The organism is Microcoleus sp. bin38.metabat.b11b12b14.051 (assembly GCF_013299165.1).
Lineage (GTDB): Bacteria > Cyanobacteriota > Cyanobacteriia > Cyanobacteriales > Microcoleaceae > Microcoleus.
Genome location: NZ_JAAFKD010000008.1, coordinates 1 through 57,671 on the forward strand (window position 1 = coordinate 1; position 57,671 = coordinate 57,671).

Here is a 57,671-nt window from a genome sequence, read left to right on the forward strand (position 1 = left end):
GCTGCACTTGCGGACTGGGACTTGGGACGACCCGCACCCAGATATGTATTTAGTTGTTATGGCAAAAAAGAGCCATACTAGCCATCCTTGAATATTGCTACTCATTTCGACTAAACGAATCGCACTGAGCCATCTTTAATATAACTTTTAATTGACTGTCAGCCATGATTTATTCTCCCTCCAACAATGATTAAAGTGTCTGGCAAATTAAATTCGTGTTTGTCAAGTTCATTTTTGCCCTGAATCAATACGACTTTTTTTACGGACTCAGCTCAGAAATCGTACTTTCTATAACAGCAATTAACTTTCAGGAGCTTTTACATTTCTTTACAAACAGCCCCAGAGGTGAAATTTGTCAGTTGTAAAAATCTGGCTAGTGTTAGTTACCGCAACTTGACCCACCGGGAAATACCCGTAAAATCCACAGTATTTAGCGGTGATTTGAACTCCCTTACTTACGTATATAAATCTATTCTGTCGCTAAATATTTGCACCTGCAATGAGTCAGAAGCTGAAGCGTGCAAACCAAGTGATGCGAGTGCTACCAAGTGAATAGAGTTGAAGAAACCTGAAGTAGGGTGAAGTTTTGCAGAGTTGATGCCCGTAACGCCTGCGGGATTACCAGTGTGCTGTCGCTCAAATGAGTGTCACTTGCTAAAGCGACTGGTGAAATATTTGGCTGCTAGCTATAAATAAAACATGACTTACACAGAGCTAGTAGCTTGGTTGTTTAACTAAAATACATCGGCTTTAAACTGCCAATAAGATTTTCAAAACCCCGGTTAATTTGTGGGCAACGTGTAAGTCTTATCAAGTATAAATTTATAATAAGTATTCCCATGAAACGAGTTAATCTTTGGTTTTCTGCCGGAGTTTTGTCATTAATTTGATGCAGTGCTGCTAGCGCTACTACTTATCTTAATCCCACCGGAAAAACTACTTTAAACCTGTCTGAAAAAGCGAACAGTCCCAGGGGATTTTATTTTACTCAAGTAGGCAATCTAGAATTTTTTGGCGCTATTCAAAACGCCAGCGGCAACTATACTTCTAGCAATACTAATACTTGGTTGAGCGAAACTGCTGGTTATGTAACTTGGCCTGCTTGGCGAGTCACGTCGCGGGATGGAAAACTTAACTGTCGCCAAACGCCAAACGGAGCAATTCAACAAGTTTACCGGGCGAATTAAGATCCAATTGCTGCTGAAACTAGGGGGGGAAATGCGATTTTGGTGGCAAACGGTAAACCCTGGTTACTGACAAGACAAGGCTGTTATGTGCGCGCTAATTCTCAATACGTACAGCCTGTTTCTTTGCCTGAGTAAGGGTTAGTGGGCGATATCGTTTCCGGGAAATTACCCGTAATCAAAACTGTTTGTAGTTAGGAATTTAGTCATCAGACTATATCAGGACTAAAGTCCGAACGATCAAACCAAAGGCAAAGGTTTAAATATTACGGGGCAAGGTTAGCCGCTTTCGGGCCCGACGGCGCTACATGGCACGGGTTTTAATGTTAATTTGACAATAAATTTATTGGCTGGCTTATAGTTTATAGCAGTCTATTAGCATAGCTGTTGCTGCTAACTTTTTGCTTTGAGTAAGCTTCGGCTCGTCGAAAGATAAAAGCACACAGGCAGCAGACCATCACAACAGCAATAATACAATAGTAGGTTGAGTTGATCTACATAAACCCAACCTACTATTGCAAATGACTAACGATCGATCGCTAATGACTAATCGCTACAAAATTTAGATTTCTTCCATATCTCCTACATCTTGAGCGTCATCATCAACATCATCAACATCATCATCATCAACATCATCATCAACATCAACATCAACAGGAGCGACAGAATTAGCAGAAACCACAGCACCAGTCTCAAGTTTCTTTTTAACTAGCTCCTCAATTTCATTTTTGAAATCGATATTTTTCTCCATGTGTTGAATCACTTTGTCTCGTCCTTGAGCGATGTTATCGCCGTTGTAGCTATACCAAGAACCTTTTTTCAGAATTACTCCCATCTCGTCGGCCAAGTCAGTCAGACAGCCTAAGGTAGAAATGCCTTTGCCAAATACAATGTCAAATTCGGCAATGCGGAAAGGCGGAGCAACTTTGTTTTTAGCAACTTTAACTTTCGTGCGGTTGCCGTATTCTTCTGTACCTTTTTTCAAGCTTTGAATGCGGCGAATGTCGAGCCGCACGCTGGCGTAGAATTTGAGTGCGTTACCGCCGGTTGTTGTTTCTGGGTTGCCGTAAGTGATACCGATTTTTTGCCGCAATTGGTTGAGGAAAATGACCGTACAGCCCGATTTGCCGATGTTGCCGGTGATTTTCCGCAGGGCTTGACTCATCAAGCGGGCTTGCAAACCCATGTGGGAGTCGCCCATGTCGCCTTCGATTTCGGCGCGGGGGACGAGGGCGGCTACGGAGTCAATGACTACGATATCGACGGCGACGGATCGCACGAGTTGATCGACAATTTCTAGGGCCATTTCGCCGGTATCCGGCTGGGAAACTAAGAGATTTTCAATATCGACGCCTAATGCTGAGGCGTAGGTGGGATCGAGGGCGTGCTCGGCATCTACGAAGGCTGCGATTCCGCCGGTTTTTTGGACTTCGGCGATCGCGTGGAGCGCTAGAGTAGTTTTACCGGAACTTTCGGGGCCGTAAATTTCAATTACTCGGCCTTTTGGCAAACCGCCGCCCAAAGCAATGTCCAGTGTCAGAGCTCCGGTGGGGATGGTTTCTACCCTCATGCGTGTGGAGTCTCCCAATCGGACGATCGCTCCTTTGCCAAAGCTGCGCTCGATTTGGGACAGTACGGAAGTTAGGGCTTTTTGCTTTTCTGTGTTTTCAGTAGTTTTTGTAGAAGCTTCTTTTTTTGCCATTTTCGGTACGCGGGTAGACCCCTTGCGGAGCTTGTTGATTAACTGTACAACACGTATGTTAGCAGTTATTTTTGGGGTCTGGAGGTTCTGGGACGATTTGGTTTAGAATTCTTGATTTTGGGTTGGTTGAGCCCGATCGCGCTCTGAGGAGGCTGCTGTTTGGAAGGTAGAAGGCGATCGACAGACGGTAGAATGATGGTCGGTTGGGTTAGCAGAAAGAATTGGTTGAAAGCATCTCCCTTGTAGAGACGAATTAAAAAAAGACTATTCATTACTCCCAGGAGCGGTAGCTGAAGCGGGCTGGCTCTTCTGTCAACTGTCAACCCCTCGACTCCGCTCGGGGCAAGCTGTCAACTGTCAACTGTCAACTGTCAACCCCTCGACTCCGCTCGGGGCAAGCTGTCAACTGTCAACTGAATCGGGTACGCCTCTGGGACGATCGCCACAATTAGGATAAGCATGGCATCTACAACAAATCAAGACACATCTGTTAATCCCAAAATTCCCCAAAATTTCCGGTTGCTGATCGGCTTATTGGCGATCGGCATTTTGCTAGGTATCGGATTTCGCTGCTTCGAGATCGATCGCAAACTCTACTGGCATGACGAAGTATACACATCAATCCGCGCCGCTGGTTTTACCAGGCAAGAAATCGACGACGAACTATTTCAAAACCGGATTGTTCCTGCACCAGAATTGCAGAAATATCAACGAATTAAACCGGGAAGTACAGCAGCAGATACAATTCGTTCCTTAGCATTAGAAGACCCGCAGCATCCGCCTTTGTACTTTTTGATGGCTCGTTTGTGGATGGAGCAATTTGGTAGTTCTATGGCAGCATCCCGCAGTTTGCCCGCAATATTGAGTTTGTTGTCGCTACCTTTGATGTATGCTTTAGCTCAGGAACTTTTATCCTCAAATTTGGCAGCCTTAGTTGCAACAACGCTGCTGGCTTTATCTCCCTTTGACATCTTGTTTGCTCAGACAGCAAGGCAGTACAGTTTGCTGACAGTGGCAGTTATTGGCAGCAGTTGGCTGCTGCTGAGAGCATTGCGGTTGCGGGGCTGGCAAAATTGGGCGTATTACTCGCTGGCGATCGCGAGCGGTTTTTACACTCACCCTTTCTTCAGTTTAACACTCGTCGGACACGGAGTTTTTATAATTGCTTGCTGGCTGTTTGTCAAGCAAAAAAAACTGCGCGGTCACTTAACTAATTCGCAATTTTTCTTAGCAGTAACAGCCGCTTTAATCTTGTATTTGCCGTGGATTTACGTGCTGGCGACCAACCTGGAACGAGCCTCAGCCACGACAGACTGGACGCGAATATCTCCTGGTTGGCTGTATCTGGCAAAATTGTGGATGCTCAGCTTTACAGCCTTATTTTTTGACTTCGACTTCGGCTTTGACAATATCTGGACTTATCTGCTGAGATTGCCATTTTTGCTGTTAATTGTGGCAGCACTTTACCAGATCTGCCGCCGCACAAATATTTCAACTTTGCTGTTTATTGTAACATCAATTTTTGTGCCGTTTTTGATGCTGGCTTTACCGGATCTAATCCTAGGCGGCAAACGTTCCGCCGTCAGCCGCTATCTGATTTCGTGCTTTCCGGGAGTGCAGCTAGCAGTTGCTTGCTTGCTGGCGAGTAAGGTGAAAACTCAGCAGCGGTTTTGGCAAGTCGTTTTAGCGGGGGTATTTACAGCAAGCGTAGCATCTTGTACCCTCAGCGCTGTTTCTGATACTTGGTGGAGCAAAGACTTGAGCTATTTTAATGCTGAAGTTGCGAGAAATATTAACAAAGAGGCGATCGCTAATCGATCGATTAAAGATACAATAGTAATTAGCGATCGCGGCAACGACTTTACTAACATGGGAGATTTGCTCTCCCTGAGTTATTTGCTCGACAAAGATGTGCGGCTGATGCTGCTGAGTCAGTCGCCGGATATGGAGATACTGACCAAATATTCGGCTCCGCTGGTGTTCCGCCCTTCGGAAAAATTGCGATCGGCACTCAAGCAAAATCAGCGGCGCCTAGAGCCTATATTGGAATATGCCAGACTTTTTCGAGTGCGGCGAACTTCTTAGTTGCGGGTAGGGTGCGGAGTGAAACAAACTGTTTGATGGGCTTCAAATATCTGAACTAACCCACCTTAATATCATCTCAGCTCGAAGGACACAATCAAATTGGTTCGTAGTGAGGACTTTAGTCCACATTCATGACGATTGACTCGCATTCCGAACGATCGAACCGTTAGAGATTGCTGGTAAGGTTCGTAGTGAGGACTTTAGTCCGCATTCGTCAGAAGACTGGTATTCCGAAAGCTCGAACCGTTAGAGATTGCTGGTAAAGTTCGATCGTTCGGAATGCGAGTCCGCATTCGTCAGAAGACTGGTATTCCGAAAGCTCGAACCGTTAGAGATTGCTGGTAAAGTTCGATCGTTCGGAATGCGAGTCCGCATTCGTCTAAGGACTAAAGTCCTCACTACAAACACTTTTGATTGCTGGTAATTGATCTGACATAATAGAATTCGCTATTCGTTTATTTTGGTCAGCAATATTGTTGGTAAGGTGCGTCAGAACAAAAACTGTTTGATTTGTCTCAGGTATCTGGGCTGACGCACCCTACATCTATTCCACCACAAGGTGCGGAGCGAAAAAAACTGTTTGAGTTAACTAAAATATTTAGGATGACGCACCCTACACCACCAGCAACGATTATTTGAATAATTAGGATTAAACGCAATGCAAGAGTTAAATAATTCAGCTTCAGAAACCGCACAGCAATTTCGCAACCTTCAGACAGAATTACGCGAACGTTGGCGAGCAATCGAAGAATTTGACAGGGGAGATTGTGATATTATCGTCATTCCTTCTGTCAGCTTAGATCAGCAAGAAATGCAGAAGGTTGAGGGTGCTTATCACTACGAAGAGCGTCATTTATTTTCGTTAATTCGGCTGCGAAATCCCCGCACGCGCTTAATTTACATTACCTCCGAGCCGCTGCACCCGATGATTATAGATTATTACCTGCAATTGCTCCCAGGTATTCCATTTTCTCACGCGCGCGATCGCCTTTTGCTGTTTTCCACTTACGATGCTTCTTCTAAATCTCTCACTCAGAAAATTTTAGAACGTCCCCGCTTAATGGAGCGGATTCGTCAAGCAGCGCGGCCGACAAAATCCTATATGGTTTGTTACAACTCGACGCCCTTAGAGCGCGAGTTATCTGTTAAATTGGGAATTCCTTTGTGGGCGAGCGATCCGGATTTGCTTTACTGGGGCACAAAAAGCGGCAGCAGGCAAATTTTCCAAGAAGCTGGCGTACCTTATCCTGACGGTTCCGAGTTGGTTTGGAATGCCGAAGATTTAGCAGTAGCGGCGGCCGAATTGTGGGAAAGACAGCCGGATTTGCAGCGGATAGTAATTAAGTTAAACGAAGGTTTTTCGGGGGAAGGAAACGCAATTTTAGATTTGAAGCCGATCGCAAATAAAGCACCTCAAGACAGACTTAAAGCAATTGGCGATAGCTTCCACAATTTGCGGTTTCAAGCAACAGCCGAAACCTGGGAAAATTTCAGCAGTCGCATTCCCGAATTAGGAGCAATTGCGGAAGCGTTTATCGAAGGCTCGGAAAAGCGATCGCCCAGCGTTCAAGGTCGAATTGTCCCCAGTGGCGAAGTAGAAATTCTCTCAACCCACGACCAGATTTTAGGAGGCCCAGACGGTCAAATTTTCTTGGGTTGCCGATTTCCGGCGGATGAATCCTATCGGCTGGCGCTGCAAGAGTTGGGATGGAAAGTGGGGAAAAACTTAGCTGCAAAAGGTGCTTTAGAGCGATTTGGAGTGGATTATGTTGCTGTCAAGCAATCGGATGGGAAATGGGATATTCAAGCAATAGAAATTAACTTGCGAAAAGGAGGTACAACTCATCCATTTATGGCTTTGAAGCTGTTGACAAACGGTCGCTACGAACGAACTACGGGCTTGTTTTACAGCCAGCAGGGCCGTCCGAAATATTATGTAGCTTCGGATAATTTAAAAAAGGAGCGCTATCGAGGATTATTACCGAATGATTTGATGGATATTATTGCTGACAATCAACTGCACTTTGACACGGGTACTGAGACGGGAAGCGTGTTTCATTTAATGGGTTGTTTGTCGGAGTTTGGCAAATTAGGCTTGACGAGTATCGGCAATTCGCCGCAAGAAGCAGAGGATATGTATAACAAGGTGGTGAAAGTGCTCGATCGCGAAACTTCATTCAGTTGACAGTTGACAGTTGTCAGTTTTCAGTTTTCATTGGTCAATTAAGCTGACAACCGCAGGTTTTACAGAAGTATACGGTAAGCGTAAAGCTCAGTGGCTTTAGCCCGCTCGATATAAGCGACACGGGCGGTTTTAACCGCCTTCAATCTTGTACTGCTAAATATCTTGACAATCTTACGCCACAAATAGTAGTATAAGATTGGAGGTAGGAACAATGCTAATTTTTGAGTTTAAAGTTTACGGAAAATCAGTTCAGTTAACAGCAATAGATGATGCAATTCGGACTGCCCAATTCGTTCGTAATAGCTGTATTAGGCTATGGATGGATGTTAAAGATACAGGCAAAAATGACTTGCAGAAATATTGTGCTGTACTAGCGGCTAATTTCCCGTTTGCTAATGAACTCAACTCAATGGCGCGACAAGCTAGTGCTGAACGAGCATGGTCTTCTATCTCTCGGTTTTATGATAACTGCAAGAAGAATATTCCTGGTTTAAAGGGATATCCTCAATTTCAAAAAGATTGTCGTTCTGTTGAATATAAAACGTCAGGATGGCGACTTGCAGATAACCGTAAATCCATCACGTTTACAGATAAAAAAGGTATTGGCAGATTAAAAATTAAAGGAACTCGTGATCTGCATTTCTACCAAATCAACCAAATAAAACGGGTAAGATTGGTAAAACGGGCTGATGGTTATTATTGTCAGTTTTGCATTGATGTTAACCGTCAGGAAAATATAAAACCATCAGGAAATACGATTGGATTAGATGTAGGTTTAAAAGAATACTACACAGATTCCAATGGCGTAATGGTTGAGAATCCTAAGTTTCTTCGTGAAGCAGAAAAGGTTCTTAAGCGTTCACAACGCCGTGTTTCTAGCAAAGTCAAAGGGTCAAAAAATAGAGGCAAAGCTAGGCAGATTTTAGGGAAACGCCACCTCAAAATAAGTAGGAAACGTAAAGACCATGCTGTGAAATTGGCACGGTGCGTAGTTCAGTCCAACGACTTGATATCCTATGAAGATTTGAGAATTAAAAATATGGCGAAAAATCATTGTCTAGCTAAGTCAATAAATGACGCATCCTGGTATCAGTTCCGTGTTTGGCTTGAATATTTTGGAAAAGTATTCAAGAGGGTCACGGTAGCTGTTAATCCACAATATACCAGCCAGGAATGCTCTAGTTGCGGTGAAATTGTCAAAAAAACGCTATCCACTAGAACCCACGTTTGTAAATGTGGTTGTGTAATGGATAGAGATGAAAACGCAGCTAGAAATATCCTTAGTCGAGGATTGAGTACGGTAGGACATACCGGAACTTTTGCGCTAGACGCAAGTAACGCTTTAGGAGATAAGACCTCTATTCAGACTGGAGAAATCCTGCCTGAGCAAGTCATATCGTTGATTAAAGAATCGAGCGTGTCTTTAGACCTGAGAGTGTCAAGCTGCGGAATTCTAGGTGGTGGCTACTTTTTAGCCGGATAAAGCGGTGTGGGGTCGATCGACCCTGTGCGGTTGAGAGGCCAAAAACGGACGATCGCCCTACCGATGATATTTTGTTTGGGTACAAAGCCCCAATAATGGCTGTCACAGCTTGCATTGCGGTTATCGCCGAGTACCAAGTAAGAATTTTGAGATACAACTACAGGCCCGTAGGGATACTGCGGAATTTCTTCAATATATTTTTCCTGTAGCGGCTGCTTATTGATATAAACTTTTCCCTCTTTGACTTCCACTGTGTCCCCCGGAAGTCCAATCACTCGCTTGATATAGGCATCTTTAATCGGTGGTGGCTGGCCCGTGCACAAACTAGCCGGATCCGGCGGCATAAACACGATAATATCTCCTCGCTGCGGGTCTTTGAGTCGATAGCTCACCTTATCTATAATTAATCGATCGTTAATTTGTAGGGTTGGGAGCATCGAGCCTGTCGGAATATAGCGAGCTTCCGCAACCAGGGTGCGGATACCAAAGGCTAAGAATGCTGCTAAGCCGATCGTCTTAATTGCTTCTATCCAAGGATTTTCGGTATCTTGCGGGGGTTTTTGGTCGGCTGACTTGTCTAGACGAGTCATAAGTATTAAGTGACTGGGCTGGATACAAATTATAGACTTAATTGGGATTTTTTTGAGGAAATCTGCAAAATCTGCGCGGGTGCGGTGAGTTTTTTGTAATATCTGGTAGAGTCAAGTGTGTCGAGGTTCATCATAAAAATTACAATTTTTCCACAAGCTAGTTATATTTATTAGTATTTTTCAAACTCTTTTGAGGATAAAATTGGTCTGGGCTTCTACGTACATTACTTACTTAATTATAGCTTATGCCGACTACATCAAGTTTGTTAATCCGCCGCGCTCGCATTCTGTTACCCGACGGTGAGTTTTTGGTAGGGGACGTGTTAATTAGCGATCGCAAAATTGTTCGGGTTGCTCCTGAAATTGCCGAATCTGCCGATCGCGAAATAGATGCGATCGGCTTAACTCTGTTACCCGGAGTAATTGACCCGCAGGTACACTTCCGCGAACCGGGTTTGGAACACAAGGAAGACTTGTTTACCGCTAGCTGTGCCTGCGCTAAGGGCGGCGTGACATCGTTTTTGGAAATGCCCAATACCCGCCCCCTAACCACAACCCAAGCCGCCTTAGATGATAAGTTAAGCCGCGCTGCTGAGAAGTGTTTGGTCAATTACGGCTTTTTTATTGGGGCGACGCCGGAGAATTTGCCGGATTTGTTGGAGGCGAACCCGACTCCGGGGATTAAGGTGTTTATGGGTTCGATGCACGGACAGCTTTTGATGGATGGAGAGGAAAATTTAGAGCGAGTGTTCTCTAAGGGCGATCGACTAATTGCAGTACACGCCGAAGATCAAACTAGAATTAATCAGCGCCGTCAGGAATTTGCAGGTAGTACCGACTTAGCTGTGCACTCCCAAATTCAAGACAATCAAGCAGCTTTGTTAGCAACTCAGCTAGCCTTAAAACTTTCCAAAAAATATCAACGCCGCTTGCACATCCTGCATCTTTCAACTGGCGACGAAGCCGAGTTTTTGCGACAAGAAAAACCGAGTTGGGTAACAGCGGAAGTAACGCCGCAGCATTTACTGTTAAATACCAGCGCCTATGAGAAGATTGGCAGTTTAGCTCAGATGAATCCGCCCTTGCGCGAAAAGAGCGATAACGAAATACTTTGGCAAGCTTTACTCGACGGCGTAATTGATTTTATCGCCACCGATCACGCGCCGCATACATTAGCAGAAAAAGCTCAAGAGTATCCAAATAGTCCATCAGGAATGCCCGGAGTTGAAACTTCTTTACCTTTAATGCTGACGCAAGCAGTCGAGGGAAGATGTACAGTAGCACAAGTTGCTAATTGGATGTCAGCGGCAGTTGCTAAAGCTTATAAAATTCCGAAAAAAGGGGCGATTTCTCCGGGTTTTGACGCTGATTTAGTATTGGTCGATTTGGATAAATACCGCCCGGTTGTCGGAGCAGAAATGGCGAGTAAGTGCGGCTGGAGTTCGTTTGAAGGTTGGAATTTGACTGGATGGCCAGTAATAACAGTTGTGGGAGGAAAAGTTGTTTTTGAGAATGGTAAATTAGATACAAATGTCAGGGGTGAAGCCTTGAGATTTGACGCAGATATGTAGGGGCGAAGCATTCGGGCGACAATTCATGAAATAAGCGCCAAAGATAAGGCCCGAAAGCTTCGCCCAATCCCAAGGGGAAATCCCCAAGCACAAATTCCCCAGCCATAAATCAATTACCCAAAATTCGGTTAATGTGGCTGACTCGTGGGGCTGGGCGAAGCATTTTGGCAATTATTCACTCGCACAATTTATGATTTTTTGCCCAAATGCTTCGCCCCTACAATTCTGATAAAAGGGGAAATCCCCAAGCACAAATTCCCCAGCCATAAATCAATTACCCAAAATTCCGTTAATGTGGCTGACTCGTGGGGCTTGCCGAAGCATTTTGGCAATTATTCACGCGCACGAATTATGATTTTTTGCCCAAATCCTTCGCCCCTACAATTCTGATCAAAGGGGAAATCTCCAAGCACAAATTCCCCAGCCATAAATCAATTACCCAAAATTCCGTTAATGTGGCTGACTCGTGGGGCTGGGCGAAGCATTTGGGCAATTATTCACCCGCACAATTTATGATTTTTCGCCCAAATGCTTCGCCACAAATTCCCCAGCCATAAATCAATTACCCAAAATTCCGTTAATGTGGCTGACTCGTGGGGCTGGGCGAAGCATTTGGGCAATTATTCACCCGCACAATTTATGATTTTTCGCCCAAATGCTTCGCCCCTACAATTCTGATAAAAGGGGAATTGATAATTGGCAATTGACATTATCCAAACTATTTTGATAAAATCGGATTACCCGTAGGGCTGATGAAATAAAATTGTTAAAAATGACAAAATTAAGAAAACCATGAAATACAACCCCGACATCCATCATCGGAAAACAATTCGACTAAAAGGTTATGATTATTCACAGCCAGGAGCTTACTATATCACCATTTGCACTTACGAAAGAGAATGTTTGTTTGGTGAAATTGTAGCAGGAGTAATGCACCTTAATTTGATTGGTGAAACTGTTCAATATGGTTGGCATCGCTTGTCACAGTATTTTAATTTTATAGAATTAGATGCTTTTGTGATTATGCCAAACCATCTACACGGAATTATTTTGATTGCTGACGACAATACTACTAACAAAAATCAATTATTCAAACAGCCGATAATCCAACCTGTATCCTCCGATCAGATATCTACATTGCCCAAAGGAACAGAATCAGGTTCACTAGGGGCATTAGTACAAAACTTTAAATCAATAGTAACCCGTAGGGTCAATCGCCTAACTAGGAATTCTGGTACAATATGGCAACAGGGTTATTATGAAGAAATTATTCGCGATGAACGAGCTTATGACAATATCAGAAAATATATAGTGGAAAATCCGTTAAAATGGCACGATGACGAAAATTATTCTACCCAAAAGTGCGATCGCAATACCAACTCCCATAAAAAACCTCAGAAATAAATCAATTACCCAAAATTCGGTTAATCCCGTAGGGGCGAAGCATTCGGGCGACAATTCATGAAATAAGCGCCAAATATAAGGCCCGAATGCTTCGCCCAATCCCAACGGGAAATCCCCAATCACAAATTCCCCAGCCATAAATCAATTACCCAAAATTCCGTTAATGTGGCTGACTCGTGGGGCTGGGCGAAGCATTTGGGCAATTATTCACCCGCACAATTTATGATTTTTCGCCCAAATGCTTCGCCCCTACGAGGTTGATAAAATTGGAATTTCGCATTTGGGCAATTATTCACCCGCACCAATTATGATTTTTAGCCCAAATGCTTCGCCCCTACGAGGTTGATAAAATTGGAATTTCGCATTTGGGCAATTATTCACCCGCACCAATTATGATTTTCAGCCCAAATGCTTCGGCCTACGGTTATGATGAAAATTATGCTAAAATTATCAAAGTATATTCCCTTACCATAGAGGCGATATTACCTATGCTCCAAGAATTAGAAACACAACTTCTTGCATTAACTCCGAGCGAGAAATCTGAAGCAATACGTCTGTTAACCCAAAGTTTAAGCAATAGCTGGCCGGCAATTACCAAGACTCCGGGAGTGTGTGGTGGTGATGCTTGTATTGCCAAAACTCGGATTCCAGTGTGGCTGCTTGTTGGTTTTCGCAACGAAGGTTCAAGCGATTCCGAACTTCTACAATTTTATCCCCATTTAAGTGCTGCTGATTTGGTCAATGTTTGGACTTATGCTGATTCACATATAGAGGAAATTGAAGAAGCAATCAGCAAAAATGAGGAAGCATAACTGATGGCACTATTATATGCAGATGAACAATTTCCTTTGCCAGTTGTGGAATTGCTGCGGGCTTTTGGTCACAATGTGCTGACTGTTCAGGAAGCAGGAAAAGCAAATCTGGGCATTCCAGATCCGGAAGTGCTAGAATTTGCTGTGAGTAGCGATCGCGCTGTTTTGACATTAAATCGGTTTGATTTTATCGGACTGCACAACCGAAAGCCAGACCATGCAGGTATTATTGTCTGCACTAAAAATCGCAATGTAGAAATTTTAGCAGCACGTATTAATGATGCTATTGTTGGTGAGGAAACTTTGAAGGGCAAATTGATTCGAGTCAACCGCCCGCCGCAGTAAGTGCGATCGCACATTCTCAATTTTCCCATTCCCAATCTGATAAATCGCCAGTCCCCATCACTTCAATTTGCCGCCCGCTATCGAGATAACTCAAAGAAATCTGCAAATAATTCTCAGGTTTGTACAGCAATCTTTCCGGCCATTCGATCGCCACAATCCCCAAATCCCTTTCTAATCCGTCCCAATAACTCTCTAAGTGCAAGGCTTCGGCTTCTTCAGGTTCCAGTCGATACAAGTCTAGATGGTACAACGGAATCCGCCCTGCAAAATACTCGTTAATCAGGGTGAAAGTAGGACTTTCCACAGATTCGGAGATTCCCAAACCTGCGGCGATACCTTGCACTAAGGTAGTTTTGCCCGCGCCTAAGTCTCCTTGTAGTAAGATGACAGTGCCTGGTGGGAGCGATCGACCTAACGCAATACCAAACTGGCGCGTAGCCTCAAAATCTGGCAATAAAGTTTTCATTTTAGTCAGTTGACACTTGACAGTTGACAGTTGACAGTTGACAGTTGACAGTTGGAGTGTGTGTCCGTTTTGCTTTAAGAGTGCTGTCCCCGCTTGCGTGTACTTGCGAAGCTTGCGAAGCACGCGGGGACACTCCTACTGTAAAAAAAGGCTTTTTGCAAAAATGAGATGCTCCCCATCTCCCCATCTCCCCATCTTCCCATCTCCCCATTCCCCCCCTTAAAGCAGATTAAATATTCTGGGCGCGCCCGTACCAACGCAGCAACATCCCCGCCAACCTTTGGGAATTATGGCGAATTAAACCCGTATTCTTATCTTCATCCATCACGTTCGCGATGACAATTCGCCGCCCCAATTGCGTGATGGCTTCGCGATCGAGTACAACCGGATAGGAATTCTCCTGAGAATAGCGGATTAAAGATTTTGCAGATGGGACTTTTCCTTGAACTACTACAGCATCGAACAGGGGGCGGCCGCAAGCCCGATCGATCGCCCGAATGTGATCTGCAACGCTGTATCCGTCAGTTTCCCCCGGCTGAGTCATAATATTGCAGACATAAATGCGCGGAACTTCACTGTGGGCGATCGCATCAGCAATTTCCTTTACCAACAAATTCGGAATCACGCTCGTATAAAGACTCCCCGGCCCAATAATAATAAAATCCGCTTCCCGCAGCGCTTCTACCGCCCTGGGTAAAGCCGGAGGATTAGCAGGAGTGCAGCCAATTTTGACGATTTGCCCGTTAGCTTCGGTAATACTGGACTCCCCCTCAATTCTTCGACCGTCAGCCAGTTCTGCCCACAAAGAAACGTCGCTCAGAGTAGCCGGCAGCACTTCTCCCCTCACTGCTAAAACTTTAGAACTGGCGGCGATCGCCTGTTCCAAATCTCCAGCAATATCACTCATCGCCGTCAAAAACAAATTCCCAAAACTGTGGCCAACCAAACCGTCACCAGCCTGAAAGCGATATTGAAATAACTCAGTTAATAACTTTTCCTCATCGGCCAAAGCAGCTAAACAATTCCGAATATCTCCCGGCGGCAATACCCCAATTTCCCGCCGCAGTCGCCCGGAAGACCCGCCATCATCGGCTACAGTGACGATCGCCGTAATTTTGGCACTATAATCCTTCAATCCCCTCAGCAAATGAGAAAGGCCCGTACCTCCTCCAATTGCCACGATTTTTGGGCCCCGGTGCAAGCGGCGGTGGTTGAGGAGTCGATCGACCAATTCCTCATTGCCTTCGGGCATTAGAACTTGAGTAATCGAGTTCAAACTGCGAGTTTGACCCCACAGAATTAACAAAATTCCGCCAGCAATCACGATCGGCCCCGACACGTAATTGGGAATAACTTCCGCAATCCAGGTCAAAAAATTTCTCAACAATTGCAACAGGAAAAAAATCGGAGTCATCCCAGTCCAAATCGCTAAACCCAAAGTAGCAAGTACCACACCGCCAGCACTGATCAGCAGCCACCGTTTCACCAACAGTCCGGGGGCCAACCACTTAAACCACTGGTGAACTCGCCCGTTCCGCAAAGAGGGAGGGTAAGGATTTCTGGATTGGACAAAAACCTGCTTAGCTTTGGAAAAGACTCGCAGGGCTTTAGGAAATGAACTAATTGACATGGTTAATTAGTCTTAAGGGTATTGGAATAGCTCACGCTGACAAATTTACAATACAAGAGAGTTTTGATTCTGGCAGTCAATTTAAGTGATTAGTCATTAATCATGAGTCATTAGTCATTAGCTAGACTGATGACTGATGACTGACAACATAATAATCGATCGCATCTTATGGCTGAGCCGCTAATCGAACTCAAGGGGGTAAGTAAGTCCTTCGGGGATAGCCCGATCCTCGATCGAGTGGATCTGAGGATATATCGGGGAGAGGCCCTGGCAATTATTGGCCCTTCCGGGACAGGGAAATCTACGATTTTGCGTATAATTGCGGGCTTGTTGGCCCCGGATGCGGGGGAGGTTTTCGTTCAGGGACAACGGCGGATGGGATGGGTGGACGATGTGGCAGATCCGATCGGGATTGGGATGGTGTTTCAGCAAGCTGCTTTATTTGATTCGCTTACGGTAGAGGAGAATGTCGGTTTTTTACTGTACCAGCATTCTAAGCTGCCGCGCCGCCGCATTCGGGAATTGGTAGAGGAAAAGTTAGAGATGGTGGGTTTACCCGGAATTGGGGAACGCTATCCGGCGCAGTTGTCTGGGGGAATGCGGAAGCGAGTAAGTTTTGCCCGCGCCATCATGGCAAATCCCGATAATGCCAGGGACAATCCAGAAGTTTTGTTGTACGACGAACCGACGGCGGGCTTAGATCCCATCGCTTCGACGGTTATTGAAGATTTAATCCGCGACTTGCAGGCCGCCCAAGGGGTTTGCAGCACTTATGCGATCGTCACTCACCAAGACAGTACCATCCGCCGTACTGCCGATCGCATCGTATTTCTCTACCGAGGCAAAGTGCAGTGGGAGGGAACTGTCAGCGATATTGCATCAACAGATAATTTATTAATTAAACAATTTTTTAGCGGCAGCGTTACTGGGCCGATTCAAATGATTGGATAATTAGTTGGCAGTTGGCAGTTGGCAGTTGGCAGTTGGTAGGAAAGCAGTGGGCAGTTGGTAGGAAAGCAGTGGGCAGTTGGTAGGAAAGCAGTGGGCAGTTGGCAGTTGTTTGTATTATTGGGAGATAGGATAATGTCACAAACTAATTTTCAGAGGTTAGATGTTTATAAATTATCCAAAAAATTAGCAGATCAAATTTGGAATATAGTTATAAAATGGGATGCACTAGCAAAAGATACAGTCGGCAAGCAAATTATTCGCTCTGCTGATAGTATTGGGGCTAATATTGCTGAAGGAGATGGTCGAGGTAGCTATCAGGATAATCGGCGGTTTATCAGGATTGCCAGAGGTTCATTGTATGAAACAAAGCACTGGTTGAGACGAGCTTATACTAGGAAACTACTAACAAGTGTACAAGTAGAAGAACCAGGGCTATTTCATTCTTTGTAGGGGCAATCCCCCCGTGGTTGCCCCGATGCCTGAAATGAACGATAATTCTTCGGTGGGGCGGGGTAGGCACGCACCATCCACTACCCCTACAAAACCCTCATTTTTTCGAGAATGAAATAGCCCTGGTAGAAGAACTGAAGCTAATTATTGACGAACTGTCGCCCAGGTTAAACGCCTATTTAAAATCTCTAGGCAACACATCAGAAAAAAACTAACAATTACCAACCAACAATTACCAACTACCAACTACCCACTGCCAACTACCAACTACCCACTGCCCACTGCCCACTGCCCACTGCCCACTGCCAAAGGAGGCAATATGCGATCGCGAACTATGAGAGAAGGTTCTGTCGGATTCTTAATTTTAGTAGGAATCGGTTTATTTGGAGGCTTAGTGCTCTGGTTGCAGGGCGTGCAGCTAGGAAACCGCAGCTACAAATTCGCCGTAGAATTTGCCAGCGCCCAGGGAATGCAAATAGGCACGCCCGTCAGGTATCGCGGCGTCGCCGTAGGTAAAATTACCGCCATCAAAGCCAGCGCCAACGGCGTAGACGTGATGATAGAGATAGCCCCCGGTAATTTAGTGATGCCCCGGGATGTGGCCATCGAAGCGAATAAATCGGGTTTAATTGGCGAATCGTCGATCGACATTACCCCCAACTCAATTTTGCCAGAATCCCTACTTACCGCCAATCCCTTTAGTGCCGATTGTCCCCCAGAAATTATCTGTAAAAATTCCCGCTTAAAAGGTCAAGCTGGAGTCAGTCTCGACGAACTAATTCGCTCCACAGTCCGCCTCGCTAACCTATACACAGATCCCGCCCTGTTTAACAATATTAAATCGATTTCCGAAAATACAGCCAACACAGCAAAAGGTGCAGCCAAACTCACTCAAGATTTATCAAGTTTAACTCAAACAGCCAAAGCCGAAATCAAAACCTTGAATAAATCCGTCACAGGAGAAGTTGGCAGTTTAACTCAATCAGTAAAAACCGAATTAGGAACTTTAAATCAATCATTAAAAGGAGAAGCCAACACTTTAACTCAATCTTTGAAGGGAGAAGTCAACAGTTTAAATCAATCCTTAAAAGGAGAAGCATCGAGCTTAAGCCAATCCCTCAAAGGAGAAATATCAGGAGTTGCCGCAGATGTTTCTAAAGTAGTAGCCACGGCGGACACTTCCACAAAAGCCGTATCAGCCGCTGCCATAAATTCAGCCAATTCAGTAACTCAAGCAGCCAATCAAGTTACCTTAACAGCCAACCAACTCAATTCATTAGTAACAACCAACCGCGCCAGCTTAGTCTCAACCCTAAATAATATCAATCAAAGCAGCCAAGAACTGCGAGTAGCCGTCAGCGGTTTGAGTCCGACAATTAATCGCATCAACCAAGGACAATTGCTCAACAATTTAGAAATTCTCTCAGCCAATGCAGCCCAAGCTTCTGGTAATTTACGAGACTTATCCAACCAGGTAAACAATCCCGCCACTTTGCTATTATTGCAGCAAACTCTAGATTCCGCACGCTCTACATTTCAGAACGTGCAGAAAATTACTTCAGACGTGGATGAATTGACCGGAGATCCGGCTTTTCGCAACAACATTCGCAGGTTATTTAACGGATTGGGAGGCTTGTTAGGTTCGACAGAACAACTGCGGCAGCAAGTGAAAGTTGCTCAAACATTAGCTCCTCTTTCAGACAAAATAAATCCGAGTACAACTGCGGCGAATCAATCTGTAAAACCTGGATTACCCAGCTTGCACAAACAGCAAAAATCGCCTGTAATACCTTCTCAAAATGCAATGTCAGCAGAACCAGTCGGTCAAGAAAATACCCCTTAAAACCTGGTATCATTACATAATCGTAATTATTGCAAGATGTGCGATTTCCTCTAGTTAGTAACGTGCAGAAACCGGTCTCGGTTTGGCGAATTACCAGAGGGTTACAGCTAAAAAATCAGCGGCCGATCGCACTTCACGATTTCTCGATCGCCCGCGTGCTATTCTTAGCTAAGTCTCCTTGACAAATCTCACGTTTTGTGTTGGTGCTGAAGTTGGTCTCAAATTTTAAATCAAGAAGGGCGATCGTTTTGCGATCGAACTTGGGCAATCTAGAGATAGGTACGAGTGCGAGTGCCTGGAAAACAGCGACAGCAAGAGTTAGCAATGGAAAGTATACAGAAAAAATCTAGTGATAGTCAGGTTCGGAAGGGCGATCGAATTAAGCAGATTTTTGCGTTTGTATCAATGGCTGGTTTTGCTGGTTCTACGATTTTTGGTATGGTGAGTCTGTTCAGCAGCGGTTTGAGCAGCCAGCATCAGCAACAACCAAAACCAGTGGCGGCTGCTGTTGTCTCCCAGGAACCTCTGCTGGCCGTGCAGGAACGGGAATATGAGACGGTTTTGCAGCGGGAACCTCGGAATCAGACGGCTCTGGAGGGGTTGGCAAATGTGCGGTTGCGGATGAATGATAAGCTGGGGGCGATCGAGCCTTTGGAGACGTTGGTGAGGCTAAATCCCGATCGGGCTGATTATCAGGCGCTGTTGGCTCAGGCCAAGGGGAAAAAGTAGGGGGAGGGCGAGTTCAGATGTATCCCCTCCATTGGCTTCTCTGCCATCCCAATATCTACCAATATCATCGTCAATTATAAATTTATTTGACTTCAAGATTTTAGTATGGCAATCTTCGTTTCGAGCCTAAAGAAAAGCGGACATTTAGATAATATTCACGTAACAGTATGCCTCGTTGGGTCTCGTAAGATCGCAGACAAAGATGACTATGGGAGTCAGGGGTGGGATATTTTTGCACCTAATCTTACTATCTATGGATTCGATGCTGATGAAGCTGCTTGTCATGAGGCTAACGCCGCTCTTGAATCTCGAAAAATAAATTGGACTGAAAAACATATTCCACTAGCTCTGGGAAATTGTGTCGGAACATCCACAATTTACATTACTAAACACCCAGGTTGCAGTTCGCTATATCCTCCCAGCGATTTCTATATTGAGCGGTTTGTCGGAAATTCTCAGCTAATTGAGCTAGTTTCTACTGTGGAAGTTGAGATGACAACTTTAGATTCTTTTTGCCAATCAGAAGCAGTTAACGAGATTGATTTTATACAACTAGATGTTCAGGGGGCAGAGCTTCTGGTTTTAAAAGGAGCTTCTAGTATTTTAAAAAGCAGCACTCTAGCGATTGTAACAGAAGTAGAGTTTACAGAAATATACAAGGGTCAACCTTTGTTTGGGGATGTAGATGTGTACCTGAGAGAACAAGGATTTACACTTTTTGATTTATGTAATATGCATCGTGACGGTCGCCGAATGCCTGTAGCGTCAACAGACCATTGGGGAGTCTTAGTCTGGTCTGATGCTTTTTATTTTCGGGATCTGATTCGGGAAGACTTGAATACAGAATTAAAGACACCCGATCAAATACTAAAATTAGCTTGTATCGCTGATGTTATGAACTTTCCTGACTATGCTCTGGAACTTCTAGTATATTTGACCCTGCAATATGGGGACGATATAAGATATAACTTGGCTGACAATATTATAGAGAGCTTAGCGCAAATTCCAGAGCTAGTTAAGCTGGGACTAAGTTCATTACCTCTTATTGCTAAAATTCGAGAATACAGCAGCGGCTACAATGCCAGATGTGTGTTTAACGATCAAAGTAATTGGCAACAAAGAGGTAATTCATGCTTGTTTTTAGGAGACTATTCTAAAGCAGCGAGTATTTATGAGCAAGCTATAGAAGCTGAACCAAATATCAAATCCCACTATTGGCATTTGGGGTTGATGCTGCTTTTGCAAGAGCAAGAAGCCGAAGCTCTAACAGTCTGGTTCACCGGTATATTTGAGGACAATGCCGAACAAATCGAAGAATGCACATCTGAACTAATAGAAGTTATACAAACCGAAGCACAGCGCCGAGAATTACTCACCGACTATGTTGTTGCTCGGATACTCCGGCAACACATCCGGGAAATAGCTCCCACCGATATAAATAATCTGTTAAAGATTGTCGAGCTTTCCATTAATATAAATACTTTTATAAATCAAGATCTAATATCCTTGGGAATTGTTGAGTTGTTGCGGTCAGAGTTATACCCCGTTAATTCCGATTTACTATTACAAGTTCTTCAAAGCATTTTAAATTGTGTACCCTACGAACAATCTACCCTAGAATTTGCCACAGCTTGTCAGCGTTATGCCTCCGATCCTCAAGCATTTGTTAAAGTATTGATGCTAGCTAGCCCTAAAATCGCAGATAGCAAAAATCTAGACGCTGCAACTCAGAAATATTCATATTTAGACGAAGAAACTATTATTGATAAATATTTAAACCAATTAAATATAGAAAACAAATACTGTGTGGATATAGCTGCTAGTGATGGAATAACTATGTCAAACACTTATTTTTTATACAAGCAAGGATGGGCGGGATTAGCTATAGAATATGATAGCCAACTATTTACAAGATTAGCACTTAGGTATAGTGAATTTGAAAAAATTAACTTAAGTAAGTGCATGGTGACACCTGAGAACGTAGTTGCTCTTATGAAAACACATCAAGTCCCCGAAAATTTTAGTTTTCTTAATCTTGATATAGATGGTTATGATTATTTTGTTTTAGACCAAATACTGAGTTCATTTAGACCTTTGTTGCTCTGCGTAGAAATCAATGAGAAGATCCCACCACCTCTAAAGTTTACTGTTAACTATAGCCAAAATTATGTTTGGAATAACGATCATTTTTTTGGTCAAAGTATTTCACAGTTAAATATTTTATGCCAAAAATATAATTATGCTCTGGTAGAGTTACATTATAATAATGCTTTCTTGATTCCTCAAGAAATCACTCCAGCACCTTCACTTACACCAGAGGAAGCCTACAGAAGGGGATATCTCGAACAGCCCGACCGGAAAAATAAATTTCCGTGGAATGCTGATATAGAGAAAGTTCACAATTTATCTCCTCAAGAAGCCTTGATTTATATCACTAACTTTTTTTCTAAATATGAAGGACAATTTACCTGCTACGTATAATTTTAGTAATTAGACGTTTAATTAAAATAATTTAAAGCTTTAACTGTTCAGATGCTTAATCTCAGGAAACGCAAATCCAACAAACAAGGTAAAGACAGGCGGTAAACAATGGAAAATAACATTTCAGACTCCGATATAAATGCCTACGCAATTCTCAAAAAAGTTACTGTTCCACCAGCAAGTTATACAATCATTCAGTCTGCTGTTGAAGCCATTGAAGGTTTCATGGTTCCAGGGCAAGAAGAATACCTATTTAATAAGGTAAAGTCTCTCCCTAATGATGCTGTAGTCGTGGAAATAGGATCGTATAAAGGACGCTCCACAGTTGCTATGGCTTATGCCTGTATAGGAACAAATATAAAAATTTATTGTATTGATACATGGGATGGTAACGATATTGACTTTCCAGATAGAAATTTCTTTGATATTTGGCAGCAAAATTTACAAAAAAATGGATTATATGAATATGTAGTACCCTTAGAGGGATATTCTCATCAAGTGTTAAGCCAGTGGCTTGAACTAACCAAGGGCAACAAAATTGACTTTATTTTTATTGATGGTTCTCACCAATTTTTAGATGTATTAAAAGACTTTGAACAGTCATTTCCTCTCGTAAAAGAAGATGGTTGGATAGCATTTCATGACGTTGTAGCTGCTTGGCCGGGTTCTGAGCGTGTATGGCATAATATTGCCAAACATTGTCTAGTCAATCATGAGTATTCATCAACTCTTGCCTGCGGTCAGAAAAAATCGACGGCCTGTGCCTCTCCCTCATCACTAGAATTACCGATTCACTTTTTTACTATTGTTCTCAACGGTGAACCATTCATAAAATATCACATAGAAGTATTCAAACAACTACCTTATCAATGGCATTGGCATATAGTTGAGGGTGTAGCGGACTTGAAGCATGATACAGCGTGGTCTTTACAAAATGGCGGACGTATTACCGATGAAATCCACTGCAAGGGACGCAGCAATGACGGCACAGCAGAATACCTAGACGAATTGGCACAGCTATATCCAGAAAACGTCACAGTTTATCGTAAACCGGAGGGTATTTTCTGGGAAGGCAAACGTGAAATGGTTAATGCACCATTAGAAAATATTAATGAGGAATGTTTGCTATGGCAAGTAGATGTTGATGAATTGTGGACTGTCGAGCAAATCTGCACAGCGCGACAGATGTTCATCTATCATCCTGAAAAAACAGCGGCTTTCTATTGGTGCTGGTATTTTGTCGGAGAGAATTTGGTGATCAGCAGTCGCAACTGTTATGCTCAGAATCCAGCACAAGAATGGTTGCGAACCTGGAGATTTAAACCTGGCTATGTCTGGGTACGCCACGAACCGCCAATTTTAGCTGAACCTTTACCAGATGGTGAGTTTAGAAATGTTTCAGAATTAAACTCTTTCCTACACGAAGAAACCGAAAATCTGGGGTTGATTTTCCAGCACTTCGCCTATGTGACGCCAGAGCAATTAAGATTTAAAGAACAATATTACGGCTATACCGATGCGCGATCGCAGTGGAAAGCTTTGCAGCAGCAGACTCAATTTCCAGTTCGACTGAGGCAGTATTTTTCCTGGGTGCATGATGGCACAACGGTAGATAATGCTGAGTCATGCGGTATAGTCCCGATCGCACGAAGAGATTCTAACGGAACTGGTTGGAGATTTGTAGAACCTTCTCAGTTACATAATCAAACTTTAATAACCCCAATAGAATCTCCTACAATTATTATAGATGGTGTATTTTTCCAACTCTACAGCACAGGCATAGCCCGCGTCTGGAAGTCACTGCTAGAACAATGGGCAGAAGATGGTTTTGCTAAGCATATAGTGGTACTTGATAGAGTGGGATCAGCTCCAAAAGTTCCAGGAATTACATATTGTAGTGTGCCAGCTTATGACTACAGAACAACAGATACTGATAGGGAAATGCTACAGCAAGTATGCGATGAAACAGGCGCTGACTTATTTATCTCTAGCTACTACACAACGCCCATATCAACACCTTCTGTATTCATGGCTTATGACATGATCCCAGAAGTATTAGGTGCTAATTTTGATGAACCGATGTGGAGGGAAAAGCATCATGCTATCGGTCACGCATCTGCTTATATTTCTATTTCAGAAAATACAGCTTGTGATTTAGTCAAGTTTTCCCCGCAAATTCCTCCTAATTTAGTAACTGTAGCTCTTTGCGGAGTTGCGAATAATTTCTCACCTGCTAGTCCAGAAGAAATTAATGGTTTTAAAACTAAGTATGGTATCTCAAAGCCTTACTTTATTTTGGTCGGTGCAGGAAGCAACTATAAAAATGCACCTTTGTTCTTCCAAGCTTTTGCTAAACTTTACACCAAACAAGGCTTTGAAATTATCTGTACGGGCATGGGGATATTATTGAACGCTGAATTGAGAGCTTGTACATCAGGGAGTACCGTGCATATGCTGCAACTGAGCGATGAGGAATTGAGAGTAGCTTATTTTGGTGCTGTCGCACTGGTTTATCCGTCAAAGTATGAAGGTTTTGGGATGCCTGTGTTAGAGGCCATGTCCTGCGGTTGTCCCGTCATTACTTGTCCCAATGCGTCTATACCTGAAGTTGCGGGGGAAGCAGCTTTATATGTGAATGATGAGGATATTGGGGGTTTAGCCGATGCACTTTGTGAGGTACAAAAACCGAAAATTAGGAATTCATTGATTGCCGCTGGGTTGGAACAAGCTAAAAATTTCTCTTGGTCAAAAATGGCAAAAACGGTTAGTACAGCACTGATTGAGGCAACTCTAATACGTTTAAACTTGAAAGAGATTAATTTAATTGTTTTTCCAGATTGGTCGCAGTCAGAAGAGTCTTTAGGTTTGGAATTAGGACGAGTTATCAGGGCGATCGCAACTCACCCAGACAAAAGCAAGATGACTCTCTTAGTAGACAGCAGCAACATTTCTGACGAAGATGCCAATCTCGCTTTATCTAGCGTAGCGATGAATCTTTTGATGGAAGAAGATTTAGACGTTTCCGACGGGCCAGAAATTTCACTAATTGGGCATTTGAGCGAAATGCAGTGGTCAGCTTTGATACCTCGAATTTACGGTCTAATTGTGTTGGAGAATGAGAATAGAGAGGCGATCGCACAAACTCAAGCAAAGAACATTTCCTCATTTGAACTAGACAGTTTTATGCAGCAGAGTAACTGATGAATCTAGCGAGTTTGTCCAGCAACTAAGTGTACAAATTAGTCACTCGGATTAGCACCATCAATGATTTTTGTCAATATATATCTGCCACATTTGCTCGTAAGCTTTTTCCATCTCTCGCGTAAATTGCTGACCATTCCACAGCGGAGCCGTTTGTCGAGACTGCCGCAGTTTCCAAGATATTTGCTGCCGCAAAGCCGGGTCTTTCCCTAGACGAATCCCCCATTCGATATACTCTTCATCAGTCCAAGCTATTCCCTCTGTCACCCCTGCATTCATCATCATTGTGTAGCTGTTACGGGCCGCAAATTGCTCACCAACTCGCGTCACGAGAGGAATGCACATCCACAAAGTTTCTAAGGTGGTGGTAGCACCGTTATAAGGAAAGGTATCAAGAACGACATCTGCAATGCCCAAATTAGCTCGGTGAACAGCTTCTACTGCTACCTCCGACAAAAATCGCAGACGATCGCCCGCCACACCTTCTTCTTCTGCCATTTGAGTAAAGAAGTTCTTGATTGATTCTTCATCTCCCGCACCTTTGATCAAAAAGTAACTATTCGGCACTTCCTTCAAAATCTTAAGTTGCAGTCGCGCTGTCGAGGGATGGCGTTTGTAGCTCTTCTGAGCGCTTAGATACACCACCGCATCGCTAGCAATATGTAACTGATCCCGACGCAGAGTAGGGACAGCTACCTCAAAACCATCTACAGCTACATAAGTTTGAGGCAAGCGCCAGATTTTTTCACTGTAATAATCTTGAGCAGACTCCGGTAGAACATATGGATCGGCAATAAAATAGTCAACCGCCGGCAGCCCTGAAGCATCCCATCCCAGCCAAGTAGCTTGAATAGGAGCTGGTTTAAGCGCCACCGCCTCACAGGTAATATCTACAGTGATACTGTCGAGTTCAATGAGAATATCAATCTCATCGTTAGCAATATGCTCTGCTATTTCCAGACCTACCAAGGTCTCCTCAGATGCTTTGAAAACTTGATTTACATACCATTCTTGTAAAAAATCTTGCGTTTTTTTGTTGCCTATAAAATAGCCGTAAATTTGAAATTTATCGCGATCGTGATACTGAAACAACCATCGCGCCAACCAGCCTACAGAATGCCTTCTCAGGCAACTAGATAAGTAGCCAATCTTCAAGGGCTTAGTAGCACTACCGCTGCTTTTACGATATGACTGCCGCTGTCGGTATTTCTCAGACTGATCCTGAGCATAGATTTGAACATTAGCTTGGCACAACTGAGACACTTGGTTTTGAATTTGCCTATTATTTTTTGGATCGTCCTGAAAGTAAGGTAAAAAGAAAGAGGTAAGAAATAAATTTTGAACTGTCACTGGGTGAATCGATCTTGATTGTTCAGCGATTAGTGAGTCCAGTAGAGATTTATGTAGCGCGATAACTGAATCAACATCTTCCCAATATCCACCTGCACTCATCAAACCGCGCATAATCTGATGGTTGGAAAAAACTTTATCTACTAACTCATCTGATAAGGAATAACGCAACTTAGCTACTTGTATGCCCAGATCGTATTGTTGAGAATTTTGGTAATAAGTAGCCAGTTGCTGCAATATTCCTAGATTTTGATCGTCTAAACTACGAGCTAGCTCAGCGAAGCGTACTGGCAGTGCTGGTATTTGTGCCGAGTATGCAATCTGAACTGAAGCTGTTACTACTATTTCAATAAAAACTTGAGGGTTGTGGACATGAGGTATACAGGCTTCCGTGAATTCCAAAGAATAGGGATGCAAAGAGTCATAATCTAAAACGCTTTTTAACACTTGCATCAATAGCTCAGAGTCTAGCTTAATTGGAGGTTCCGACTTGAGTATATTGAACAAGTCTAGATCAATCAAGTCATCTCCCGTATAAGTCTCAAGCAGGATGGAGAGCCGTATTATATGCAACAGATTGTTAATATCCGTAGGGTTGATTTCACGTAGGTGCTGTCGAATCACCCAAGAGAGCGAATAATCACCGAGATTACCTCTGCGCTCTGCTTCTGCTTGCAGAACTTGTATCAGTTCCGCAGTCCACAGTTCGACTTGTTCTGGTTCCCCCTCTGCCATGCCTAGCAGCCAGGTCGTCTGAGCTTCTGCCTCTTGCCCCTGCAATAGCAATATTAGCCCGAAATTCCAGTAGTAGGATTTTGTGTCGGGTTCCGCTTCGATTGCCTGTTCATAAAGGTTTGCAGCTTGAGTGTAATCTCCTTGGATTAAACATTGACTGGCTTGTTTCTCCCAATCATTATTAGGCTCAGTAGGTAAGTATTGAACAGTCATATAAGCAAGCTAATTGATGCCATCTTGAATGAAGCAAAGTACAGTAAGAGCGATGGGAAATTTATAGTTTTATATCCCAATACAGTTCATTTGACAATGTTAATTGCCCGGATATCTCCCTCGCATCCCCCTGAAAAAGGCAGACTTTGAGCAAGTTTTTGTCCCCTTTTTCTTAGGGGGCTAGGGGGATTGACCTTATCTAAACCATATTGTCTTATATCCTGCTTTGATATTACGAGATGTTTTGTCCAAAAAATGTCATTCAAATTATTAAAAGAAAGTGGGTAGCATGAACAAACACTACCCACTTTCTTTCTGAAAACGTTGATGCTAGGCTGGCAAGAGCCATTCTCTATCTGATACTTGTCTTACTTAGTGACTTCACTTCCATTTGTGCAAGTTAAGGAAGTGGCAGTTGCGACACTGGTAGCCAGAGCCGTTTTTCCTACCGTATTAGCCTGACATAATACTGCTATAGTAGTGGCATCAGTCTGACCCGTAGGTGTTACCAGAGCCACAGTTCCTGTATACGATAACAGTGAGTCAGATACAGAGATTGCTTGATTACCAACATACTTAGCATTGGCACCATCAATTGTGTATGTATAGTTAGAAGTTTGAGTTTTGATACCCATACCCAGACTATCAACCGATGTTATAAAAGCACCATTTTCTGCGTATTTGGCTTGCTGAGCGCGGTTCATCGAACCTGTGTACTGCTTAGCTTCTGACTGCTTGGCTTTATTCGCCTGGTTGAGGAAGGAAGGCAAAGCAATAGCAGACAGAATACCGATGATGATGATAACTACCAGCAGTTCAATCAGGGTAAAACCCTTATCTTGTCTTTTTTGATTGAGGTGATGCAGGAACTTAGCTTTTAATTCAGTTTTCATGGTTTGTTTCTCCTAGAGGCGTGGGATGACTGATTTCTAACTCGTAAAGCTAACTTACCCAGTTTTCCCCGCCTTCATATCACTCCCGACCAATTTTTTTTTCACTTTCAAGCTGATCGTTCCAAAAGCAGGTACATAAAAGCTTCCAGGCTACTTAAGAGATGCCGCACTTCCTCAAAAGCCGTCTCGTGGCTCACGGGATCTAGGGTGGCAGGATGCAGTGGCTTGAGCTTGAGCCACAGTTGGACTAGGGACATCATCGGCTGCGCTCCCTCCCACAAAGGTAGCAGGCAAGCTGCTACCATACTCTCGACGGCGATCGGAACTTGGGAAAGTGAAGGGATATAACGGCTGATCGTGAAAGATTGTTGCTTAGCGATGCACTTGAGCAGGTCTTCTTTTACCTGGGGAACCTTCAATTGAGGATGCAGGTGAACTCGCGCTACCTGCCAGTCTGATTGGGTCCATTGGGAAACGGGCAAAAAAGGCCGAGCTTTGTTAGGATGACCGCACCAAAAGTCAATCAGGCGATGGACAGGATGTAACAGCTCAAATAAATGGAGTCGCTCTTCCATAGAAATTTCTGGCAGGCTCATTTCTAGAAACATCGGTAAGTTATCTGGAGCTTTGAACAAATCCGTCAATTCCCACTGCCGCCAATTCACCATGCTGACAAACTCTAAATTAGCAGATATCAAGGCGGCAAAAACTTCAGTAATATCATACCCTTTATCCCCCTGCAATAAATAATTACTTAAAATCCACTCGTCTTCTTCTGCTTTTTGATCGCTCCAAGATAGCACCTTAAGCATAACTCTATCTTTCAAGGATTTCATCGTTTCTCGAACTAATCCCATTTCTAGTTCGCCGGGATTATCATTCATTAAACCCATTAGCTTAAATATTTTCTGAGCGCAAAAGTAAGAGGTTCTCTGAATTGAACTGTGCAGATTTGAGCGAATAATACCATCAGGTTTTAACACGAATTTCATAGACTGCAATCCCACTCTTATATCGGGCAAGAGATAAAGCACTTCGTCACAATTAATGTAATCAAATTCTAAGCCTAAGCTAGGTAATTCTTCTAGTGATATGACATAAAAATTGGCATTGTCAAAACCATGATATTGAAGGCGTTGTTTGGCTAATTTTACAGACTCTTCTGACAAGTCAATGCCCACTATTCTGGCTCCAGGATTGGCTTCTGCTAAAACCAATGATTTGTAACCTGTGCCGCAGCCTGCATCTAAAATGACTTTTCCTTCAGTGTCAATAACTTTTTGATTTCTTAAATAGTAAGCAGTTACAAGGTTATGAACATAAAGAATATCGTAGTTAGATTTAGGAGATTGTTCAAGTGGAATTCTAGGATAAGGAGCATTGTCAAATTGCTGGCGAATTTTTTCTACTATCTCAAATTCTTGGTTATCCATTCTTCTACATTGCCTCTGATACTAAGAAATTGCGCGGTGACATACCTTAATTGTAGGATGAGAAGGTATCTGATTTAGGCGGTGCTGAAAACAAGCAATCTTATGTACCCATGCTGGCGATCGCGCTTTTGGCCAAACCCCACACTCAACTAGACCACAGCATTGCCATAATAGTTAAGGTCAAAGTTTCCAACGCCCGCCCAAAACCAGATTATACAACCAACCACCACATCCATGAACACCAACATCAGCCCCATCCTCAAAGTATTCTCCTTCTCCGCCGCCCTTACCCTTGCCATCAAATACGTAGGGCCCAGCTTATCCATAGCCTCAAGCGACTTCAACGCCATCATCGCCGTGTTTACCCCCAGCATCATCCTAGCTGCGATCCTTGGGTGGCGGGCATGGCAACAGCAGCCCAGGTAGGAGTTGAGGAGCCGCACAAAACAGCATAATCCCCAGAATACCCAATAATACAGGACAGACGATCGCATGGATTTAACCACGTTCAATCTCAAACCCTTAAACTTGCTGATTTTTCCCGATTGGAGCCAAGCAGAAGAATTGCTCTATTTAGAGTTAGCAGCGATTATTAAAAGTATTGTCACTCATCGCGATCGGCATAATCTAGCTCTTTTAATAGATAGCACCGAAATCTCAGAAGACTCTGAGTTAGACGCTCATTTAATTTTGTCCGGGATTCTGATGAATCTCTGCATGGAAGAAGATTTAGAGCCTAGTGACGAACCGGAAATTATTTTATTAGAAAACCTCAGTCAAAGCCAGTGGCAAAATCTTGTACCACAGATTCAATATCGAATTAGGTTGACTGCGGAAAATCAAACAGCACTAGCCGAATCCGGGGCTGACAAAATTCCTGTATTGGAACAGGCGCAACTTAGCGAATTAATCCTGGAATCCCAAACAGCAAGGGCGATCGACTTTGCCAACACACTCTACATTCAAGGTAGATATGAAGCAGCGATCGAGCTCTATCAAAAGCTTTTAGCATCTCAGATAGGAGATATAGAACTGTATTTTAACTTCAGCCAGTGTTGGCGAAACGTTAACAATATAGAAGAAGCGATCGCTACCCTTGAATGCGGAATTCGCTATCACCGGACAGCAGGACAACTGCATTTTGAACTTATTAAAATTTGCCAGCAAAACGGACGCACACAACAAGCTATCTCAAAGGCAGAAATCGCCGCTGACATTCTCCCGAATGAATACGTTTTTAAACTTTTGAAACACTTAACATTACCGATAATTTACGAGGATACAGAAGAAATTAAGCTTTACCGTCACCGATTTGTAAGAGAATTAGAAAACTTAATTGAGCAAACATCTCTCACTACTCCAGAAGACAAAACAAATGCTTGCTGTGGCCTGAGGAGTTTTACTAACTTTTACCTAGCATATCAAGCCCACAATGTTGTGGAATCGCAATCAAAATATGCGAATTTAGTTCATCAAATTATGGTTGCAAACTATCCCCAGTGGGTGCAATCGCAACCCATGCCTCCACTCCCGGAAAATGGCAAAATTAGAGTCGGTTATGTTTCTAGTTACCTGCATTCTTACAGCGGAACTTTATGGTTGACAGGCTGGTTGCGTTATGCTGACACAAAACAATTAGAAATTTACTGTTATTATACTGGCAATGAACCCGATCCAATTACAGAACAATTTCGCGAATACAGCCATGTATTTCGGCACATTCCTCACAACTTAGAAGCCGTATGCCAACAAATCATTGATGACAAATTGCACATTTTGGTATTCCCGGAAATTGGGATGGATGCACCAACGATCCAAATCGCAGCTTTGCGCCTCGCCCCAGTGCAATGTTCGGCGTGGGGACATCCTGTAACCTCTGGTTTGCCTACTATTGACTATTTTATTTCCAGCGAATTGATGGAACCGGAAAATGCACAACTGCATTATTCAGAAAAGTTAATTAAGTTGCCTAATATTGGCGTTTCCTACCCGAAGCCAACCGTGGGAAAATTAAATAATAGTCGCTTAGATTTTGACCTCCGAGAAGATGCAGTCATTTATTTGTGCTGCCAAGCTCCTTTCAAATACTTACCGCAATATGATTTTATATTAGCACAAATTGCCCGTCGCGTTCCGCAAGCTCAGTTTATTTTCCCGCGCGGCGAACTGTTGCGAAAACGGCTCAAGCGGGCTTTTGCTGCTGTCAAGCTCGACAGCGAAGATTACTGTTTGTTTCGAGCCATTGCAACTCGACAAGAGTATATAGCAATGAACTTTCTTGCCGATGTTTTCTTGGATACTTTCACTTGGTCGGGGGGAAATACGTCGTTGGAGGCGATCGCCTGTAATTTACCTATAGTAACCTGTCCGGGAGAATTTATGCGGGGGCTTCACGCTTATAGCTTTCTAAAAATGCTGGGAGTGACAGATACAATTGCCCAAAATGAACAGGAATACATTGACATTGCTGTCAAGTTGGGTTTAGATTTAGAGTGGCGGCGAGATGTTGCACAACGCATGAGTCAGCGACACGATTATCTGTTTGACGATCGAGTTTGTGTGACAGCTTTAGAGGGTTTTTATCAACAAATTGTTCGAGAAAGACTTGAAAGTTAAAGCAATTTTAATAAATGTTTTTGAGAATGTTGGGCGGAGTGAAACGGAGGGTTGTTTCCTGGGCATCGAAAATAACAGGTGCGTCGCTATGAGATTGTCGCTCTTTTTTGAGGATGGTCGATAGCGACGCACCCTACGGCTACTTCATGCTTATAGCTCAATACGGTTTACTTAAGAGAGATCCCCCCTAACCCCCCTTAAGAAAGGGGGGGACAAGAATGCTCTCAAAGTCCCCCTTCTTAAGGGGGATTTAGGGGGATCTCCGGGGCATAAATAGTCTTAAGTAAACCGTATTGGCTTATAGCTTTCTAAAGATGCTGGGAGTGAGAGACACCATTGCTCAAAATGAAAAGGAATACATTGACATTGCTGTCAAGTTGGGTTTAGATTCAGAGTGGCGGCGAGGTATTGCACAACGTATGAGTCAGCGACATGATCGTTTGTTTGACGATAAAATTTGTGTGACAGCTTTAGAGAGTTTTTATCAACAAATTGTTCGAGAAAGACTTGAACGAGACTTATGCAATGATCGCATTAAATAAAGGTACGTTGTTGCGCTTCAGCGCTCTTGTATATACAACCCACATTCCGCACTTCAAGATGTAATATGTAATTATTATATTTATTGAGTAGCTTAGCGAACACTAAAACAAAAAACAACCAAGTGTTTATACGCAAACGAGACAAATAAAACGTCAAAAAACTCAGAATTTTCGTATTAATTGGCATACTACAAATTGACGTGCGGAATGTGGGATCTAAAGGCAAATAAATTCCCAGCCCAGCACAACCATCACAACCAAACTTGAGGCCATCATCATGATTCAAGCCCTGCCAGAATTTGTAACATTCGATGAATTCATTGACTGGTATCCTGAAAACTCAGAACACCACTACGAATTCCACAATGGAGAGATTGTTGAAATGCCAAAAGCAACAGGCCAACATTCTAAACTGACAGGTTTTCTCTTAGCAGATATCAATTTTGAAATCAGACGGCTACAATTGCCGTACTTCATCCCCAAAGAATCTGTCATCAAACCCATCAGCGAGGAATCTGGATACGAGCCTGATATTATTGTACTCAACGAACAAACCATTGTAAACGAGCCTCGATGGGAGAAATCATCAATTATTACAATGGGTTCATCAGTCCCGCTAATCGTAGAAGTCACTAGCACAAACTGGGCGGATGATTATTCCCTAAAACTAGAGGCTTACGAGTCAATGGGTATCCAAGAATATTGGATTGTAGACTATTTAGGATTGGGTGGTAGACGGTTTATCGGTAATCCTAAGCAACCAACTTTTTCGGTTTACCAACTCATTGATGGGGAATATCAAGTTAAACAGTTTCGAGGGGCTGAGGTGATTGAGTCCCCAACTTTCCCAGAATTGAACCTGACAGCGCAGCAGGTGTTCGCCAAAGGGAATTGAGGAGGCTCCGTCCTAGGGGTATATTATAAAAAGGCGATCGCATCTAAGCTATCTTGTAGAGACGCGATTTCAAAAGCGTGTCAAGCAACGTCGGCAATTCCCCGTTATAAGATCGAAAATCTAATGAAGCTAGGACAGTGGATGGGCTTATTAGCCCTCATCGCATCTTGTTACATCCTCTGGCAAATCAGGCAGGCTCTACTGCTGCTGTTTGCCGCCATCGTCTTAGCCACAGCCTTAAACAAACTAGCACGGTACTTACAAAAAAAATTCCGACTCAAAAGGTCGATCGCCGTACTTTGCTCAATTACCTTCTTATTCCTCGTCTTCGTAGGCTTATTCCTGATCATTGTACCGCCCTTCGCCCTGCAATTCCAACAACTTACCCAAAGAGCTCCTCAAGGAATAGCAAGATTAAATGATTGGGTAGATGAAATCGAAACTCGCTTCTCGGGACAAATTGGACAACGGTTGCCGAATCTCGATATTAACGATATTATGCGACAACTGCAACCATTGTCCAACCAACTTGTGGGCGGTGCAGGAGCATTTGTTGGCAACACATTAGGTGTGATCCTCAGCTTTTTGCTAGTCTTAGTTTTGACCTTGATGACCTTAGCAGATCCCCTCTCTTACCGCAAAGCATTTATACAACTATTTCCCTCGTTTTATCGGCGGCGGGTCGAGGGTATTTTAGATGAATGCGAAATTGCTCTAGGTCGATGGGTTATTGGTGCGTTAATTAGCATGAGTGTGATTGCTTTTTTGAGCTTAATTGGTTTGTCGGTTTTGCAAGTTCCTCTGCCACTAGCTCACGCTGTAGTAGCAGGTTTTTTGAACTTAATTCCGAATATTGGCCCCACTATCAGTGTCATCCCGCCAATGACGATCGCACTTTTAGACTCTCCCTTAAAATCCGGTTTAGTCCTGATTCTTTACTTTCTAATTCAACAGTTTGAAAGCAATATCCTCACTCCCTACGTCATGGCACAGCAAGTATCGTTGCTGCCAGCGGTAACATTGATAGCTCAAGTATTCTTTGCCACCTTTTTTGGATTTTTAGGCTTGTTGCTAGCCCTTCCCCTCACAGTTGTCGCTCAAGTTTGGATTAGGGAAGCGCTAATTAAAGACATTCTCAACCAGTGGGATACCAATCCTCAAAGGTTGGCGGCAATTGATTCTGCTATCCACGAAGAATATGAGTCTATAGGAGTGACCGAAAACCGGCAAGAAAAGTTACCACAACACAAGCCTGACATCTCAGATGATTCAGAAAATGATGCTCCAGAAAATCAATAATTGAGTTTCATGATAATATAAAGTCTGGCTTAAATACCGTTTATTTCTCCGTCCGCGCAGGCGGACTTTGTTTGTATAGTCGCGATTTAAATCGCCGAATCTTATCCCAAAAAGTTACCCGAACACAAGCCTGACATCTCTGATGATTCAGAAAATGACGCTCCATAAAATCAATAATTGAGTTTCATGATAATACAAAGTCTGGCTTAAATACCGTTTATTTCTCCGTCCGCGCAGGCGGACTTTGTTTGTATAGTCGCGATTTAAATCGCCGAATCTTATCCCAATTTGAAAAAGTCTTGCTACAATTATTAAGGTTATACAAATTGTCTTTTGTTTCCATAACCCCCGACCGGATACGGCAATGCTGTTTACCTACTTCAATGTTCGTCGCATTTTAAACCGCATCTTGTCCAGCGCTAAAAATCTGCTGCACCGTCAAATTCAACTCTGGAAATGTGGGCGACACAATTCGATCGCTTCCCCGAAATTGACTGACTTGATACTCGCCATCAACCAAATGGTGAACGAAAAAAGTAGGTTGTTTAGGATTGCCAATATAGCGTCTGCCACCAAGTCCCAAATAGTCTGCAATCCAATATTCAGAAATGCCTAAAGCTTCATAATCAACCAATTTGTGAGCGTAATCATCTTGCCAATTGGTACTGACAACCTCGACAATTAGCCGGACAGAACTACCCATTGTAATGATAGATTCTTTTTTCCATCTCGGTTCGCTGTTCGTCGCTTGTCTGTCCAAAACGATCGCATCCGGTTCGTAACCAGAGCGCTCGTTATCAGCTTTGACAACGCATTCTTTGGGTACGAAGTAGGGCAACCCCAGCCTCTCGATTTCTATTCCTAGCTTGAGGCAGAGGAAGCCAGCTACTTCTGAATGTTCTCCGGTGGCTTTAGGCATCTCAACAATAGCTCCATTGTGCAGTTCGTAATGCTTTTGGGAATTTTCAGGATACCAGTCAATAAATTCATCGAACGTGACTGGTTTTAATATCGCTTGAGTCATGCCGATCGCTCCTTATGTTATTTATAAGATAATCCCGATCTCTGTTATAACATTTGGCTGTGTTCTCAAACCAAGTCCGATCGCCAAAACTGCATATGTGCGATCGACATTCCATCAATCTAAAATCTAATATCTAAAATAGTCTTATGAGATCGATCGACGAAATCAACGATAAAATCAGCCAAGGTAAAGCCACAGTCTGGACAATCGAAGAACTCAAAACTAGAGTCCGAGAAACCAGCATTACCGAAGCCGCCAAACAAGTAGATGTGATTACCGCAGGCACTTTCGAGCCGATGGAATCCTCCGGCGCCATCATCAACCTCGGCCATACCGACCCCCCGATTAAAATCCGCCAGTGCTGGCTAGACGGCGTTTTAGCCTATTCCGGCTTTGGCGCGGTAGACCTGTACCTGGGAGCCACCCAAGTAGCCGAAGACGGCGAAGAATCGCGGGAACGGGGTGGCGGACACGTCATCGAAGACTTAATTGCCGGCAAACCCGTGCAGTTGCGAGCTTTGGGGCAAGTCACAGACTGCTACCCGCGCGCCTCCTTTGAAACCACGATTACCCGCGATACGATTAACCAGTTTTATCTATTCAATCCCCGGAACGTCTATCAAAACTTTATTGTAGGAGTCAACGGGGGCGATCGCCCGCTGTTCACCTACCTCGGCCCCCTGCAACCAAACCTCGGCAACGCCGTCTATTCGAGCCTTGGAGCCATGTCTCCCCTGCTAAACGACCCCCACCTCGAACTCATCGGCATCGGCACTCGCATCTTCCTAGGAGGCGCTCAGGGCTACATCACCTGGGAAGGAACCCAGCACTTCCCGCTGCAAAAACGGCAGCCCAACGGCACTCCCATCGGGCCGGCTGCCACCCTGGCACTCATCGGCGACGCCAAACAGATGAACTCTAAATGGGTGCGCGGCTGCTACTTCAAAAATTACGGCCCATCCTTGATGCTGGGAGTCGGCATCCCCTTTCCCGTCTTAAACGAAACAGTCGTCGCCAACTGTGCAGTATCAGACAAAAAAATAGTCGCGCCGGTGGTAGATTTCTCTATCCCCCGGCGCGTTCGTCCCACCTTCGGTTTAGTCAGTTACGCTCAATTAAAGACAGGTCGCATTCTCATTGAAGGTAAACCGGTGCGGACAGCCCCCTTGGCGAGTATGTTTCTCTCGCGGCAAGTAGCAGTGGAATTGAAGCAGCAAATTGAAGCGAATCAATTTACCCTCACGGCCCCAGTTGCTCCCCTACCCACCGACAGAGTATTTCTCCCACAAGATTTGTGGGGCGCCCAAGTCAGGCTGGAATAAACAATTTCCGATTTTAGATTGTAGATTGTAGATGATTTTTGGACGTACAAGGTTTGAGAAATCGGGTTTCTTGTGCTTAGCTTGGCATGAAAGCTGAGGTTTTTTAGCAAAAAACCCGGTTTCCGAGCCTTGCGAGTGCGTCCAAACTTCGAGATTTTCGATAGAAGAATTCTGGTAAAAAACTGCACGCAGGGAAAACTCACGCACTTACCAAAAATCTCAAATGTAAAATCTAAAATCTAAAATCGTCTTATTCCTCAACTGGTTTAGGCTTCTTCACCGGCTTAGGAAGAGGTTCCTTGGGGACAGCAGGTGCGACGGCTGCTGCTGGGGACTTAATATTAGGGCGTTCTATGCGAGAACCGTCACCGGTGGGTCTAGGAGTAAAGGGACGTTTGCTTCCCCCTCCTTTGTAGCCGCCGCTGGGCTTGCCGCTTCCGGGGGGGAATTTCCGCTTTTTAATAGGCAGGGCCCCAATATTGTTGGCTTGCTGAATCATCAGACTGTCAGCTTGCAATTTGACGTGAAAATCCCAAAAAAATCCGATCGCCTTTGTGCCTAAATCTCCCTTGAGCTTCAGCTTAAAAAACTTCATCTTGTCATCATTTTTGCGGGGAGCTTGCTTGATTTTGACGATGACATACTTTTCTTGATCATCTTGCGATTGTTGATAAATCACCTCGCCTCGAATCGAAAAATAGCCATCCTCAACATCAGGTTCCGAGGGCGGTAAAGGTGCGGTCGATGCTTCGCCGCCAGTCTCTATCTCCCCTGTTTCGAGGTTTTCATCGTCAGAGGAAGGTTCGGGAGATTTTTTGAGCGTTTCCGGCTCCCAAACTCCCATAATTTGGGCGTGCAAATTACCGTCTTCTTGCCTGGTGCGGGGATAGACCACCCACAGGTGTTCTTGTTCCAGATCCAGGTGATTTTTGACTAAACTCATGACTCTACCCAGCAAAACTGCATCAATGGCAGTTCCGTCGGCAGCTATTAGCATACCCCGGGTAAATTGCTCTTCGGATTGCGTGTAGCGGCCCCGCACCAAACCAACAGCTCGGTACTGTCTGGGTTCGCTGGGGGGTGGGATCGGGTGCTGGCGCATCACCGAAGCAATGTCATCGGCGGCCTGACTGACATTAGCGGCAGGCTCGGCGGTGGCGATCGCAGGTGCTGGAGGTGCAGATTTTGGCTCCGAGGGTACCGGAGCATTGCTGAGCGGTTCTTTTGGCTTTGTTTTGTCCCGATCGATGTCTGAATTGTAGCGCGGTCGTTGCAGCGAGTCGGTTGGCGCAGGGGCGTCCGTTGGCGCTGGTGGTTGACTGTCGTCAACAGGTGCAGCCGACGCGGCAGACACGGGACTTTCGTCTGGTGTCTCGGGAACGGAGGCTGTAACTGCGGGCTCATTCACGGCTGTATCGCTTGGCTGAGCCTTGCGAGTGGAAGTAGATTTGGACGATTTGGAAGACCGGTTCGGAGAGGGGTTCATAAAAAACTCCTTGCAGCGGAGACACATCCCTTGAGGGAAATTAAGAATAAACTGAAGAAACTGCTTTAACTACTACTAGCACCAGACTTGGGGCTCGCGCCGCCAAGTTTGATTTTGACCCGTCAACGCCAACGCATGAACGCTGCGACTGCCTTGGGATCGCTAGCTGCTAAACTCTTTGCTGGCAAAGAGTTTTGACAGTTCCTAACCCCATGATAAGGTCGATCGCGCGAAAGCTGGCGTTGCCAGCTTGTAGCATTTAGGATATTCAGCTTGCCTATTTTACTTAATCCAATTACCTAGCGGGCCGATCCGCCATCTTTTAGGTAATTTTCAGCTTCACCAAACTCTCATTGGACGCCCGCCGCAGTCTTTGGGGCTGGAGGTATGAGTGTCCAAAATTGTTTGGCGGGCGCAAAGTTGTGGGTCTGTTACCATATTAGCTGCAAGCAAAAGACTGCTTTGTCAATTGGACTTTGAAGTTAAGAACTTTTATGGTTGCATGGATCTGGTTAAATTGCTGATGCCCCTTGGCGATGCGTTAATTTTCTTAGAAAACAGTACATTTTAAGCTGGGATAGTTGAATTTTATGGAGAAAGCAAACAAGCGTCGCGGGTTGATTAGTGTGGTGGTGGTGCTGGCGATCGTCGCTTTTGTGGGATTTAGTTTGCTGCCACCAATTTTGGACAGGATTATCAAGGCCAACCAAGCGCCAAGTCGATCGACTCCAACGCCAACTCAGACGGCGCAGTCTAACGATAAGCAATCGCAGTTGCTGCAAGATCAGGTGAGGGGGTACGAATTGGTTTTGCAGCGCGAACCTGACAATGTAACGGCTTTGCGGGGCTTGTTGCAGGTGCGGCTGGAGTTGATCGGACAAGGAGTGGGGGCAATTAAGGATGTGGTGCCGACGTTGGAAAAGTTGGCTAAACTGAATCCTGACACTACAGAATACGGGATTTTGCTGGCTCAGGCGAAGGAACGCACGGGCGATCGCGAAGGAGCGGCTCAGGCTTATCGGTCAATTTTAGCGTCTAAGCCTGGGGAAATTGCGGCTTTGCAGGGGTTGGTGAATTTGCTGTTGGTGCAGCAGCGGCCGGAAGCTGCGATCGGACTACTGCAAGATACGCTGAAGGCTGCTCCGGCTGCAAATCAGGCGAAACCGGGAAGTGTTGATGTAACTTCGGTGCAGTTGATTTTGGGGCAGGTTTATGCAGTGCAGAAGCGCTACCCAGAGGCGATCGCGATTTACGACGAATCGGCTAAGGCAAATCCGAAAGATTTTCGTCCGACGTTAGCTCATGCGATCGTGTTGAAGGAACAAGGCAAAACAGACGAAGCAAAAACGCTGTTTAATAAAGCTACTGAGTTAGCTCCACCTAACTATAAAGACCAAATTAATCAGTTAGCTAGCGGCACTCCTTCGCCTGATCCTGCGGCGGAAAAAGCGAGTCCCGAAGCGGGTGCTTCTCCTAGTCCCGAACCGGCTGCTTCTCCTAGTCCCGAAGGTGCGCTACCGAAACCTTAAGGACATTTCTAGGGGCGGTACCAAGAGGACTCGCCCCAGAATTTTGAGTTAAAAATTTGAGACTTTTAACTCAAAAATTCTTATTTTATTCCGAATTACCAATTAGATACTATCCTAAAAAATAACGATTATCAGGTTCGTAGTGAGGACTTCAGTCCTTCTTAATTTAAATGCGGACTAAAGTCCTCACTACGAACCTAAGACATCAGGTTTGTAGTGAGGACTTCAGTCCTTCTTAATTTGGATGCGGACTAAAGTCCTCACCAGGTTTGTAGTGAGGACTTCAGTCCTTCTTAATTTAAATGCGGACTAAAGTCCTCACTACGAACCTAAGATATCAGGTTTGTAGTGAGGACTTCAGTCCTTCTTAATTTGGATGCGGACTAAAGTCCTCACCAGGTTCGTAGTGAGGACTTCAGTCCTTCTTAATTTAAATGCGGACTAAAGTCCTCACTACGAACCTAAGATATCAGGTTTGTAGTGAGGACTTCAGTCCTTCTTAATTTGGATGCGGACTGAAGTCCTCATTACGAACCTGGGACATGATATTATAAATTAAGCAAGACCTCGGAGGGAATTATGACCCAGAGCGTTGACCGCGTTGTTCTACCTCCTGCTTTTCCAGACCACACTCAATTACCAGAGTCGGATGGTACTTTTGTGAATAATTTTCAGGAGCACCCGCAAAGTTTAATTTTAACTGATTCGATCGGCCCGATTTTGCAGGAGCGACATCCTGACGGACAATATGCGATCGGTCAAGATAGCGGCATTTACTGGCGAGAAACCGATCCAGCAGAGAAAGGTGCAGAAGCTCCTGATTGGTTTTATGTTCCCAATGTACCTCCAAATTTAGAGGGGCAAATTCGCCGTTCCTACGTGTTATGGCGGGAACACATAGCACCGTTAATTGCGTTGGAATTTGCGAGTGGTAATGGCGATGAAGAGCGCGATTCCCTTCGGGATAGCTTCGCCGCGCGTACTCCATTATCGCGCACTGATGAAGGAGTGTTGACGAAACCCGGAAAGTTTTGGGTTTACGAACAGGTGATGCGAATTCCCTATTATGGCATCTACCAAATTAACAGCGGCAGATTAGAAGTTTATCGGTTGATTGACGGGTATTATCGGCTGTTGGAACTTAACGAGCGGGGTCATTTTGCGATCGCACCTTTAGGCGTAGAATTGGGACTTTGGCAAGGAAGTTATCAAAATCAAACCATGCTGTGGCTGCGCTGGTGGGATGAGGAAGGTAATTTGCTGTTGATTGGCGATGAAAGAGCCGAATTGGAGAGATTGCGGGGGGAACAACAACGCGAAATAGCCGATCGAGCAGAACAAGCACGACAAGCTGAATTTCAAGCAAGAAGGGCTGCAATTCCCCGGTTGCTGGGAATGGGTTTGAGTGCCCAACAGGTGGCGGAGGCGTTGGGTTTATCGGTGGAGGAAGTTGTGGAGGATGGTTGAGGCTGATACCAATTCCAAACCACTAACTTTCTGACTCGGCAGGCCCAGCAACAGACTTGGCTCTCCCTAAACGATAAGCTGTGAGAGGACTATTCCGAATATCTGCTTCTATCTGAGCAATCAGTTCATCAAGTGCAAAATTAAGACTATCAAACTGCCGACAGACTTCGCGCATTTTAGCAACTGTCTGCTTAACTTTTTCTGGTTCTGGTTGCGGTTGTTGAGTCATAGTAGGTTCCAATCACTCTCATCCAAATCTACCATGAAATCAGCTACAGACCCAAATTTAACATTGCCCTCAGCATACTCTTGACGAACTTCTGCCACTTCCTTCGGTAATTCATTTCCTCGCTCTTGTCGCAGACGATTCTGGAGAATATCTAGAACCCAGGCTTGATCTTCTAATGATAAAACTTCTACAGCTTCAAGAGCTTGCTGGAATTGAGATATCTTTATCGCTTTACTCATATATTTTTAGAGCGTGAAAAGTAAAAAGGTTGTTAATTTTATTAGCGGACACATCAACCTGACTCAGGAAGAATTTGATACCTATTACACTCATCTCGATCGCGCGATCGAGATGAGTGTTTTGTAGTTGGGATGCCAAAGGTACAGATACCGTTGCACAACAGTATCTTTGTGGGCGAACTGAGGCAGTTATTGTTTATCATATGTTCGCGAGTCCTCGCAATAATGCGGGATTTCCTAGCCGTGGGGGATTTCAAAGCGATCTAGAGCGAGATACCCAAATGACGCTGGATTCCGATCGAGATATTGCTTGGGTACGTTGTGGTAGAGAGCGATCGGGAACCCAGGCCAACCTAGATCGGCGCAGGAAAAAAGAGTAGACTGGTAGACTACTGTATTGCTTTCTAATCAAATCGTAACTGTTTAAACGATTTAATTGGTATGCCTAGTTTATTGGCAATATTCAAAGCGAGTTGGGAATATTTAAGAACCAAATTTTTCTGACCTAACTTCTGATAAATTCCTGCTAAATTCCATAGTACATTAATTTCGGTTAACCCGATACCAATTTCTCTGCAAATTTCTAGAGCTTCCTCCAAATATTGCAGTGCTTGTGAATAATCTTCAAATTCTAAAGGCTTATTTAGTTGTGTTTCCTTCTGTTTTGCCATAGTAATTCCAAGATTACATAATGCCTCTGCCTCCCCTGCACGATCTTTCATGTCCTGCATGATTTTTAAATGGTGTTGATGGTATTTAATAGCTTCGTCGTACTTTTCTAAACCACCGTAAGCTTGTGCCAGACTTCCCAATACTCTTCCTTGATCGGAGAGATTATCGCTTTGACGTAGAATTCTCAAACTTTCTTTCTGGTATTTGATTGCTTTGTGGAATTTTTCCTGTTGACAAAACATAAATCCCAAGCTGTTTAGTACAGCAGCTTCTCCTTGGCAGTTTTTGTTTTTCCATGCCAGTAATAAATCTTGCCAATAGCAATCAATTGCTTGAGTATCATTACCCAAAGATTGGTAAGCAACACCTAGACAATTCAAAATTGCTCCTTCCTGTTGAGAAGCGGGAAGTGTACGCGCAAGATCCAATGCTTGTTGATAGTAGTTAATCGCTTTTGTTAAGTTTCCTTGGGCATAATACACTTTTCCCATACCATATAAAAAAATAGTTTTATAGTCAGGATTTAGAAAATCTAAATTCTCCAAAAACTTTGTGTACAATGCTGATATTTCTTTGTAATAGCCCCAGGAAAAAAGTTGATTGTGAAGCTGGTCATTTTCATGATTAAAAATTTTAACAACTAAAATTGTTAAAGCTTGATTCCAAGCTGCTATTTCAAAAAGATGGTGAAAGGCTTCTAGTAAACCTTTCACTTTTTCCAAATTGGAAGCATTGGGCTGGGATTGATATTTCGTAAGCCAGTTAATTACTGCTCGGTACTGGGTACGTTGCCAGTGAGATTTGATGAATTTAAGGGTATAGGGGTCAATTGCCAGTGCCACCAGAATTGACTCACCGGGAGGCATCATGTCAACTTTTTCGATAACCTGTTGCTCTCCAGTAATCAACTTATTCAGGCTACTCATGGCTGTGTTCTAATTGTTTTTTTAAGTCTCTACAGTCTTTTTCCAAGGGTATGTTTAACTCTGTGGCAATGGATAAGGCGCGATCGCAATACTCAAGAGCCAGAAGGCGATCGCCTAACTTATCGTGAAGTATTGCTAAATTAGAGATCACTATAGCCTCAGTAGCATGATCTTCAATGCTTCGTGAAATACTGACTGCTGTCTGCAAATATTCCAATGCTTTTGAATGTTGCTTAAGTTTCATTAGAGTGATTCCTAAATTACCCATAGCTCTTCCAACACCCGCCCGATCTCCAATTTCATTTGCTATTGTAGAATGCTGCTCGAAGTAGGAAATTGCTTGAGGATAGTTTCCTAATGATCTATAGACAACACCCAGATTACCAAGAACCGTAGCTTCCCCTGGACGATCTTCCAATTCTCGTGCAATAACTAAACGTTTTTCAAAATATAAAATTGCTTGTTGGTAATTTCCCAGAGAATTGTAAGCAATACCCAGATTACCCAGTGCCATACCTTCTCCCCAACGATCTGTAATTTGTTGTGCGATCGCTAAACGCTGCTTGAAGAAGGAAATCGCTTGATAATAATCTCCTATAGATCTGTAAGCAACGCCCAGATTACCTAGTGCGGCTCCTTCACCCGAACGGTCGCCAATTTCCCGTGCAATTGCTAAATCCTGCTCGAAGTAGGAAATTGCTTGACGATAATCTCCCAAGGAATTATGGACAATACCCAGATTTCCCAAAACCATCCCTTCTCCCCGACGATTTTTAATTTGTTGTGCAATCGCCAAAGCCTGCTCGAAGCAGGAAATTGCCTGACGATAATCTCCGGTCGCTCTGTAAACAGTACCCAGATTACTTAGTGCAGCCCCCTCTCCCCGGCGATCTCCAATTGCCTGTGCGATCGCCAAATGTTTATGAAAACATGAAATCGCTTGACTATACTTTCCTAATGATTCGTAGACATTGCCTAGATTAGTTAATGCTGAGCCTTCTCCCCGGCGGTCGCCAATTTCCCGTGCAATCGCCAATTTTTGCTCGAAGTAAGAAATCGCTTGACGATAATCTCCTTGGTAATAGTAGGCAATACCCAGATTGCCTAACGTCTCCCCTTCACCTTGGGGATTGCCTATCTGCTGTGAGATTGCCAAACGCTTCTGATGGAATTCAATCGCATGGGTATAGTCTCCCTGAGATAAGTAGGCATTGCCCAGATTCCCCAGTGCAGCCCCTTCTCCCCAACGATTAGCTATCTCTTGTTCAATAGCCAAACACTGCTGATGAAAATCAATCGCGCGGGCGTAGTCTCCCAGAGCATGGTAGACATTACCCAAACTGCCCAACGCTCCTGCTTCCCCTCGACGATTACCTATCTCCCCTGCAATGACCAAATTCTGTTGATATAACTTCATCGCACGGGTATAGTCTCCCAGGGACGAGTAGGCATTGCCCAGATTCCCCAGCGCATTACCCTCGCCTTTTCGATACCCTTTCTCTCGTGCGATCGCTAAACATTCCTCATGGAACTCAATCGCACGAGTGTAGTCTCCTAGAAACTGGTAGGCATTCCCCAAACCCCCTAGACAGGTAGCATCCCATTCGGAGTTTAATTTGCCTAAAAGTTTGCTGTATAAATCGATCTGTTCCCGATAATAACCCCAAGTTTGTAGCTGATTATGTAATTTTTCATTAGTGGGGGTATTGAGGGTAACTGAAGGTATGTTACCTGCTTCTTTCCAAGCTTCTACTTCACAAAGATGATAAAATGCTTCCACTAAACCCTTGATTTTTTCAATGTTAGTAACATCAGATAGGGGTTTATATTTCATTAACCAGTTTACTACAGCCCTATATTTGTTGCGTTTCCAAGGTGGTTTAATAATTTTTATAGCAGTTGGCTCGATACCCAACTGTGCCAGTATGGATTCACCGGATGGTGTGATGGACAATTTATTTAATGTTTCTCGATCTTGCTCTTCTAACTCACTGTGTTTACTCATTATCTTACCTCAAGGATTTTATGATTTTTGTATCTATTCAGTTAATCATTTTTTTTATTCCATTCATTACAGTTTTTTGAGACAATACATGATGCACGAGCGAAGCCGCTGCTGCAGCTGCTAAATGCTGATGCTTATTGTGTTTTTTTCCATCTCCCCAGTCGCAAATAGACTTGACTAAAATCCATGCTGTACCTACCCGCCCTGAAGCAGCACATAAACCAGCCCCTTCCATTTCTCCTCCAATTGCTTGGGGAAACTCGTCAAGTAGCTTGGCTTTAAATACTGGATCGTCAACCAATTTTTCTCCTGATAAAATAGGGCCAATATGAATTTTAGAACTTGAACCATCAGGACAAATAAACTGCCAGTTTTGAATGTTCTCAAAACGATTCAGTAATATTGGATTACTGGGAGGAATAGCACCGCGATATACAGTTTGTTTTTCACTAACACGCTGTTGTTCATAGGAAATAATCTGGGAAGCCACGAACACATCTCCGATTTTTTGTTTTCTTGGGTCTTTACCAAAGGCTATGCCAATCATAATAATGGCTCTAGGACTCCAGAGACGTTGAGCTTGTTCAGTAGCTAAGATAACAGAGCCTTCGCCAATTGAACCCATGCGACATTTCGTAACAACAGTTTTATATGCACCAAATTTCCCGATGTAGTAGGTTTCAGGTCCAGAATAAACGAGCAAGATCTTTGCCTTTTCAGGATAAGGTTGGAGCAAGTTTGCGACTGCTTTTAATTCTGTGTCTGTTGCGGTAATGAGAACAACATCAATTTCTGATTTGATTGAGTTATCTTCTTCGTGAATTTCTTCTATTTCTGGAAAAATAGGAGCGTACCAAGATTGTTCTTCAACTTGATATTTAAATTCATCTTCTGGATGGATAAAAGACTCATTTGTTTGAAAATGTTTAAGTTTTTTGTGACCAATCGAAAGAATCTGTGTGAATACTTCTATGTGTTCGTCATTTAAGTTGTATTTTTGGGGTTGTTGAAGTAAATAATGTAGAAAGTTGACCAGTGGATGACTTGGATCTTTGCTAGAGATAGAGAAGTTTTTAAATTTGGAAACTAATATAGTGATTGATTCATTAATGTTTAGATTGAACTGAATAGACCCAAGAAAATAATTATTAATACCAGCATTTCTAAGCAATGCTAGCTTTCCAGCATCACTATCAATATTAATAAATAAATTTTGTAAAGCTGATTCTAGCCGAATAACGTCATTAATTTCTAAGTCTGAAAATATTTTAGTATTCATGAGTCTATCCTTTCTATAGTTGTCAATGTATCCTTAAGCTTCTGACACTCATTGGCTAGGGGTATGCCTAACTCTGTAGCAATGGCTAAAGCCATATCGCCAAATTCAATAGCTATATCGAGATGTCCTAAATGCTGATGCACTTCTGCCAAACTCTTCAGAGCTTCCGCTTGATTAGCACGGCTGCCAATTTCCCGAAAAATGTTGAGAGATTGCTGGAAATAATCCAGAGCTTCTACATAATTCTCAACTTGTATTAAAGTATTGCCTAAATTGCATAATGCCTCCCCTTCGGATAGAATATATCCAATTTCTCTTGCAATTTGTAACTGATGCTGATAGCAGCTAATGGCTCGATCGTACTCACCAAGAGATTGGTAAGCAAATCCGATATTTCCTAGCGCTTCTCCTTCTCCTTGGCGATTGCCGATTTCTCTTGCAATTGCTAAACTCTGCTGCGAATATTCAATGGTCTTTCCATAATCTCCGATATTCGCATATACACTTCCCAGATTTGCAAGTGCCTGTTCTTCTCCCCTGACATCGCCAATCTCTTGTGCTATTAGCAAACTCTCTTGATTGTACTCAATTCCTTGGACATACTCTCCGATTGATTCGTAAACAACTCCCAGACTCCCCAAAGCCATTTCCTCTCCCCTGCGATCGCCGATTTCTCTTGCAATTTTTAAACTCTGCTGATAATACTCAATCGCCATTTCGTATTCTCCTTGGTATAGGTGAAAAGCACCTATATTAGCTAATGCTTGTCCTTCATCAAAGCGATTGTTGATTTGTCGTGCGATCGCTAAACTCTGCTGCGAATATTCAATTGTCTTAGAATAATTTCCTAGACTCGCATATACACTTCCCAGATTTGTAAGTGCCTGTGCTTTTCCCCTAAGATCGCCAATCTCTTGTGCTATTTTTAAGCTGTGTTGATGACACTCAATTGCTCTAACATACTCTCCCATAAGAAAATAAAGTTTTCCTAAATTTACGAGAGCATTCTCCTGCCCTAAATCGTCTTGAATTTCCCGTGCAATAGTCAAACTTTGTTGTAGATAGTCCATCGCTCTTCTATAGTCTCCCAAAATATAGTAACTATTGCCTAAAGTATTTAATAAATTAATATCAAAGCTACCATTTAGTTTGCCTAGTATTTGGCTACATACTTCTATTTGTTCGCGATAGTAGCTCCAAATTCCCAGTTGTTTATATAATTCTTCTTGGCTCGGAGTATTAATGCGAGTCAAAAGTATTTTGCTAGCTGCTTCCCAATTCTCTACGTTACAGAGATGTCCAAATGCTTCCAAGTATCCCCTAACTTTGTCTAGGTTGGAAGCATCGGGCTGTGGGTGATATTGTGTCAGCCAATTTATTACAGCTTTATACTGCGTCCGTCGATGGCGTAAAGTTATGCCTTTTATATAATTTCCGTCTATACCTAGTTTAGCAAGCACCAACTCGCCATCAGGTGTTATATTTATTTCCCTGTCATCATCTTCGTCCAGTTGTTTTAGGTGTTCAAGCGACACACTCCGAATTAAATTGTGCTGCCTTAACAAAGATCGATCGCCTTCAACGACTTCTTCCACTAAGTAGCGATCGCGCAACGCATCCAGCGCCACCTGCTGTTCATCTTCATCCCGATCCCAATCCTCCAAATGTGACAGCCAAAAATCCTCCGGTACTGGACAGCGATACACCGAAGCTTCGCAGAGCAATATATAGGCATAGCGAACATCTTTTTGCAACCGATTAAAAGTTTTTTCTAGTCGAAATCGCACATTCCTTCGTAAGTTGCGCGTGTATCGATGCAGGTTGAACTTATCATCGGCTGATGCTGTTATTCCCTTAGTCTTCGCTTCCTCGATCGCCTTCTCAACCTCTTCTACTTCACGTCCGTACTGGTTCCAGTAAGTCACAACATTACCATCAAAAGGCTGATTTCTAATTTCTCCAGCAATTACTCGCAACGCCAACGGATAACCCTCGTATGCACGCCCAATCCTTTCTAGATAATGTCTACCTGGTGAATTTATACTAATTTCTAGCCCAGCTTTCTCAAACAATGCCAACCGTTCCCGTTCTTCCAATCCGCTCAAAGGTTGACAATACCAAAAATTTTGATACCTCGTTCCTATTGTTGGGATTTGAGAGGGTAAATCTTGCGAAGTTAGGATGATACAGCTTTCACAAGAATCTGCTGCTAGCAAACTTTCAAAAAATCGCACCCACCACTCATCTTTAAAATCACTCCATCCCTCTTCCTCATTTCCCTGTAGAAGGTTCTCCAAAGAATCAATCTGCACCAAATAGCGATTCTCTGTTAGATGTCTCACCAATCGATAGAGCAGGCGTTGAGTATCTTTACGGTCTTCCGGCGTGATTAATTCTCCCCATTTTTCCAGCCAGCGGGCAGCAACGCTAGCAAAATCTGAGGTTTGCTGTTCGTCATCAAAGTTTTCTTGATGATAGTGCGACCAGTCATTTTCAAACCAGTCGGCAACTTCTACTGCTAATCTTTCGCCAAGAGCCGTTTTACCAATCCCTGTGATACCAACCAACATCAGCAGGCGGCAATTACTACGAATACGATCGCTCAAATCCCGAATCAGGTTGTCCCGACCAACCCATCTATCATCAAGTGCAAAGAAATTAAGAGGACGAACTTGAGTTTCTTGCAAACTCTCACTTGCAGTAGACTGAGACTCCTCACGAAAAAGCTGTTTACGCTCACGAGGTGGCAAGGTGCGTAATATACCTACGCCTGGTTTGGGCGTCCGAAGTTGATTAGTCAATCGGCGGTAAAGCGATTCATATCCATCTGCTGTATCCAGTCTGTAAAAGGTAGCACTACGAAGGGGACTAGGGATAAATTCAGAATCTTGAGCAGTAAAGGCGATTGGAATAAACTTTGAATTCTTCCCTTGGGCATCATAGAGTTCCTGAATGATGACACCTCCTTCCCAAGTTACCCCCTTTCCTTTTCCTGTTTCTTCCTGTCCTCGGAATCTTCGATCGTACTGCTGCGTACACACTATCAGGGCATAATCTGATGCTTCGACTTGATTAAGCATCCAGCGTTGCCATCCTTCAGGCGGCGAATCTTCGTACTGGTCAATATTACAGTCAATACCATCCTCGCGAAAGCGATCGGCAAGTGCCAGTACCGATTCTTTGTGTTCTTGGGAATCATGACTGTAACTGATAAAAACTTTTGGCGGTGTAGAGCCAAAATTCATGGTTTGAGCAGATTTAGGTAAAAGGAGTGGCAGAGTAGATTGTTCGGAAGATGCCTTACCCGCCTCCTCAATCTGAAGCTTCGCCAAAATCTCAAAAGCAAACGCACTTGCATTGCGTGCAGCCATTTCCTGAGAACCACGCGCATCAGCTTTACTTTTACCATCAATCCAGTCAAAAATTCCACGGACAACCAGTACCGATACTTGGTGATTGGCATAAGCCGCTTGTAGCAAGTCCCCCCCCTCTATCTCCAGGGCTACCGCATCACCATAGTTCAACTGGATAAACTTAAAAACATCAGACTTTCTGGAGGTAATCAATTTCTCCCCCCCCGCAACAATCGGCGCAACGAATACGCGGGGGGTTGTATTGGGTGCAGATGCCAGCCTTTGCAGCCAGTCCGATTTCTTCGACTCAGCCATCGATCGCTGGATTAAGCTGTATGTAGATCGCCCTAAATCGGGTCTGGGTTGAAATTTCTGTTTTGCCTTGCCAGACTCGTCGTAACCATAGACTTTCGTCGCGGCTACCACATCACCGATCGCCACATCTTTGATACCTCCAGCCACTCCCACAGACATTATGACACTGGGATTGAAATAGGCGATCGCTCTTTCCGCCTCTACCCCTACCCCCACACCCATCTTACCTAAACCTAGCTTAACAATGCCAACTTCCCATGACTTCCCGTTGGCAATAAATTTGCCGCGTTCGTAAATTGTGCCTTGGGGGTGCATTTCTTCTCGGAGGTCGGTCAGATGGCTGCAACTTGCTATATACTCTATATTCAGACAAGTAATTATCAATGCACGTCCAACTGCAATTGGAGTTGTTTCTACAGGCTTAATTGCTATATCTTCTAGCCAATTCCAAATAACAGGAGAAAGCATCATTAACTCCCTATTTCCTGTTTTAATTTGTATTTTTTCTTCGGTAATCTTTTCTCTTAAATCCTCTTCTTCTCCATAAAATATCTGTGCCAAAGCGCGTGAAGTATTTACCAAGTATTGTCGATACGACCACAAATCAATGCTAGTGCGTTCTAGTGGCTCAGCTAAAATTTCTACTATTTTGGGAATTTCTATTTGACCTGGCAAACCCAATATAGGGTTTTCTTCTGGTAAACTTTCATCTAAAAAATCCGTTAATTCCTCAACTACTCGATCGGGATTTAGATAAGCTTGAGCAATCCACTTTTGAGTACGAGTTTGTTCCGGGCGCTGCTTCCACTCAGGCTGGTTTTTCAAATAAATTCCTAAAAAATCTGCAATCTCAAATGGTCGCCTCCAACCAAACCGATTTTCCAATTCAACCAACAAAACTTCCCGCACGCAGGGTTCTACTTCAAAAACTCCCCGATCCATAGGGCGACAGAGGGGTGATAGGAGAAAATCACTTTCAGCAATCCAAGATACATTTTCACTATCTAGAAAATTGATATTAATTAAATTGACTAACTCTGGACTCAGAAATAATGGTAGCGCCGCATGACAAGCTAGGGACAAGTGCTTCATGCCAAAACGTCGCTCAAAAGCTACTACCTCCCGAACAGCAAATTCGGGGGGTAGCCATTGCCTTCTGATAACTGCTTCCAGGGTTTTAATCATCTAACCCAACTCCTGATGGAAATGGATGTCCCTGCAAAATTTTAACTGTATCATTTAAGCCTTCTTTATCCAAAGGAAACATCGGCACCAGATGGGCAATATCCTCAGCCGTAGTTACTTTCCAGCGGACGGCAGGCACGGGATTTAACCAGGCATATAAATAAGTATAGGCGCTCAAAATCTTCAAAAAAGCTTTGGTGTCTGCTAATCGTCGCCCGTCGTAAGAACCCCGCGCTGCCCCAGCATCGCTGAAAATCAGCACGCTGTTACTCTTGGCTTGGTCAGACAAGACTTCTTCCATAGGAACAGGAACAGTTAGGTTAGGTTGCTCGAAAAGAAAGCCCTCTGGACAGTCGTGAAAGTAGTAAGTTCTCGTTTTACCCAAAAGCCCCCCTTTTTCTATGCTTTCTTGCAATGCGTCAATTAGCAGTGTAAAGGGAACCATTGAACCCTCACAGTCTATTAATAATATAAGTTTAACTTGGTTGCGACGGCGAGGCTGTAAAACGGGACTTCGCAAAAAGCCGGTTAGGCAGATGTCCTTGATTGTACCGTCTACATCCAAATCTTCTGGGATACCTTCTCGTCGCAGACGGCGTAGATGTCGCCAAATACTAGCCATCTCTCGCATACTAATAGGTAAACGAGGTGTGAGATGGTATTTAATTTCTGGCTGAATAGATTCACTTTTCTCTAATGAGATATGACGAGGGGATAAGGAAGTAACAGCTCTCTGGAAATCGTATTTTTGAGATTTTGTCCTGAATTCCTGTTTTTTTTGGTTGCCAAAGCCTTTTTTGCTGGTTGAATATGAGGATGAAGCATTAGAGTTCGAGGTAAATTTATCCCTATTCAAAGTAGAGTTTAGTGATTTGGGTTTAATGCTTGCCTCCAGCCGAGGTTTAACCCATTGAGCGAAAGCGATATCAAATATTTCTTGGTCTTCTTTTGATTTAGCCCACAGCAAACGTAGAAAGCGTTCCAATCTCTCAACATCTTCTAATCCTACCCCTTCGCGAACAGCTTTAGTTGCCAGCAAATACTCTGATACCCCCAGAGGCATACCCTGCTTGCGTAAATCGTTAAACAATAGCGACAGAAATGACTCAACTTTAATCATGTTATTCTTTTACTTTAATCCCTTGAGTTTATCTAAGGCATTGAGATCATTTTGAGTTTTAACTATAGTGTCGAAATAAGGTAGTTGGCTTAAATCAATTTCAGCTAATTGTTTAGGTGTTAATTTGTTTTTTAGCTCGTCTCGCTCCAAAAGTCGCAACCAGTTGATAAACTCGCTAGTGCTGGGTTTTTTACGCCAGGGAAAACTTTTTTGATGTCGCAGTTTCCAAAACTTTTTTAAGGCTTCTTCAAAAAGAGGCGAAATTGCTTTTTGGAAATGGCTTGTAACAATATTAGTAAGTTCTTCCTCTTGAGGAAAATCAATGTAGTAAAAAAGGCAGCGACGCAAAAAAGCTTGAGGTAATTCTTTTTCTCGATTGCTTGTAATGATAATCAAAGGTAAAAAATCTCTTCTTTCTTCAGATGTCTTCCCTTGAAGAGCATCAAATTTCCAGCCCTTGACTTCATCTACCTCAAACTGTAATTTATCTAGCACTAAAAGCAGGTCATTCGGAAAATCTATATCAGCCTTATCAATTTCATCAATTAATACTACGGACGGAATATTGTTTTGCGAAAGTTCAATTGCTTCGCCTAGTTTACCTAATTCTACATAGTCTCTGCGAGCAAGTATTTTATCTTGACTATCAGATATTTTTTTTTCTTGAATGTCATATAATCGCTGAACAGCATCGTAAGTATAAAGTAAATCTTGTGCGCGACTGGTAGAGCGAATATAGCATTCTTTTAACGAATAACCAAGTTCATAAGCTACTGCATAAGCAAGCCTAGTTTTGCCACAACCCGGTTCCCCTTCTAGCAGTAGCGGACGACGAAGATACAGAGCATCATTAACCGCTTCAGCTAACCTTGGGGGAGCTATGTAAGGCTCTGGAACTAATTGTACGTCTTTGAGTGATTCATAGCGACAATTGCCATCGCCTGTGTATACCCGATTTTTAAATTCATTCATAGTTTTAAGATCCTTTAACTTTGCTCTCGACCTATTATGACGAAATATATCCTTGGAATTAGTGTATTTCGCCAGAAGCTGCATCCACAAAATATTAATTAATTACACAACTAAATTCCCCCTTTGTAATTCAGAAATAATATACTGCAATTCCTGATAAGTTCCAATTAAGTGTCCGTGCTGACTTTGCAATCTTACGAGGTATCGCTCGATAACATAATCTTCTATATCTAGTTGTTTGAGACGACCTCGAAACCACTGCGATAGATTCGTAGTGTCAAACTCTTTAGGAATGGTTATATTTGTCAAGCCATTTATATGGTGTTCAAACCCAACATTAGCAAAAATAATTACAAAACAACGGCTCGTTTGTTTGATAAAAGGGTTAACTTCTATTCTACTTTTCTCAAAAAAATTCATAGCAACAGATTCCATATCTTTTCTGATTTTTTCTGGTATATCATATAACCAAATAATTAATACAATATCCAGGTAAGCTTCCGTAAAAAACCAATCCACAATGTTTTGACATTCGTGGCAAATTTTAAGCTTAGATTCTATAACTTCTCCTCCTGTTAATATATCATTTGCATAGAGGCGAACATCCAGTTTTTTGTAAGGTCGCTCAGTCTTAGATTTTAGATCCCGCAATATCCGCTCAATTATATAGTCTTTAAGCATCGTATCATGACCGCTGATGGCAAAAGCAAATGTTCCCTCATAACCTACTCGCTGTTTAAACTCATACTCTAAAGATTCTAAGTCATAACCAACTATAATTTCCTTGTCAATTTTTGCAGGTTGTGAATTGGGTGGTTCTTGTGGTTGTTCTTGTCTAGCCCTAGCCAGTAAATCATTGTAATTTGTGTGCCTTGGTTGAAATTCTGAATTTTCTATTGTCTGGTTGTATTTAACAATTAATTTTGTGATAAATTCATGTTCATCAGTTGTTTCTTTAAATTTATACTTAAAATACTCTAAAAATATAATTAAAATTATTTTTTTAGATGAACCATCATAGTGGTATTGATTTGTAGCTTGAGCCAAGAATATTTCCACAAATTCTTTTGGCGGGCAACTGTAGCTTACATCTAATTGATTTTCGATATTACAATTAGACATCACAGACTTTAAATATTTAGGACTACAACCGCTAAAATGTTCATTCATAATTCCTTGTAACTTTTCTATTTCATCAAACTGAAGACATTTCATTGAATAGCCTTACCAACCTTTATATATGTTTGGGATAAAATTACGATCAAATTTAAGTACCATTAAGGAGTTACCCCGTTAAATCAAAGCTTTGGCTTAAGCTGTTGGTGTTTGACTTAATAACTCACTTAGTTGACTCGTCATCTTCGCCCAGTTGTTTTAAATGTTCAAGAGATACACCCCGGATTAAATTGTGCTGCCTTAACAAATATCGATCACTTTCAACGAATTCTTCCACTAAATAGCGATCGCGCAACGCATCCAGCGCTACCTGCTGTTCCTCTTCATCCCGATCCCAATCCTCCAAATGTGACAACCAAAAATCCTCTGGTACTGGACAGCGGTACACCGAAGCTTCGCACAACAATATATAGGCATAGCGAACATCTTTTTCCAATCGATTAAAAGTCTTTTCTAGTCTGACTCGCACATTCCTTCGCAAACTGCGCGTGTATCGATGCAGACTAAACTTATCATCGGCTGATGCTGTTATTCCTTTAGTCTTAGCTTCCTCGATCGCCTTTTCAACTTCCTCTACTTCCTTACCATACTGATTCCAGTAAGCCAGAACATTACCAGCAAAAGGCTGATTTCTAATTTCTCCAGCAATCACCCGCAACGCTAAAGGATGTCCTTCATAAGCACTTCCAATCCTTTCTAAATAGGGTTTACCTGCTGAGTCTATATCAATATCTAACCCTGTTTTTTCAAATAATGCCAACCGTTCTATTTCTTCCAGTCCACTCAGAGGTTGACAATACCAGAAATTTTGATACCTGGTTCCTATTGTTGGTATCTCAGCAGGTAAATCTTGGGAAGTTAGGATAATACAGCTTTCACAAGAATCTGCTGCTAGCAAACTTTCAAAAAATCGCACCCACCACTCATCTTTAAAATCACTCCATCCCTCTTCTTCATTCCCCTGTAGAATGTTCTCTAAAGAATCAATCTGCACCAAATAGCGATTCTCTGTTAGATGTCTCACCAATCGATAGAGCAGGCGTTGAGTATCTTTACGGTCTTCCGGCGTGATTAATTCTCCCCATTTTTCCAGCCAGCGGGCAGCAACGCTAGCAAAATCTGAGGTTTGCTGTTCGTCATCAAAGTTTTCTTGATGATAGTGCGACCAGTCATTTTCAAACCAGTCGGCAACTTCTACTGCTAATCTTTCGCCAAGAGCCGTTTTACCAATCCCTGTGATACCAACCAACATCAGCAGGCGGCAATTACTACGAATACGATCGCTCAAATCCCGAATCAGGTTGTCCCGACCAACCCATCTATCATCAAGTGCAAAGAAATTAAGAGGACGAACTTGAGTTTCTTGCAAACTCTCACTTGCAGTAGACTGAGACTCCTCACGAAAAAGCTGTTTACGCTCACGAGGTGGCAAGGTGCGTAATATACCTACGCCTGGTTTGGGCGTCCGAGGTTGATTAGTCAATCGGCGGTAAAGCGATTCATATCCATCTGCTGTATCCAGTCTGTAAAAGGTAGCACTACGAAGGGGACTAGGGATAAATTCAGAATCTTGAGCAGTAAAGGTGATTGGAATAAACTTTGAATTCTTCCCTTGGGCATCATAGAGTTCCTGAATGATGACACCTCCTTCCCAAGTTACCCCCTTTCCTTTTCCTATTTCTTCCTTTCCTCGGAATCTTCGATCGTACTGCTGCGTACACACGATCAGGGCATAATCTGATGCTTCGACTTGATTAAGCATCCAGCGTTGCCATCCTTCATGGGGCGAATCTTCATACTGATCGATATTGGAATCAATCCCATCTTCACGAAGGCGATCGGCAAGTGCCAGTACCGATTCTTTGTGTTCTTGGGAGTCATGGCTATAGCTGATAAAAACTTTTGGAGGTTTAGGCTCAGAATTCATGGTTCGATCGGATTCAGGTAAACGAAGCAGTAAAGTAGATTGTTGAGAAGATGGCTTAGCTGTCTCCTCAATTTGAAGCTTCGCCAACACTTCAAAAGCAAACGCACTTGCATTGCGAGCAGCAATTTCCTGAGAGCCACCCGCATCAGCTTCTTTCTTACCATCAATCAGATCGGAAATCCCACGGATAACCAGCGCCCATACTTGGTGATTGGCATGAGCAGCTTGCAGTAAGCCTCGCCCCTCCATCTCCACAGCTACCGCATCACCATAGTTCAATTGAATAAACTGAAAAACTCTGGACTGAGTTGAAGCAATCACCTTTTCCCCAGCAGCAATCGGTGCAACGAATACGCG

The 57,671-nt window shown here is 43.4% G+C and carries 43 protein-coding genes (1 of these 43 running past the window's edge); 23 read left to right on the forward strand and 20 right to left on the reverse strand.

Translation table 11 applies throughout. The annotated features are described in order from the left end of the window. Nucleotides 1-1,746 precede the first annotated feature (1,746 nt). Entirely contained in the window at nucleotides 1,747-2,886 is a 1,140-nt protein-coding gene (gene recA / locus QZW47_RS10780) for a recombinase RecA (protein ID WP_293126942.1), read from the reverse strand. Between the two features lie 65 nt (nucleotides 2,887-2,951). Continuing rightward, on the reverse strand, nucleotides 2,952-3,158 hold the full coding sequence (locus tag QZW47_RS10785) for a hypothetical protein (protein ID WP_293126944.1): 207 nt from the start codon (nucleotides 3,156-3,158) through the stop codon (nucleotides 2,952-2,954). A gap of 187 nt (nucleotides 3,159-3,345) precedes the next feature. On the opposite strand from QZW47_RS10785, the gene QZW47_RS10790 reads away from it, so the two are divergent. The 3 genes from QZW47_RS10790 to QZW47_RS10800 all read left to right on the forward strand — a co-directional run bounded on the left by QZW47_RS10790 (nucleotide 3,346) and on the right by QZW47_RS10800 (nucleotide 8,639). Further along, complete coding sequence (locus QZW47_RS10790; protein WP_293126946.1) at nucleotides 3,346-4,971, forward strand: glycosyltransferase family 39 protein; 1,626 nt, start codon at nucleotides 3,346-3,348, stop codon at nucleotides 4,969-4,971. Nucleotides 4,972-5,629: 658 nt separating this feature from the next. Then, on the forward strand, nucleotides 5,630-7,156 hold the full coding sequence (locus tag QZW47_RS10795; protein WP_293126948.1) for a peptide ligase PGM1-related protein: 1,527 nt from the start codon (nucleotides 5,630-5,632) through the stop codon (nucleotides 7,154-7,156). 211 nt (nucleotides 7,157-7,367) lie between these two features. Beyond that, on the forward strand, nucleotides 7,368-8,639 hold the full coding sequence (locus QZW47_RS10800; RefSeq protein WP_293126950.1) for a transposase: 1,272 nt from the start codon (nucleotides 7,368-7,370) through the stop codon (nucleotides 8,637-8,639). Here QZW47_RS10800 and lepB read toward each other — a convergent pair. Further along, entirely contained in the window at nucleotides 8,621-9,229 is a 609-nt protein-coding gene (gene lepB, locus QZW47_RS10805; RefSeq protein ID WP_293126952.1) for a signal peptidase I, read from the reverse strand. The two genes, QZW47_RS10800 and lepB, sit on opposite strands and share 19 nt — an antisense overlap. Nucleotides 9,230-9,474: 245 nt before the next feature. On the opposite strand from lepB, the gene QZW47_RS10810 reads away from it, so the two are divergent. The 5 genes from QZW47_RS10810 (at nucleotide 9,475) to QZW47_RS10830 (ending at nucleotide 13,361) form a co-directional block, all read left to right on the forward strand. Next, nucleotides 9,475-10,800 carry a dihydroorotase gene (locus QZW47_RS10810; RefSeq protein ID WP_293126954.1) on the forward strand — a complete coding sequence of 442 codons (1,326 nt, stop codon included), beginning with the start codon at nucleotides 9,475-9,477 and terminating at the stop codon, nucleotides 10,798-10,800. Nucleotides 10,801-11,105: 305 nt separating this feature from the next. Continuing rightward, nucleotides 11,106-11,357, forward strand: coding sequence for a hypothetical protein (locus QZW47_RS10815; RefSeq protein WP_293126956.1), 252 nt, complete (start codon nucleotides 11,106-11,108; stop codon nucleotides 11,355-11,357). 235 nt (nucleotides 11,358-11,592) lie between these two features. Beyond that, nucleotides 11,593-12,204, forward strand: a complete 612-nt coding sequence (locus QZW47_RS10820; RefSeq protein WP_293126958.1) for a transposase — start codon at nucleotides 11,593-11,595, stop codon at nucleotides 12,202-12,204. Between the two features lie 488 nt (nucleotides 12,205-12,692). Then, nucleotides 12,693-13,016 carry a DUF433 domain-containing protein gene (locus tag QZW47_RS10825; protein WP_293127308.1) on the forward strand — a complete coding sequence of 108 codons (324 nt, stop codon included), beginning with the start codon at nucleotides 12,693-12,695 and terminating at the stop codon, nucleotides 13,014-13,016. 3 nt (nucleotides 13,017-13,019) lie between these two features. Then, nucleotides 13,020-13,361, forward strand: a complete 342-nt coding sequence (locus QZW47_RS10830) for a DUF5615 family PIN-like protein (RefSeq protein ID WP_293126960.1) — start codon at nucleotides 13,020-13,022, stop codon at nucleotides 13,359-13,361. Nucleotides 13,362-13,377: 16 nt separating this feature from the next. Here QZW47_RS10830 and tsaE read toward each other — a convergent pair whose 3' ends face one another. Further along, on the reverse strand, nucleotides 13,378-13,827 hold the full coding sequence (gene tsaE, locus QZW47_RS10835; protein ID WP_293127310.1) for a tRNA (adenosine(37)-N6)-threonylcarbamoyltransferase complex ATPase subunit type 1 TsaE: 450 nt from the start codon (nucleotides 13,825-13,827) through the stop codon (nucleotides 13,378-13,380). 229 nt (nucleotides 13,828-14,056) lie between these two features. Further along, nucleotides 14,057-15,457, reverse strand: coding sequence for a gluconeogenesis factor YvcK family protein (locus tag QZW47_RS10840; protein ID WP_293126962.1), 1,401 nt, complete (start codon nucleotides 15,455-15,457; stop codon nucleotides 14,057-14,059). A gap of 168 nt (nucleotides 15,458-15,625) precedes the next feature. On the opposite strand from QZW47_RS10840, the gene QZW47_RS10845 reads away from it, so the two are divergent. From QZW47_RS10845 to QZW47_RS10875, 7 genes are all read left to right on the forward strand, one after another. Then, complete coding sequence (locus tag QZW47_RS10845; protein WP_293126964.1) at nucleotides 15,626-16,408, forward strand: ABC transporter ATP-binding protein; 783 nt, start codon at nucleotides 15,626-15,628, stop codon at nucleotides 16,406-16,408. 132 nt (nucleotides 16,409-16,540) lie between these two features. Beyond that, nucleotides 16,541-16,858, forward strand: a complete 318-nt coding sequence (locus QZW47_RS10850; protein WP_293126966.1) for a four helix bundle protein — start codon at nucleotides 16,541-16,543, stop codon at nucleotides 16,856-16,858. 319 nt (nucleotides 16,859-17,177) lie between these two features. Beyond that, complete coding sequence (locus QZW47_RS10855) at nucleotides 17,178-18,701, forward strand: MlaD family protein (protein WP_293126968.1); 1,524 nt, start codon at nucleotides 17,178-17,180, stop codon at nucleotides 18,699-18,701. Between the two features lie 38 nt (nucleotides 18,702-18,739). Further along, nucleotides 18,740-18,883: a hypothetical protein gene (locus QZW47_RS10860; protein ID WP_293126970.1), complete on the forward strand. Its 144-nt coding sequence runs from the start codon at nucleotides 18,740-18,742 to the stop codon at nucleotides 18,881-18,883. 109 nt (nucleotides 18,884-18,992) lie between these two features. After that, the gene (locus QZW47_RS10865) at nucleotides 18,993-19,430 is read left to right on the forward strand and encodes a tetratricopeptide repeat protein (protein WP_293126972.1); all 438 of its coding nucleotides are present in this window, start codon (nucleotides 18,993-18,995) and stop codon (nucleotides 19,428-19,430) included. A gap of 105 nt (nucleotides 19,431-19,535) precedes the next feature. Next, on the forward strand, nucleotides 19,536-21,911 hold the full coding sequence (locus QZW47_RS10870) for an FkbM family methyltransferase (RefSeq protein WP_293126974.1): 2,376 nt from the start codon (nucleotides 19,536-19,538) through the stop codon (nucleotides 21,909-21,911). A gap of 108 nt (nucleotides 21,912-22,019) precedes the next feature. After that, nucleotides 22,020-25,112, forward strand: a complete 3,093-nt coding sequence (locus tag QZW47_RS10875) for a class I SAM-dependent methyltransferase (RefSeq protein WP_293126976.1) — start codon at nucleotides 22,020-22,022, stop codon at nucleotides 25,110-25,112. Between the two features lie 60 nt (nucleotides 25,113-25,172). On the opposite strand, the gene QZW47_RS10880 is transcribed toward QZW47_RS10875, so the two are convergent. The 3 genes from QZW47_RS10880 to QZW47_RS10890 all read right to left on the reverse strand — a co-directional run bounded on the left by QZW47_RS10880 (nucleotide 25,173) and on the right by QZW47_RS10890 (nucleotide 29,736). Next, nucleotides 25,173-27,410, reverse strand: coding sequence for an O-linked N-acetylglucosamine transferase, SPINDLY family protein (locus tag QZW47_RS10880; protein ID WP_293126978.1), 2,238 nt, complete (start codon nucleotides 27,408-27,410; stop codon nucleotides 25,173-25,175). A gap of 368 nt (nucleotides 27,411-27,778) precedes the next feature. Beyond that, entirely contained in the window at nucleotides 27,779-28,303 is a 525-nt protein-coding gene (locus QZW47_RS10885) for a type IV pilin-like G/H family protein (RefSeq protein WP_293126980.1), read from the reverse strand. 107 nt (nucleotides 28,304-28,410) lie between these two features. Then, nucleotides 28,411-29,736 (reverse strand): methyltransferase domain-containing protein, encoded by a 1,326-nt coding sequence (locus tag QZW47_RS10890; RefSeq protein ID WP_293126982.1) that lies wholly within the window; start codon nucleotides 29,734-29,736, stop codon nucleotides 28,411-28,413. 110 nt (nucleotides 29,737-29,846) lie between these two features. On the opposite strand from QZW47_RS10890, the gene QZW47_RS10895 reads away from it, so the two are divergent. The 5 genes from QZW47_RS10895 to QZW47_RS10915 all read left to right on the forward strand — a co-directional run bounded on the left by QZW47_RS10895 (nucleotide 29,847) and on the right by QZW47_RS10915 (nucleotide 35,088). After that, the gene (locus QZW47_RS10895) at nucleotides 29,847-30,191 is read left to right on the forward strand and encodes a hypothetical protein (protein WP_293126984.1); all 345 of its coding nucleotides are present in this window, start codon (nucleotides 29,847-29,849) and stop codon (nucleotides 30,189-30,191) included. Nucleotides 30,192-30,228: 37 nt separating this feature from the next. Continuing rightward, the gene (locus QZW47_RS10900) at nucleotides 30,229-32,352 is read left to right on the forward strand and encodes an O-linked N-acetylglucosamine transferase, SPINDLY family protein (protein ID WP_293126986.1); all 2,124 of its coding nucleotides are present in this window, start codon (nucleotides 30,229-30,231) and stop codon (nucleotides 32,350-32,352) included. 293 nt (nucleotides 32,353-32,645) lie between these two features. Further along, nucleotides 32,646-32,894, forward strand: a complete 249-nt coding sequence (locus QZW47_RS10905) for a hypothetical protein (RefSeq protein ID WP_293126988.1) — start codon at nucleotides 32,646-32,648, stop codon at nucleotides 32,892-32,894. A 277-nt stretch (nucleotides 32,895-33,171) separates the two neighbouring features. Further along, nucleotides 33,172-33,789, forward strand: coding sequence for a Uma2 family endonuclease (locus QZW47_RS10910; RefSeq protein WP_293126990.1), 618 nt, complete (start codon nucleotides 33,172-33,174; stop codon nucleotides 33,787-33,789). A 123-nt stretch (nucleotides 33,790-33,912) separates the two neighbouring features. Continuing rightward, nucleotides 33,913-35,088 carry an AI-2E family transporter gene (locus QZW47_RS10915; protein ID WP_293126992.1) on the forward strand — a complete coding sequence of 392 codons (1,176 nt, stop codon included), beginning with the start codon at nucleotides 33,913-33,915 and terminating at the stop codon, nucleotides 35,086-35,088. Nucleotides 35,089-35,485: 397 nt separating this feature from the next. On the opposite strand, the gene QZW47_RS10920 is transcribed toward QZW47_RS10915, so the two are convergent. Next, nucleotides 35,486-36,112 carry a Uma2 family endonuclease gene (locus QZW47_RS10920; protein WP_293126994.1) on the reverse strand — a complete coding sequence of 209 codons (627 nt, stop codon included), beginning with the start codon at nucleotides 36,110-36,112 and terminating at the stop codon, nucleotides 35,486-35,488. 146 nt (nucleotides 36,113-36,258) lie between these two features. On the opposite strand from QZW47_RS10920, the gene QZW47_RS10925 reads away from it, so the two are divergent. Then, on the forward strand, nucleotides 36,259-37,434 hold the full coding sequence (locus tag QZW47_RS10925; RefSeq protein WP_293126996.1) for a homocysteine biosynthesis protein: 1,176 nt from the start codon (nucleotides 36,259-36,261) through the stop codon (nucleotides 37,432-37,434). Nucleotides 37,435-37,684: 250 nt separating this feature from the next. Here QZW47_RS10925 and QZW47_RS10930 read toward each other — a convergent pair whose 3' ends face one another. Continuing rightward, nucleotides 37,685-38,842, reverse strand: a complete 1,158-nt coding sequence (locus QZW47_RS10930; RefSeq protein ID WP_366930844.1) for a hypothetical protein — start codon at nucleotides 38,840-38,842, stop codon at nucleotides 37,685-37,687. 668 nt (nucleotides 38,843-39,510) lie between these two features. On the opposite strand from QZW47_RS10930, the gene QZW47_RS10935 reads away from it, so the two are divergent. After that, nucleotides 39,511-40,449: a tetratricopeptide repeat protein gene (locus tag QZW47_RS10935; protein ID WP_293127000.1), complete on the forward strand. Its 939-nt coding sequence runs from the start codon at nucleotides 39,511-39,513 to the stop codon at nucleotides 40,447-40,449. Between the two features lie 579 nt (nucleotides 40,450-41,028). Further along, nucleotides 41,029-41,916 (forward strand): Uma2 family endonuclease, encoded by an 888-nt coding sequence (locus QZW47_RS10940; RefSeq protein ID WP_293127002.1) that lies wholly within the window; start codon nucleotides 41,029-41,031, stop codon nucleotides 41,914-41,916. A gap of 22 nt (nucleotides 41,917-41,938) precedes the next feature. On the opposite strand, the gene QZW47_RS10945 is transcribed toward QZW47_RS10940, so the two are convergent. The 10 genes from QZW47_RS10945 to QZW47_RS10990 all read right to left on the reverse strand — a co-directional run. Next, nucleotides 41,939-42,145 (reverse strand): hypothetical protein, encoded by a 207-nt coding sequence (locus QZW47_RS10945; protein WP_293127010.1) that lies wholly within the window; start codon nucleotides 42,143-42,145, stop codon nucleotides 41,939-41,941. Continuing rightward, a complete protein-coding gene (locus QZW47_RS10950) occupies nucleotides 42,142-42,384 on the reverse strand; it encodes a hypothetical protein (RefSeq protein WP_293127012.1) in 243 nt (80 codons plus the stop codon). The genes QZW47_RS10945 and QZW47_RS10950 overlap by 4 nt, the downstream gene beginning before the upstream one ends. 404 nt (nucleotides 42,385-42,788) lie before the next feature. Beyond that, on the reverse strand, nucleotides 42,789-43,982 hold the full coding sequence (locus QZW47_RS10955) for a tetratricopeptide repeat protein (protein ID WP_293127014.1): 1,194 nt from the start codon (nucleotides 43,980-43,982) through the stop codon (nucleotides 42,789-42,791). Next, nucleotides 43,975-45,936 carry a tetratricopeptide repeat protein gene (locus QZW47_RS10960; RefSeq protein WP_293127016.1) on the reverse strand — a complete coding sequence of 654 codons (1,962 nt, stop codon included), beginning with the start codon at nucleotides 45,934-45,936 and terminating at the stop codon, nucleotides 43,975-43,977. Before QZW47_RS10960 ends, QZW47_RS10955 begins: the two co-directional genes overlap by 8 nt. Before the next feature lie 88 nt (nucleotides 45,937-46,024). Further along, nucleotides 46,025-47,266 carry a hypothetical protein gene (locus QZW47_RS10965; protein ID WP_293127018.1) on the reverse strand — a complete coding sequence of 414 codons (1,242 nt, stop codon included), beginning with the start codon at nucleotides 47,264-47,266 and terminating at the stop codon, nucleotides 46,025-46,027. Further along, nucleotides 47,263-52,119, reverse strand: coding sequence for a tetratricopeptide repeat protein (locus tag QZW47_RS10970; protein ID WP_293127020.1), 4,857 nt, complete (start codon nucleotides 52,117-52,119; stop codon nucleotides 47,263-47,265). The genes QZW47_RS10965 and QZW47_RS10970 overlap by 4 nt, the downstream gene beginning before the upstream one ends. Beyond that, a complete protein-coding gene (locus QZW47_RS10975; RefSeq protein WP_293127021.1) occupies nucleotides 52,112-53,239 on the reverse strand; it encodes a hypothetical protein in 1,128 nt (375 codons plus the stop codon). Before QZW47_RS10975 ends, QZW47_RS10970 begins: the two co-directional genes overlap by 8 nt. Nucleotides 53,240-53,248: 9 nt before the next feature. Further along, nucleotides 53,249-54,211 (reverse strand): MoxR family ATPase, encoded by a 963-nt coding sequence (locus QZW47_RS10980; protein ID WP_293127023.1) that lies wholly within the window; start codon nucleotides 54,209-54,211, stop codon nucleotides 53,249-53,251. A 102-nt stretch (nucleotides 54,212-54,313) separates the two neighbouring features. After that, nucleotides 54,314-55,426 carry a hypothetical protein gene (locus tag QZW47_RS10985; protein ID WP_293127025.1) on the reverse strand — a complete coding sequence of 371 codons (1,113 nt, stop codon included), beginning with the start codon at nucleotides 55,424-55,426 and terminating at the stop codon, nucleotides 54,314-54,316. Nucleotides 55,427-55,550: 124 nt separating this feature from the next. Next, on the reverse strand, nucleotides 55,551-57,671 hold the 3' portion of the coding sequence (locus QZW47_RS10990) for an SEFIR domain-containing protein (RefSeq protein ID WP_293127027.1). The gene runs 462 nt beyond the window's last position; only the last 2,121 of its 2,583 coding nucleotides appear in the window; its start codon lies off the right edge, out of view — the gene reads right to left on this strand; the stop codon is at nucleotides 55,551-55,553.

Coding starts and splice junctions, on each gene's coding strand:
- recA (WP_293126942.1), bottom strand. CDS start 2,886: ATGGCAAAAAAAGAAGCTTCTACAAAAACTACTGAAAACACAGAAAAG.
- QZW47_RS10785 (WP_293126944.1), bottom strand. CDS start 3,158: ATGAATAGTCTTTTTTTAATTCGTCTCTACAAGGGAGATGCTTTCAAC.
- QZW47_RS10790 (WP_293126946.1), top strand. CDS start 3,346: ATGGCATCTACAACAAATCAAGACACATCTGTTAATCCCAAAATTCCC.
- QZW47_RS10795 (WP_293126948.1), top strand. CDS start 5,630: ATGCAAGAGTTAAATAATTCAGCTTCAGAAACCGCACAGCAATTTCGC.
- QZW47_RS10800 (WP_293126950.1), top strand. CDS start 7,368: ATGCTAATTTTTGAGTTTAAAGTTTACGGAAAATCAGTTCAGTTAACA.
- lepB (WP_293126952.1), bottom strand. CDS start 9,229: ATGACTCGTCTAGACAAGTCAGCCGACCAAAAACCCCCGCAAGATACC.
- QZW47_RS10810 (WP_293126954.1), top strand. CDS start 9,475: ATGCCGACTACATCAAGTTTGTTAATCCGCCGCGCTCGCATTCTGTTA.
- QZW47_RS10820 (WP_293126958.1), top strand. CDS start 11,593: ATGAAATACAACCCCGACATCCATCATCGGAAAACAATTCGACTAAAA.
- QZW47_RS10825 (WP_293127308.1), top strand. CDS start 12,693: ATGCTCCAAGAATTAGAAACACAACTTCTTGCATTAACTCCGAGCGAG.
- QZW47_RS10830 (WP_293126960.1), top strand. CDS start 13,020: ATGGCACTATTATATGCAGATGAACAATTTCCTTTGCCAGTTGTGGAA.
- tsaE (WP_293127310.1), bottom strand. CDS start 13,827: ATGAAAACTTTATTGCCAGATTTTGAGGCTACGCGCCAGTTTGGTATT.
- QZW47_RS10840 (WP_293126962.1), bottom strand. CDS start 15,457: ATGTCAATTAGTTCATTTCCTAAAGCCCTGCGAGTCTTTTCCAAAGCT.
- QZW47_RS10845 (WP_293126964.1), top strand. CDS start 15,626: ATGGCTGAGCCGCTAATCGAACTCAAGGGGGTAAGTAAGTCCTTCGGG.
- QZW47_RS10850 (WP_293126966.1), top strand. CDS start 16,541: ATGTCACAAACTAATTTTCAGAGGTTAGATGTTTATAAATTATCCAAA.
- QZW47_RS10855 (WP_293126968.1), top strand. CDS start 17,178: ATGCGATCGCGAACTATGAGAGAAGGTTCTGTCGGATTCTTAATTTTA.
- QZW47_RS10870 (WP_293126974.1), top strand. CDS start 19,536: ATGGCAATCTTCGTTTCGAGCCTAAAGAAAAGCGGACATTTAGATAAT.
- QZW47_RS10875 (WP_293126976.1), top strand. CDS start 22,020: ATGGAAAATAACATTTCAGACTCCGATATAAATGCCTACGCAATTCTC.
- QZW47_RS10880 (WP_293126978.1), bottom strand. CDS start 27,410: ATGACTGTTCAATACTTACCTACTGAGCCTAATAATGATTGGGAGAAA.
- QZW47_RS10885 (WP_293126980.1), bottom strand. CDS start 28,303: ATGAAAACTGAATTAAAAGCTAAGTTCCTGCATCACCTCAATCAAAAA.
- QZW47_RS10890 (WP_293126982.1), bottom strand. CDS start 29,736: ATGGATAACCAAGAATTTGAGATAGTAGAAAAAATTCGCCAGCAATTT.
- QZW47_RS10895 (WP_293126984.1), top strand. CDS start 29,847: ATGCTGGCGATCGCGCTTTTGGCCAAACCCCACACTCAACTAGACCAC.
- QZW47_RS10900 (WP_293126986.1), top strand. CDS start 30,229: ATGGATTTAACCACGTTCAATCTCAAACCCTTAAACTTGCTGATTTTT.
- QZW47_RS10910 (WP_293126990.1), top strand. CDS start 33,172: ATGATTCAAGCCCTGCCAGAATTTGTAACATTCGATGAATTCATTGAC.
- QZW47_RS10915 (WP_293126992.1), top strand. CDS start 33,913: ATGAAGCTAGGACAGTGGATGGGCTTATTAGCCCTCATCGCATCTTGT.
- QZW47_RS10920 (WP_293126994.1), bottom strand. CDS start 36,112: ATGACTCAAGCGATATTAAAACCAGTCACGTTCGATGAATTTATTGAC.
- QZW47_RS10925 (WP_293126996.1), top strand. CDS start 36,259: ATGAGATCGATCGACGAAATCAACGATAAAATCAGCCAAGGTAAAGCC.
- QZW47_RS10935 (WP_293127000.1), top strand. CDS start 39,511: ATGGAGAAAGCAAACAAGCGTCGCGGGTTGATTAGTGTGGTGGTGGTG.
- QZW47_RS10940 (WP_293127002.1), top strand. CDS start 41,029: ATGACCCAGAGCGTTGACCGCGTTGTTCTACCTCCTGCTTTTCCAGAC.
- QZW47_RS10945 (WP_293127010.1), bottom strand. CDS start 42,145: ATGACTCAACAACCGCAACCAGAACCAGAAAAAGTTAAGCAGACAGTT.
- QZW47_RS10950 (WP_293127012.1), bottom strand. CDS start 42,384: ATGAGTAAAGCGATAAAGATATCTCAATTCCAGCAAGCTCTTGAAGCT.
- QZW47_RS10955 (WP_293127014.1), bottom strand. CDS start 43,982: ATGAGTAGCCTGAATAAGTTGATTACTGGAGAGCAACAGGTTATCGAA.
- QZW47_RS10965 (WP_293127018.1), bottom strand. CDS start 47,266: ATGAATACTAAAATATTTTCAGACTTAGAAATTAATGACGTTATTCGG.
- QZW47_RS10970 (WP_293127020.1), bottom strand. CDS start 52,119: ATGATTAAAACCCTGGAAGCAGTTATCAGAAGGCAATGGCTACCCCCC.
- QZW47_RS10975 (WP_293127021.1), bottom strand. CDS start 53,239: ATGATTAAAGTTGAGTCATTTCTGTCGCTATTGTTTAACGATTTACGC.
- QZW47_RS10980 (WP_293127023.1), bottom strand. CDS start 54,211: ATGAATGAATTTAAAAATCGGGTATACACAGGCGATGGCAATTGTCGC.
- QZW47_RS10985 (WP_293127025.1), bottom strand. CDS start 55,426: ATGAAATGTCTTCAGTTTGATGAAATAGAAAAGTTACAAGGAATTATG.